Origin of the sequence: Roseibium sp. FZY0029 (genome assembly GCF_036350355.1) — a bacterium.
Taxonomy (GTDB): domain Bacteria; phylum Pseudomonadota; class Alphaproteobacteria; order Rhizobiales; family Stappiaceae; genus Roseibium.
Window position 1 is genome coordinate 227,174 of the sequence record NZ_JAZDVZ010000001.1, and the last position, 57,671, is coordinate 284,844.

A 57,671-nucleotide genomic window follows, 5' to 3' on the forward strand; every position below is an offset into this window, starting at 1 on the left:
AGGGTACCCCCGACGCGCCGATGAGCGAGGTCGGCGTCACCGCTTTCGCTTCCAGATGCCTTTTCACCAGATAGGTCGACATTTTGACATAGGGGTTCGGAGCAGATATCTCCAACAGACCGTCCATCTCTTCTTCAAAGTTCTCCAGAAAGCTGAGAACCTGCAGAATTTCCGTCTTGGCCTGTTGAGTCAGATAAGTCTTTTCGCGAACCAACTCTCCCTCTTGCTGGTTCATCGCTCGGCTCCAGTTTTCCGGACGGGACGAACCACTGCCGCGTTTCCTCGTTTTGGATATTTTTTGGATCGACATTGAATGTCCTCCTAAGCGTGAGCGAGATGACCGGTTAGAAAAACGGCCAAAAAATCCATTTTGGATATAAGACCATCCATTTTGGATATTTTCGAGGGGGCATCACCCGGGAGAGGCGTGCAGGATTTTTGGTGACGCTCACGGTGAGCGCTTACCCGTGTCAGGAGGAGGCACGGTTCAGAATTCAGACCATTCGATTGGTCTTTCAGGGAGGAAACGAAATGACGAACACTTTCCGTTCGCTGCTTGTCGCCACGACGGCCATTGCAGGCATGACGCTGACCGGTGCTGCCAGTGCAGAAACCATGAAGATCGGCATCACGCAGAACAACGTCGGCGTAGACAGCTACCAGACCACCTATGAAAAAGCCTTCATCGCGGCAGCCGATGCAAATGCGGATGTTGAAACCGTCGTGCTGGACGCTGGCGGCGATGTCGCGCGTCAGATCGCGCAGATGGAAGATCTGATCCAGCAGGAAGTCGATGCCATCATCATCTGGCCGACAAACGGCGAAGCGGTCATCCCCGCTGTCCGCAAGGCTTTCAAGGCCGGCATTCCGGTCATCGTGACCAACTCGAACATTGCCGAACAGGGTTTCGAGTTCGTGAAATCCTTCTCCGGTCCGGATAACATCACCCAGGGGTCTCGCTCCGCCGAGATCATGTGTGACAAGTTCAAGGACATGGGCATCGAGGACGAAGCCAAGATCGTGCAGATCTCCGGTCAGCCGGGCTACACGACGGCGATCGAACGCGCCAAGGGCTTTGAAGACCGCCTGCCGGAAGTCTGCCCGAACGTGACCCTTATGGAGACCCAGCCGGGCGACTGGAACCGCGAAAAGTCCCAGAAGGTCATGGAGGCCTTTCTGGTGAAATATGATGACATCGACGGCGTTTACGCCGGAGACGACAACATGGGTGTCGGCGCGCTGAATGCCGCCAAGGCCGCCGGACGTGAGGGCATCATCTTCGTCGGCGCGACCAACTTCTCCGTCGGTTACGAGGCCATGGAACGCGGCGAATACTGGGGTTCGATCTACCAGTCGCCTGTCGACGATGCCGAAGCTGCCCTGCAGACGGCCATCGACATTCTGTCCGGCAAGGATGTTCCGTTCCTGAACTACTTCGACACACCGAAGATCACCCAGGACAACATGGCCGAATTCGAGAAGCCTGTCTTCTAAGACTGAAGAACAAGCCCGACTGGGGCGCAAGCCGAGCTTTGCGCCCCTTTTTTCCGAATGACATCGACCGGGAGGAAACCATGGGCCGAGTGTCCGGGCGTTCCTGTATCGTCACTGGCGCTGCTCGAGGGATCGGCCGCGCCATCGGCGAAGCGCTTATCAACGAGGGAGCCGATGTCTGCTTTGCCGACATCAACGGCGATCAGGCACAGGCTGTCTGCGAAGCGAACCGCGAGCGGGCCACTGAGGCCGGCGCGGGCGTCACATGGGCCAAGGTAGACGTGACCGATCGCGACCAGGTGCGCGCCATGATCGACAAAACCGTCGAGACCTTCGGCAAGCTGGACGTGAAGTTCAACAATGCCGGCGTCAACAAACCCATGAACTTTCTCGATGTCACCGAAGACAACTGGAACTTCATCATGGGGGTGAACGGCCTCGGGTGTCTTATCGGCATGCAGGAGGCAGCCCGCCAGATGATCGCCCAGGGCACCGGCGGCAAGATCATCAACACCGCTTCCATCGCCAGCCGCCAGGGGTTCGACAATGTCGCACCTTACTGCGCCTCGAAATGGGCCGTGGTCTCGCTGACCCAATCCGGCGCCAGAGACCTCGCCAGGCACAACATCACTGTCACAGGCTTCGCGCCGGGAGTTGTCGCTACGGAAATGTGGGAACAGGTGGACCGCGATCTTCTGGACATCGGCGCCGCCGAACGCCCCGGTCAGGCGATGGAGGAATTCTCTTCCGAAATCCTGAGAGGCCGGGTGGCAACACCATCCGATATCACGGGAACGACCACGTTCCTGGCGTCACCGGAAAGCGATTACATGACCGGCCAGGTGGTGATGATCGATGGCGGCATGACGCTCGTTTGAGGTTTTACAACAGAATGAGGGAGGGTCTGTTGTCCGATATATCAAGCAAGGCTGCCAGCCATCCCGGCAGTTCGAAGGATAAATCCATGAAGCCCTTCAGTCTGACAGGCGTTGGGGGATTTCTGGCGAAACAGGGCATTCTGGTCGCCTTCGCCGTATTCATCATTGGCTTCACGATCGCCAATCAGCGCTTTCTCGACCCTGACAATATCATGGGCGTCGTCCGCTCTTCCGCCATACTCGGCGTGATGGCTCTGGGTGTCACCTTCGTGGTCATCAGCGGCAATCTCGATCTTTCCGTCGGCTCCATGATGTCCTTTGCGACCATCGTCGTCCTCGATCTGCACGACAAACTCGGCCCGGCGCTCGCGATCCCCTCAATGTATGCGATGGTGCTGTGCCTCGGTGCCTTCATCGGGTTTCTGGTCGGATATCTGAAGCTCAACTCCCTGATCGTCACCCTCGGCATGCTGTCGGCGATCCACGGTCTCACCCTCACCTATTCCGGCGGCAAGAACATGGATATTGCCGACAAGGAAGGCACCTGGTTCAGCGTATTCGGTCAGTCGACCCTGCTCGGCATACCCGTACCGATCCTTCTGTTTGCCCTCGTCGCCTCGGTTCTGGGGATCGTGCTGGCAAAGACCCCCTTCGGCCGCAAGGTCTACGCGGTGGGGGGCAACGGCACGGCAGCAACCTTCTCCGGCATCCGCCGGGCGCGCGTCGTCTTCACCTGCTACCTCCTGTCCGCCTTTTGCGTCGGCACCGCCGGTCTCATCCAGGCCAGCCGCTCCCTTGGAAGCCAGAACACCGTGGGCCAGGGGCTGGAACTTGAAGTGCTGGCAGCCGTCATCCTTGGCGGGGCGTCCCTGCTGGGCGGTTCCGGCACGATCTTCAAGACCGTCATCGGTGTCCTGATCCTCGGCTTCATCCAGAACGGCCTCCTGCTCGTCGGGCTGCAGTTCTATGTCCAGTATGTTGTCACCTGGATCATCATCATTCTTGCCGTCTGGCTGGATATTGCCGCCAAACGCGGCAAGCTCTGGTCGCCGTTCGCGTGAGGGAGGGAAAGATGGAACCGGGAACCTTAAGCACCTTTTTGAAGCGCGGCGCGATCTGGGGCTTCATTGTCGTCGAGCTGGTCTTCTTCTCGATCGCGGGTGAATTCCTGTCGCTGAGCGACAAGGCCTTCATGGACATGGACAACATGCTGCTTTTGTTCAAGCAGTCCGCCCCCATCGGCATCATCGCCATCGGCATGACGATCATCATGATCAACGGCAACATCGACCTGAGTGTCGGCGCCACCTTTGCCTTGAGCGCGGTCGTGCTGCTCGACAGCATGACGTGGCCGGTCTTTGCCGGTCTCGGTGATGGCGTCATTCCGATTGCCTGGGGTCTCGCGTTGCTGACGGGGATTGTGCTCGGCGCCCTCAACGGACTGATCGTGTGGAAGACCGGGGTCGATGCCTTCATCGTCACGCTCGGATCCATGCTCGGCTACCGCGGTCTGGTGTTCATGTACAATGGCGAACAGCCGACCTCCCACCTCAACTGGACCCTGGTCGATTTTGCCGAAGCCCATTTCCTGGGTCTGCACACCGCCACCTGGTTCCTGATTGCAGTTACCGCCGTGGTCTGGTTCGTGATGAACCGCACGATCCACGGACGCAACGCTTATGCCATCGGCGACAACCGGACTGCTGCCATCAATGCCGGTATCCGGGTCGGGCCGCACATGATGATCAACTTCATGATCATCGGTTTTCTCGCCTCCCTGTCTGCCGTGGTGTTCTATTCCGAGTCCGGCTCGGTCAATCCCAACGACGGCGAACTCTATGAACTGTGGGTCATTACGGCCGTCGTGCTGGGCGGCACCAAGCTTACCGGTGGTGCCGGATCCGTGCTCTCGACCCTTGGCGGTGTTCTCGCCATCCAGCTTCTGCGCAAGGGGCTGGGGCACATCGGCGCCGACACGGAAACGGTCAATCTGGTTATCGGCCTGATCCTGATCGCCGTTCTCTTCCTCGACCGTCAATTGAATCTCAAAGGCAAACAGGAGCTGAGGATATGACCAGCGCCACCCCCGCCTTGCGCCTGGAAGGCATCGTCAAGACCTTCCCCGGTGTGCGCGCTCTGGACGGTGTTTCCTTTTCCGTCCTGCCCGGTGAAGTCCATGCCCTGATGGGTGAGAACGGTGCTGGGAAATCGACGCTGATGAAGGTGCTCGGCGGCATCTACCAGCCGGACGAAGGCAAGATTATCGTCAGCGAGCAACCGGTCGTCATGACATCGCCGCTACAGGCGAAAAGCAAGGGCATCGTCTTCATTCACCAGGAGCTGAGCCTTGCCGAAGAACTGACGGTTGCCGAAAACATCTATCTCGGCGAATTACCGCGCAAGAGCTTCGGCCGCGTCGACTGGCCGAAGCTGCATGAGCAGACCAACCGCATTCTGGAAACGCTCAAAGTCGGTTTCGACGCCCGCACGCGTGTTGGCGACCTTTCCATCGCCAACCAGCAGATGGTGGAAATTGCCCGCGCCCTGACCGTTGAAGCCAAGGCGGTCATCTTCGATGAACCGACTGCCTCGCTGACCGATGCGGAAAAGGTGGTTCTGTTCGATGTCATCGACAACCTGAAGGCCGAGGGCGTCGGCATCATCTACATCTCGCACCGCATGGAGGAGATCTTCCGGATCACCGACCGTATCAGCGTGCTGCGGGACGGACAGTATCGAGGTACCCTGAACACGGCGGAAACCAGCGAGGACGAAATCACGCAGCTGATGATCGGTCGAAAGCTCGATCTGACGCGCAACGCAGTCCATCACGAACTGGGCGATGTCGCACTGGAAGTGCGCGGTCTCTCCTGCGGGAAGCTGTTCCGGGACATCAGCTTTGAGGTGCGCAAGGGCGAGGTTGTAGGTTTCTATGGCCTCGTGGGCGCTGGCCGCACGGAAATTGCCGAAACCCTGTTCGGCCTGCGCGAACCCAGCAGCGGCACCATTTTGCTGAATGGCGAGGAAACCGTCTTTCACTCACCGGCCGATGCCATCGCCAAAGGCATCTCTCTGGTGCCGGAAGACCGCAAGGCACAGGGCCTCGTTCTGGGCATGAACTGCCGGGACAACATGACCCTGCCTCAGGTGGACGACCTCAAGGCTGGCCCCTTCGTTGCCGAGGGCGCGGAAATCGCGATCTTCGACCAGTACCGGGATCGGCTCGACATTCGCACGCCCGGCTGGAAACAACTTGCAGGCAACCTCTCCGGCGGCAACCAGCAGAAGATCGTGATCGGCAAGTGGCTCTCCATGCATCCGAGCGTGCTGATCGTCGATGAACCGACGCGCGGCATTGATGTCGGCAGCAAGTCAGAGATCCACAACCTGATCCGCGACCTGGCCAGCCAGGGCTACGCGGTCATCGTGATCAGTTCGGAAATGCCGGAGGTTCTGCATGTCAGCGACAGGATCGTCGCCATGTACAGCGGCGAGATCATCCGGACGTTCACCTCCGAGGAGGTTACCGAAGACAATCTGATCCAGGCCATTTCCGGCATAAGGCCGGAAAAGGCCGCCTGATGCGGGTCGGATTTGCAGGGCTCGGCCGGATGGGCGTGCGCATGGCTGCCAATCTGGCCGCCGCCGGTCTGGAGGTGAGCGTCTGGAACCGGACAGCTGAAACTGCCCAGACCTTCGCCGCCGCGCACAACGCCTTTCCGGCAGCCACCCCGAAAGACCTGGCGGAGCGGTCGGATGTCGTGATCACAATGCTCGCCGACGATGCTGCTGCGGAGACGGTCTATTTCGGACCGGATGGTCTGTTTGAAGCTTCAGGCGGCGCGCAGGTTTTGGCCGAAATGGGCACCCTTTCCGTCCCCATGGCAGAACGTCTGGCGCAAGCTGCGCAGGAAAAAGGCCGGCGCTTCGTCGATGCGCCTGTTTCCGGCGCAACGCAGGCGGCCAAGGATGCAAAGCTGTTGATCATGGCAGGCGCCATGGCGAGCGATGCGCCCGAGCTTGCCGCCCTCTTCGATATTCTGGGCCGCAAAACAATCTGGTTGGGCAAAACCGGCGCAGGCGCTGCCATGAAGCTTGGCGTCAACATGCTTATTCACGGTCTCAACCAGACGCTGGCCGAAGCCCTTTCGCTGACGACGGCGGCCGGCATCCCGCAGGAACAAGCCTATGAGGTCGTGGAGAATTCCGCAGCCGCCGCCCCGGTTATCGCCTATCGCAAGGGGCTTTACCTGGACGAGGCAGCCCATGACGTGAGCTTCACGGTCGCGCTTGCCCGCAAGGATGTCGGGTTGGCGCTCGAACTTGCTTCCACCTGTGGTGTGGTCATGCCGCAGGCGGAACTCAATCATGCGGTTCTGAAGGCTGCCGGCCAGGCCGGATATGACGGCCGCGACATGGCCTCCATTCTTTCGTTCGTGAACAAGGGTCTGAAATGAAAGCGGTTCTGTTTGTCGGTGGCTGGGAAGGCCACACGCCCACCCACTTCAGCGACTGGTTCGAAGCGCTGCTTCGCGAAAATGGGTTCAGCGTCACCGTCTACGACTCGATGGAACCGCTGGAGCGGCCGGATGAGCTTGCCGATGTCGATCTGATCACGCCGATCTGGTCGTCCGCCCGCTCGGGTCATCAGCAGGAATTTGGCAACATGACCAAACCGCAGGAGGACGGATTATTAAAGCTTGTCGCCAACGGCTGCGGCATCGCCGGATGGCACGGACACATGGGCGATGCCTTCCGCGACCGGCCGACCTACCATTTCCTGATTGGCGGGCAGTTTGTCGCTCATCCTCCCGGATGGCCGGACAACCTTCAGCCGCGAGAAGACTACATCGACTACGACGTGACCATCTGCAAGCCAGACGACCCAATCGTGAAGGGCATCAGGAGCTTCCGCCTGACGTCCGAGCAGTATTACATGCTGGTCGACCCCTCCAACGAGGTATTGGCCACCACCACCTTCTCCGGCGATCATCTGTGGTGGATCGAGGGAACAGTCATTCCCGTCGTCTGGAAACGGCGCTGGGACAAGGGCCGGGTGTTCTACTGCTCCATCGGCCACGAACTGGACGATCTCAAGGTGCCCCAGGTGACGGAAATCATCCGTCGGGGCGCACTCTGGGCTGCGGAAGGCAAATCCCTTTAGCGCCCCTCCAGATTTTCCAACAAGAGCGTCACGCTTCAATAAACGCTGGCTTTCCGCCAGGGTAGTCAGGTCTTCATGATCGGATGGTGCACCTGTGACTGCACCGATGTGAGGGAGTGCAAATCTCCCGCCGCAGGAAAAGGGAGGTGTTTTGAAGTTTGATAAAAAGATCTTCTTTTGCCACATCCCGAAGACAGCCGGCACCTCATTGCGCCTTTCGCTGGAACAGGCGGTTGGAGAGGCAGCAGTCGTCCCCTCTCAAGCGTTGATTTCACACAATTGTGGCCGCTACCCGCCGCTTCACGTTGCCTTGCAGGAGCTTCAGGATAAGCCGGACTTTCGCCTGTTTCGGGGCCACTACGGCTTCTGGGTACGAACATATCTGCCGAAGAAGACGCTGACGATCGTGGTGCTGCGTGATCCGGTAGAGCGAACCATTTCCAATATTCGGCATTTTCTCGCAGATGGAAAAATGACAGAGAAAGATGCGCTCGAAAGCCTGGATCAGGGACGATTGCCAGGTGCTGACAATCTTATGTGCCGATATCTGGGTGGAACCTCCATAGCGGCAGAAGGACAAGAGTTGTCCGACCGTTTTGTTGCTTCCAAAACCAACCCCATCGATGATTACAAAGCTCTTCTCAAACGGGCCGTTTCAACCTGTCGCTCGGTGAACATAGTGGGGTTTACCGACGACATGCCGGCTCTCTTCGAGAGAATCTCGCAGGAAACCGGCCTGCCCCTGACACTGCGGCAGGACAATCGGAGCCGTTATCCTGCGCTTTCGCTCTCGGATCGTCAGCTCGACGTCATCAGGAACCACAATACAATCGATCTGCGCCTTTATGAGACGATGCGAGCCGAGCGAAACAGCAACAAGTTAATATGTCTTCTGCGAAAAACAGGCATGCTCGGGTCCTGAGCTGACGTCACGGTTCTGCCGTCCAGAGACAGCCCACAAAAGACCGACAACTTTCAGGTGGGAAAATCAACCGATTGGATAACCCGCTTGCGGTCAAGACGGCTCCCAGAGGCGACGAGGCTAAACCTTGGTGCCCAGCTTGACCTCGACATTGAGGCGGGACGCGGCGCCTTGAACATGTGTTGCCATGGCGTCGCGCGCGGCGGTCCTGTCGCCGGCCTCGATTGCCGCAAGCACGTTGCGGTGCTCGTCCAGCGTGATCTCCACCAGATCGTCCTTGGTGTAGATATCCGACGTCACCCGCGTGGTTTCCTTCAGGCGCGAGGAAATGTAGCAGATGATGGCAAAGAGATAGGAATTGCCGGCTGCCTTGCCGATGGCGCGGTGAAACACGGCATCGGCTTCCAGCCGCTGTTCGTCAAACTGCCTGTGTCCCTCAAGAACGGCGACCGCCGCCCGCATTTCCGAGAGATCCTCCGCGCTGCGGCGCAAGGCGGCAAGGCCCGCGGCCTCGATTTCCAGAAGGCCGCGCAACTCGAAGAGATCTGCCAGATTGCCGGATTTTTCGAGTGACCGGATGTCGACCCGGAACGTTTCGCGCTCCGAAACGGGTTTGACGACGGCTCCGCGACCCTGGCGCGATTCAATGACACCATCCGAGCGCAGCCGGGCAATGGCTTCGCGCACCACGTTCCGGCTGACGCCGAAGGTTCCGGCAAGGGCGTGTTCCGTCGGCAAGGGATCGCCTGGCATCAGCTCGCCATCTTGTATCTTTGCCATGATGTCCGCAGCAATGCGGTCCGGCAACAGCGACAACCGACGCACTTCCCGAGACTCCACCATGCCCGGTACCTCCTTGCATTGCCGCAGGGTTCTTCGTGTTCTTCAACGGCTTAATGCATCCATAGGACAAGCTCGAGCGCTTGTCGAGCCAATCGGCCATATGGTGTCAAATCGCAGAAACCTGCCCTTCTCATTCACTGGACAAGGCTTGGGCGTCCGATAACAATCGAGCCCGTCAACTGTTGTCCCTTTTGAGGGCCTAAAGTGCGTAGATCACCTCGGCGGCGCGCACCGCGGCGGAGGCCCGGTTTTCGACGCCAAGTTTGACGAAGATCTGCTCCAGATGCTTGTTCACGGTGCGCGGTGACAGGCCCAGGATTTCGCCGATGTCCTTGTTGGACTTGCCCTTGGCGATCCAGATCAGGACTTCCGCCTCGCGCTGTGTCAGTTCAAAGCTGCCCTGAAGCGCCTGAACCTGACCGGCTTCATCTTCGGCAGTGACGCGGAACAGGTTCTCATCCGGTCCGACGCGGCCAAGCGGGTGAAGCTGCACTGCAAGGTTTTCCGAAAGTCCCAGCATGAAACTCTTGCGCCGCTCGCCCGAGGAATTAGGTCCGTCCAGCCACTCGCCCAGCGCCCGCCCCAAACGGAAAAGGCTGGTTTCGGCAGCACCTGTCTTTGCCAGCAGATTGTGGATCTGCGGTGTCGACCACAGGACCGCCCCTTCCTGCGATACCGCCACCAGATGGCGGCCGGCTGCATCCAGCGCCACATGGGCGCTTTGAACCGAACGGGCATTTTTGAGATGTACCTTGATCCGCGCCTTGAGTTCATCGACGTCGATCGGTTTGGTGAGGAAATCGACACCGCCCGATTCCAGCGCCTTTACCACATGCTCCGTCTCGGAGAGCCCGGTCATGAAAATAACCGGCACATGCTGAAGCGCGGGGTTTTCCTTGATCTGACGGCAGGTTTCAAAACCGTCGAGACCCGGCATGACCGCGTCCATCAGGATCGTGTCCGGTGTCACCTTGCTGCAGATGTTGAGCGCGGTCTCGCCGCTGGTCGCCACCAGAACGGCGACCCCGGTCTTTTTCAGAGCTTCGGTGACGAAGCCGAGCGTTTCCGGGCTGTCGTCGACCACTAGAACCGTATCGCGACGATCATCCGTCATGTGTTTCCAATTCACTCAAGACGTTTTTGTAAGCATCGAAATCGAACCGGGCGAGATGGACATTCAATGCATCGATCAAGGGCAGATTTTCCGGCGTTTGCGCCAACTCGGTCAGCTTGGCTTCAATGCCTTCCACATAACCGATTTCGGCAAGCGAGATCAGATCGGCGACGTGATCGGCACCTGGCGATTTCAGGGCTTCCTTTCGGGCGGGTTCCCGGCTCCGCTCCACAGGCAGTTCGGTCCACACGACCCCCATGTGCTTCTGCAGAAGGTCATAGAGCTGGCCTATGCCGAACGGCTTGGCAAGGGTCGCCGAATGGTGCGCCGGTCCGTCCGGACGCAATGCCTTGTCGCCGATGTTGGCCGACAGCATGATGATCGGCGCAGTGACGCCTCTATCGCGCAGTTCCGCAGCCAGCTCCCATCCGTTCATTTCCGGCATCAGGATATCGATCAGGTAGAGGTCCGGCCGGAGCGGCTCCACCGTCTCGAGGCAGGCCCTGCCCGTTTCCGCTTCGACAACGACAAATCCGATGGGCTTCAGGATATCGCAGACAAGCGCCCTGTGATCGGGGTTGTCGTCAATCACGGCAACCGTCTTGCGCTCGCCTTCATAGCCTCGCACCTGTCTTTCCAGGCGGATGGTGTCGACGGGCCTGTCGACAGCCGCCAGCATCAGACGCACTTCGAAGGAAGCGCCCTCGCCCGGTTCGCTGGACAGCGCGATGGCGCCGCCCATGGTTTCCGTCAGAAGCTTGGTGATGGTCAGCCCGAGCCCCAGTCCCGGCGTCTTGGCACCGTCCGCGGCCTTGCTGCGGCCGAAAGGTTCGAAAATCTTGACCTGTTCGTCGAGCGCGATACCCGGTCCGCTGTCCGACACCACGAAGCCGGCCACTTGCGAGCGGTAGCTGACGGCAAGCGAAACGGTTCCCTTGGTGGTGAACTTGATCGCGTTGGACAGGAGATTGACCAGGATCTGCCGCAGACGTTTTTCATCTGTGCGCACGAAGACCGGCAGGTTAGGGGCACGGTCATAACTGAAGCCAAGCCCCTTGGCTGCCGCCTGCATGCGGAACATGTCGACGATCTGATCCAGAAACTCGTGGATGTTGATCTCGTTGGAATAGATCTGCAGCCTGCCCGCCTCGATACGGGAAATATCCAGAAGACCATCGATCAGACCCGACAGGTGCTCGGCGCTGCGCCGGATGGTGCTGATGGCAGGCTTGCGGGCTGCCGGCACGCTGTCATCACGCTCCAGCACCTGGGCATAGCCCATGACCGCGTTCAGCGGCGTTCTGAGTTCATGGCTGAGGCCGACCACATAACGGCTCTTGGCAAGGTTGGCCGCCTCGGCATCTTCCTTGGCCTTCTGCAGGGCCGCATCGGTCACACTGTGGGCATCGATTTCCTTCTGGAGCAGCGCATTCTGGCGCATGGATTCCTCTTCGGCGACCCGGCGAGTGTCATGTGCCAGAACCAGGAACCAGCAGGCGATGCCGACAACGATGGCGAAGACGAAGAAGATCAACAGAACCGTCTGGCCGATGATGCCCGTCGGGTCTCCCAGACGGTTCTCCGCCTGGGCATAGATGATCCAGAGCACCAGACCGATTGCCGCATTCGACAGGACCGAGATGAAGGCGTAGCGCCCCAACCGGGATTGCAGGAAATCCATCGCCCTTTCCGGCAGAACCCGGCCCGCGACGGTACCGACCTGATAGGAAAGCCGCGCCTTCGGTTTGCAACTGTCGTGACAGCGAGCATCGAGCGAACAGCACAGTGAACAGATCGGCGACTGATAGGCCGGGCAATAGGCCATGTCCTCCGGCTCGAACGGGTTTTCGCAGATCGAGCAAGCGATGTGCTCCTTCGACTGCCAGCTCTGGCGCGGTTTGCGGGCCAGATAGAACCGTCCCCTGGTCGCATAGGCGATCAGGGGAGCCGCGACGAAGGCGATGGCCATGGCGAGGAAGGTGGCCAGAGCCTCGGCAGTCTCGCCGAACTCGCCGAAATGGGCTGCAAGAGCAAGGCCCGCAGCCAGAAGCATTGCACCGGTGCCGACCGGGTTGACGTCATAAAGATGCGCGCGCTTGAATTCGATGCCCGGTGGCGACAGACCAAGCGGCTTGTTGATGAAAAGATCCGCCGAAATGGCGGAGAGCCAGGCCATCGCAATAATGGAAAATACGCCGAGGGTTTCTTCCAGCAGCCGGTAAATGCCGAGTTCCATCAACAACAGGGCAATGCCGACATTGAAGACCAGCCAGACCACACGCCCCGGATGGGAATGGGTGAGGCGCGAGAAGAAGTTCGACCAGGCGAGCGACCCCGCATAAGCGTTCATCACGTTAATCTTGAGCTGCGCCACCACCACGAAGGCCGCCATCAGCAGAAGGACCACCGTTTCGTTCGGGATCATGTACCCAAACGCGATTGCATACATGCGCGAGGGTTCGTCGGCATGCTGAACCGGAACACCGTGCGACAGCACAAGCACTGCCAGAAAGGAGCCGGCTATCATCTTCGGAGCACCGAGAACGACCCAGCCAGGCCCGGCCAGAAATAGGGCAAGCCTGTGCCTGCGGCGGGCAAAATCCTGCGCAGGCAGAAACCTGAGAAAATCCACCTGTTCGCCGATCTGGGCCATCAAGGCCAGGATGACCGCAGACGCCGCACCGAAGCTGACCAGGTTGATGCTGTCCCAGCCCCCCACTGTCGTGCGCGGGGCCTGTGTGACCGGGTCGATGCCGGAAAAGGTCAGCCATTCGCCGACGGCCCGCCAGTCCGTAAAGGCAATGAAGATGAACGGCAGGATGTTCAGAATGATCCAGAAGGGCTGGGTCGCGAGCTGAAAACGGCTGATCCAGGTAATGCCGTGGGTGACCAGCGGAATGACCGCGACCGCGCTGATGACATACCCAAGCCACAGCGGCACACCGAAGGCGAATTCCAGCGCGCTCGACATAATGGAGGCTTCAATCGCAAAGAGAATGAAGGTGAAGCTGGCGTAGATCAGCGAGGTGACCGTCGATCCGATGTAGCCGAACCCGGCGCCGCGCGTCAGCAGATCGATATCGACGCCGTAACGCATGGCGTAGCGGCTGATCGGCAGACCGACAATCAACAGCACCAGGCTGCCAACCAGAATGGCCAGAAACGCATTGGCCGTGCCGTGGGACAGGGTGATCGCCCCGCCGATGGCTTCCAGCGCCAGAAAGGAGATTGCGCCAATGGCCGTCTGCGAAATGGCCCGGGAGGAAAAACGGCGTGCGCTCTTGGCCGTGAACCTGAGCGCATAGTCTTCCAGGGTCTGGTTATTGACCCATTTGTTGTACTGACGCCGGACCGGCAGGATGCGTTGGCGTGCCCTCACGCGCCCGCCTCCAAACCCGCATCATCCGCCCAATCTTTAGGCATATGACTTATTATTCGGCAAACGCCGTTCTTCATTGCCCGCTTTCCACCCCGTTTTTTATTCAGCCCCTCTCTTCAGCACATTTCATGCCGTCTTCGCTGAAGGAGCGCTCGGGCGCGCTTTCAAGCCGCTTACGTCAATTGACGTATGTTGCGGTGCAGTGATGCCAGTGCACGATCCTTTCCTGACAGCGGCACTCCTTCCAGCCGCTTATCACCGGCCTGGGAACCGGTGACGTCAAGCAAAGGGGAACAACCATGAAAAGCGCATTCACCAAACTTGCACTGGCAGGCCTGATGGCCTCCACGATCATCGGCGGCGCATCCGCCCAGGAAGACACGATCAAGGTCGGCATCCTGCACTCGCTTTCCGGCACCATGGCCATTTCGGAAACCACGCTGAAAGACGCCATGCTGATGCTCATCGAAGAGCAGAACAAGAAGGGTGGCCTGCTTGGCAAGAAACTGGAAGCAGTCGTCGTCGACCCGGCTTCCGACTGGCCGCTGTTTGCAGAAAAGGCCCGTGAGCTGATCGAAGTCAACGGCGTCGACGCCGTCTTCGGCTGCTGGACCTCCGTTTCGCGCAAGTCCGTTCTGCCGGTCTTCGAAGAACTCAACTCGCTGCTGTTCTATCCGGTTCAGTACGAAGGCGAGGAATCCCAGCGCAACGTCTTCTACACGGGCGCGGCACCGAACCAGCAGGCCATCCCGGCCGTCGATTACCTGATGAACGAAGAAGGCGTCGAGCGCTGGGTTCTGGCCGGTACCGACTATGTCTATCCGCGCACGACCAACAAGATCCTTGAAGCCTACCTGAAGTCCAAGGGCGTGGCTGAAGAAGACATCATGATCAACTACACGCCGTTCGGTCATTCCGACTGGCAGACGATCGTGTCCGACATCAAGACCTTTGGCTCCGCTGGCAAGAAGACCGCTGTGGTCTCCACCATCAACGGCGATGCCAACGTGCCGTTCTACAAGGAACTCGGCAACGCCGGCATCAAGGCTGAAGACATTCCTGTCGTTGCCTTCTCCGTGGGTGAAGAAGAGCTCGCCGGTCTCGACACCGCTCCTCTCGTCGGCCACCTGGCTGCCTGGAACTACTTCCAGTCCGCAGACACCGACGCCAACGCCGAGTTCATCGAGGCCTGGCACGCCTACATCGGTGACGACAAGCGCGTGACCAACGACCCGATGGAAGCCCACTTCATCGGCTTCAACATGTGGGTCGAAGCCGTCAAGAAAGCCGGCAGCACCGATCCGGACGCCGTGATCGACGCCATCGTCGGTGTCAGTGTTCCGAACCTGACCGGTGGCTACTCCGCCATGATGCCGAACCACCACATCACCAAGCCGGTGCTGATCGGTGAAATCCAGGAAGACGGCCAGTTCGAAACCGTTTGGGAAACCTCCGGCCTCGTCGTTGGCGATGCTTGGTCCGACTATCTGGACGGCTCCAAGGACCTGATCTCCGATTGGCGCGCGCCGCTTTCCTGCGGCAACTTCAACACCGCCACCGGCAAGTGCGGCGGCTCCGGGTCTTAAGGGGGGAACGGAGCTCGGACGGGTCTTACGAGACCCGTCCTTTTCCCCGGTTTTCCAACCGGAAGGGTTTGCCTGGAGAGCCAGTCTTAGCTCTCCCCTCATCCTCAGGAGGGCCACAAGGTCCGTCTCGAAGGATGGTGGCACCCCTGGAAGCAAGTGGCCCATCCTTCGAGACGCCGCAACGCGGCTCCTCAGGATGAGGTCGTCAGGTGAAAGTTCAAAACACCGGTGGACACGATGTCCTTGATGAGATCCTTCCTACTGCTCCTCAGCCTCGCTGCCAGCCTCCTTGCCGCACCGGCACTGGCCCAAAGCGATCCGGAGACGCTCCGTCCGCTGATCAACGACCTGGCCAAGGGCAAATATTCCGAGACGGAAAAGCAGATCGGGGCGCTGGTCGCGACCGGTGATCCGCAGGTGGCTCCCGCTCTTGAAGCCCTGAGCGACGGCGACCTTTACGTGCGCAAGGCCGATGGCGAGGTCTTTATCATCAAGAAGGCCGGCAAGGCCTACGCCTTGATCGATCCGCTAACCTTGGAAACGTCCGGCGAAGCGGCCAAGCGCGAGATGGAAAAGATCAAGGTCAACAACAAGCTACGCCGAGTGATCCGATCCGCGCTTGGGTCCCTGACCCTGATGGCGCCCGATCCGGCGGTACGGATGGCAGCAGCGGAAGCCGTTTTCAAGGCGAAGGATCCAGACAGCATCGAGGCGCTGGATGCCGCCATTGCAGCAGAAGCAGACGACGGTGTACGCAAGAAAATGGAAGAAGCACGGGCAGCGGCGGTTCTGAACTCCGATTTGGACGAAGCGGCCAAACTTCAGGCGGTCTCGACCCTCGGCACCATGGGCAATCGCGATGCGCTGTCGCTTCTGATTGCCGTGCAATCGTCTTCCGAAGGTGCCTTGCGCGACGCAGCGACAACGGAAATCACCAAGATCGAGAAATCCATCGCGGCCTGGGATGCCGCGCAGAATATCTGGTACGGCCTCTCGCTCGGCTCGGTTCTGCTGCTCGCAGCCATCGGTCTCGCCATTACCTTCGGGGTCATGGGCGTCATCAACATGGCGCACGGCGAGATGGTGATGATCGGGGCTTACGTCACCTTCGTGGTTCAGGAGTTCATTCGCTCCTCCGCGCCAGGGCTCTTTGAATATTCCCTGTTCATCGCCCTGCCGCTTGCCTTCCTCACCTCAGGACTGGTGGGCGTTGCCATCGAGCGCGGCGTGATCCGCTGGCTGTATGGACGCCCCCTGGAAACACTGCTTGCGACCTGGGGCATCTCGCTGGTGCTGCAGCAGGCGGTGCGCTCCATCTTCGGCCCGACCAACCGGGAAGTCGGCAACCCGGACTGGATGTCCGGCGCCTTCGAGATCGGCCAGATGACGATCACCTATAACCGCATGTGGATCATCGTTTTCGCGATGCTGGTCTTCGCCGGACTGATGCTGGTTCTGAAGAAGACACCCTTCGGGCTCTACACGCGTGCCGTGACGCAGAACCGGCGCATGGCCGCCTCAATGGGCATCCGGACACCCTGGATCGACGCCCTCACCTTCGGCCTCGGCTCCGGCATCGCCGGGATCGCGGGTGTGGCGCTGTCGCAGATCGACAACGTGTCGCCAAACCTTGGTCAGGGCTACATCATCGACAGTTTCATGGTCGTGGTCTTCGGCGGTGTCGGCAACCTGTGGGGCACGCTCGTGGGAGCGATGACGCTTGGTGTCGTGAACAAGTTCCTCGAACCATACGCAGGAGCCGTGCTCGGCAAGATCTTCGTGCTCGTCTTCATCATTCTCTTTATCCAGAAGCGTCCAAGGGGGCTGTTCGCCCTCAAGGGCCGGGCAGTTGAAGCATGATGTCCTCTTTTCTCTTCCGCGCCATGGATGCCAAAGCGGGGTTATTCCTGGCCATCATGGCGGCCGTGATCGTTCTCGTGCCTGCCGGCAACCTGCTCATGCCCGAGGGATCCACCTTCCACGTGCCCAACTATGCGGTCACGCTAATGGGCAAATATCTGACCTACGCCCTGCTCGCGCTGGCAGTGGATCTGGTCTGGGGTTATTGCGGCATTCTCTCGCTCGGGCATGCGGCCTTCTTCGCGCTCGGCGGCTATGCCATGGGCATGTATCTGATGCGCCAGATCGGCACCCGCGGTGTTTATGGCGACCCGATCCTGCCGGATTTCATGGTCTTCCTGAACTGGGGGGAGTTGCCCTGGTACTGGTACGGCTTCGACATGTTCTGGTTTGCCGCGCTAATGGTGCTGCTGGTGCCGGGTGTGCTGGCCTTCGTCTTCGGCTGGTTCGCCTTCCGCTCCCGCGTCACCGGCGTCTACCTGTCGATCATCACCCAGGCCCTCACCTACGCGCTGCTGCTTGCCTTCTTCCGCAACGACATGGGCTTCGGCGGCAACAACGGCCTGACCGACTTCAAGGACATTCTCGGCTTCGATATTCAAGCCGACACGACCCGCGCCGGCCTGTTTGCAGCCTCAGGCCTGGCGCTGGTCCTGTGCTTCCTCATCTGCAGGGCGATCACCCGCTCGAAACTCGGCAAGGTGCTGGTGGCCGTGCGCGATGCGGAAAGCCGCACCCGCTTCCTCGGCTATCGTGTGGAGCACTACAAGCTGTTCGTCTGGACCCTGTCGGCCATGATGGCCGGGATCGCCGGCGCGCTTTATGTGCCGCAGGTCGGCATCATCAACCCGGGTGAATTTGCGCCTGCCAACTCCATCGAGGTGGTGATCTGGGTTGCCGTCGGCGGGCGTGGAACCTTGGTCGGGGCAGTGCTCGGCGCCGTACTGGTCAACTTCGCCAAGACCTGGTTCACCGCCGCCCTGCCCGACATCTGGCTATTTGCACTCGGAGGCCTGTTCGTGGTCGTGACGCTGTTCCTGCCGAAAGGGATCGTCGGCACCCTTTCTCAGGGCTGGACGGCCTTGCGGCAGCGGAAAGTTTCCGAAGACTTCGAGGCTGGGTCGGACCAACCGCCAAGCCAGGCGCCGCAGTCGCCCGCTTCGCCAGCCAACGTCAGCCCGAAAAAATCTGCCTCGACCGTTCCGGCGGATGCCGAACCCCAGCCCGCGGAGTAAAGCCATGGCACGATCTTCCAGTCTTCTTTATCTCGACGGCGTGTCGGTTTCTTTCGACGGTTTCAAGGCGCTGAACGAATTGTCGCTGACGATTGCCCCGGGCGAAATGCGGGCCATCATCGGACCCAACGGCGCGGGCAAGACCACGATGATGGACGTCATCACCGGCAAGACCCGGCCGGACAGCGGCGAGGTCTTTTTCAACGGAACCGTGGACCTGACCGGCGAAGATGAGGCTTCGATTGCCGAACTCGGCATCGGCCGCAAGTTTCAAAAGCCGACCGTCTTCGAAAGCCACACCGTGTGGGACAACCTGGAACTGGCGCTGAAGGCGCCGCGCGGGCCTTTCGCGACGCTTTTTCACGTCATTTCCGGAGCTGAAAAGAAACGGGTCGAGTATCTGCTCGATCTGATCCGGCTCGGGTCCAAGAGGCACGAACTTGCAGCCAACCTCAGCCACGGCCAGAAGCAGTGGCTGGAGATCGGCATGCTGCTGGCCCAGGACCCGAAGCTGCTTCTGGTGGATGAACCTGCCGCCGGAATGACGGATGCCGAAACCGCCGAAACCGCTGAACTTCTGAAGGATATCGCCAATGATCACTCGGTCGTCGTGGTCGAGCACGACATGGTGTTTGTGCGCTCCCTGGGTGTCAAAGTCACTGTTCTCCACGAAGGCTCAGTCCTGGCTGAAGGATCACTCGACCATGTCTCAGCCGACGAACGTGTCGTGGAAGTTTATCTCGGACGATGAAGGCTAGGCTTTTGCTCCATCCGTTGTCGTTTCGCTTTTCATCTCGGAGATGACGCTAGCAAACGGAGCAAAGACCACCCACCGCATCGCGATCAGCCAAGGGAAGTCAGCCCATGCTGCAAGTTGAAAACATCGATCTTCACTATGGCGCCGCGCAGGCGCTGAAGAAGGTCTCGCTGAAGGCCGAGACCGGCAAGGTGACCTGCCTGATGGGGCGCAATGGTGTCGGCAAGACCTCCACCTTGCGCGCGGTTGCCGGTCAGCACGGCATCAGCGCCGGCAAGATCCTGTGGGACGGCGAGGATATTTCCTCGTTGCCTGCCCATGCCCGCGCCAAGAAAGGCATTGCCATCGTACCGCAGGGACGCGAGATCTTTCCCCTGCTGTCGGTGAAGGAAAACCTCGAGACAGGTTACGCTCCGATCCCGCGCAAGGAACGCTTCATTCCCGACACGATCTTCGAGCTGTTCCCGGTGCTGAAGGACATGCTGTCCCGCCGCGGCGGTGACCTGTCCGGCGGACAGCAGCAGCAGCTTGCCATTGCCCGGGCGCTGGTGACCCGCCCGAAGCTTCTGGTGCTTGATGAACCGACGGAAGGCATCCAGCCTTCGATCATCAAGGATATCGGCCGGGCAATCTCCTGGCTGCGCGATCAGGGCACCATGGCCATCGTGCTGGTGGAACAGTATTTCGAATTCGCCCGGGATCTGGCGGATGACTATGCCGTCATGGATCGCGGGGAAGTGGTGCTTTCCGGCACCGGGGAGGATTTGTCGGAGACCGAAGTCAGGCGGTATCTGACGGTGTAAGGCGACGGGCGCACTCGCTCGCTCCAACCCCTCTCCCCTCAAGTATCGGCACATCCGGCGTATCCCTATAAGAGGGACTGGCCAGCTTCAGTCACTGCCGATTTGACGCACGGCGCGCAGTTGATAGGGTGCAGGCAAATTGCCTGCCTCTTCACTCACTCAGCCGGACCGTCATGTCACAACCACTTTCAAAAGAAGCCGTTTCCGCAATCACTGCCGCTGTCGACACGGCCTTCGAGAACGAGATTGCCTTCCTGCAAGAGATCGTCCGGGCCAAGTCCCTGCGCGGCGAAGAAGCTGGTGTTCAGCGCATCGTCGCCGACGCGCTTCGCAGCCGTGACTATGACGTCGAAACCTATCCCGTCGACGTGGCAGCGCTGCGCTCCCATCCCGCCTATTCCCCCGCGACCATCGATTACAAGGACACGTTCAATGTCAGCGGCCGCAAGACGCCCGCAGCGAATGGACGATCGTTGATCCTGAATGCCCACGTCGATGTCGTTCCCTCGGCCAACCCGGCGAGTTGGACCCATCCTCCCTTTGCAGCCGTGCGCGATGGCGACTGGCTTTTCGGGCGGGGCGCCGGTGACATGAAAGCCGGACTTGCGGCCAATCTCTTTGCGGTCGATGCCATCGAGGCGGCCGGGTTCAGCTTGCAAGGTCCTCTCGAATTCCAGTCTGTCATCGATGAAGAGGTCACCGGCAACGGCACGGCCGCAGCGATCCTGCGCGGCGCGACAGCCGACGCCGTACTCATTCCCGAGCCGACGGATGAAGACGTCATCTATGCAAATTCCGGTGTGATCAAGTTCCAGATTGCGGTTCAGGGCGTCCCGGCCCACCCCCGCGAGCCGGAGTCCGGCCTCAGTGCCATTGAAGCGGCTTTCCTCGTCATCAACGAACTGAAGGCGCTGGAAGCCCGCTGGAACGAGGAAAAGACCGGGCATCCCGGCTTCGACGGTCTGCGTAATCCGGCGAGCCTCAACATCGGCACCATCAACGGTGGCGAATGGCAGTCGTCAATCCCGTTCGAATGCACCTTTGAAGGCCGGATCGGATTTTATCCTGGCGATGCCCCACAAGACCGGATGGCCAGCCTGGAGGACATGCTGAAGACGCTAGGTGCAAGGGACCCCCGGCTTGAAAAAGCCAACCCGAAGCTGGAATGGACCGGAACCTGCCAGGCAGGATACCTGCTCCCCGAAGGCAGCGACGCCGAAAACACGCTCGCAGACGCTCACAGGATCACATCCGGCACTGCTCTCAACCGGTCGATCATGGCCTGTTATCTGGATGCCGCGCTCTACATGAACCATTGCGGCATTCCCGCCCTCACCTATGGCCCGCTGACGAAAAACATTCACGGCATAGACGAATGCGTCAATCTGCCGTCGCTGAAAAGAGTCACCAAGACGATTGCCCTGTTCACCGCCGCGTGGTGCGGCATCACACCAAAGTAGACTGGCGAAGGGGTACCTATTTTTGCCCCCTCATCGCGCAGGGAGATCTTGTGTTGAGCGCCTCGTGACCCCTGGGGCCCAGAAAATGCTCCCGTTTTTTGCTTCGTTCCACTAAGCTGCGCGCTTGAGACGCGATCGGGCAATTGCAGACGCCTTCTCGAGTCTTGTTTAAAAGTGTTTACGGAGCTGATTTTCAAAATTTCAAACCACACGATTTCAACGATCTGGTCTTTTGCTGCCCATCCATGTAATTCGAGCAGCACATAGCGGGCTTACGGTGATTGACTAACGCCTGAAGACCACCCAGAAGCAGGATATTTTAATATGCGTGTTGCAATGATTGGGACCGGCTATGTCGGTCTGGTGTCCGGAACCTGTTTTGCTGATTTCGGCCATGTCGTGACCTGCATCGACAAGGATGCGAGCAAGATCGATGCTCTGAACAACGGACAGATCCCGATCTACGAACCCGGCCTTCAGGAACTGGTTTCCAAGAACGTTGCCGAGGAACGTCTTTTCTTCACCACGGCTCCGGAAGAAGCGATCCGCGACGCGGATGCGGTTTTCATTGCCGTTGGAACGCCCACCCGCCGCGGTGACGGCCATGCCGACCTGTCCTATGTTTATGCAGCGGCAGAGGAAATCGCGCGTCTGATTAAAGGCTTCACAGTCATCGTCACCAAATCGACCGTACCGGTCGGCACGGGCGACGAAGTGGAAGCAATTATCCGCAAGACAAACCCGGATGCGGATTTCGCCGTCGTCTCCAACCCGGAATTCCTGCGCGAAGGCGCCGCAATCAACGACTTCAAGCGTCCGGACCGCGTCGTTGTCGGAACCGAGGACGAGCGCGCGGTTGAAGTGATGCGAGAGCTCTATCGCCCGCTCTATCTCAACGAAACGCCGATCATCGTGACCCGCCGCCGCACGTCGGAGCTCACCAAATACGCGGCCAACGCCTTTCTGGCGGTCAAGATCACCTTCATCAACGAAATTGCAGATCTGTGCGAGAAGGTCGGCGCCAACGTTCAGGAAGTGTCGCGCGGCATCGGCCTCGACAATCGTATCGGCGGCAAGTTCCTGCATGCCGGCCCTGGCTACGGCGGATCCTGCTTTCCCAAGGACACGCTCGCGCTGTCCCGGATCGCGGCAGACGCCCACTCCGATCTGAAGATCGTCGATTCCGTCATTGAGGTGAATGCGGCCCGCAAGAAGAAGATGGCCGACAAGGTCATTGAATTCATGGGGGGTGACGTCAACGGCAAGACCATTGCGCTGCTCGGCCTCGCCTTCAAGCCCAACACGGACGACATGCGCGAAGCCCCGAGCATCGACATCGTTGCAAAACTACAGGCCGCCGGTGCCAAGATACGTGCCTACGATCCGGCCAGCATGGAAGAAGCCGAGAAGGTGATGTCGGACGTCATGTTCTGCGATGGGCCCTATCATGCCATCGAAAATGCAGATGTGGTTGTAATCGTTACGGAGTGGGATCAGTTCCGGGCGCTTGACCTTGATCGCGTGAAAAATCTGGTTTCTGCACCCAAGGTTGTCGACCTCAGAAACATCTACAAACCCGACTACATGGAATCCCGCGGCTTCGATTACACCAGCGTCGGACGCAGCTATTAATCGGGCACTTTTCGCACCCCGATATTTTAGTCAATGCGAGCGCCGGGCTGACAGTAGCCCGGCGTTTGCTTTTTTAAAAATTAATTTAATTTCACATCACTTTTGACGTTTCCAGATTGCTCACGTCGCGTCACTATGGTAACCAAACCCTTAATGGACAACAATTTTCCTGATCTTGTTAACCACATATTAACGATACAATAGCGATTGCGAACGCCTCCAGACAGGATGCAAAAGCACTTCAAGTGGTCTCGTAAATCAGGTTGAGGCTGGCATATCTTGGCAGACGAAACAGTATCTTACGACGTAGATGATCACGGCCGCGATGCCCTTAATATCGCTGGTTTCGTGACCTGGGGCTACAAGCATACCGACCGGTTCGCGGGGGCGACTCGGGCGCGGCAAGCGGCTCGTCCGGCACGTGGCGCACTGCACGCCGGATTGAAGAAATGCATCGATCTGACAGGGGCCGGCACAGGCCTTCTGCTCCTTTTTCCCCTATTTGTTGTGATGGCGGTTGCAATAAAACTGACGAGCCGGGGACCCGTGTTTTTCCGTCAGTGGCGCTATGGTTTGAACGGCAAGAGATTTGCCGTGCTCAAGTTCCGGACGATGTATGAAGACCAGTGCGACAGCACCGGCATTACCCAAACCGTTGCCAATGACCCTCGCGTGACGCTGGTCGGCGCCTTCCTGCGGAAGAGCAATTTCGACGAACTGCCGCAGTTGATCAACGTGCTGCGCGGGGAAATGTCTCTTGTCGGACCGCGGCCGCATGTGCCTGGCATGCTGGCTGCCGGAAGGCCCTATGAAGAGTTCCATCCCAGATACATGGAACGGCACAATGTTCTGCCTGGCATCACCGGCCTGGCCCAGGTCAACGGCTTTCGCGGAGAAACCAAGGATCCGTACGCAGCCCGTATGCGGCTGGCCTATGATCTTGCCTATGTGGAGCGCCAGTCGGTCGCTCTGGACGTCAAGATCCTCGCCACGACCATCGTGAAGGAATTCTTCAACGCCAGTGGTTCCTGAAGCAGGTCGCAACCGATAGCTTTCGTGCGACACGCTTCATAATTTCATGGACGCAAATCTATTTCCAAAGCCGGCACCCCTTTTTTCCAGGTGCGATCCATACTTCAGCAAAGCTTCCAGTCTGCCTCAACCGTCATCGGCACAGGATCAGCCGTCGGCGCACAGCGTCGCCATCCTTTGCAGGGCCAGGAGATAGCCTTCGACGCCACAGCCGGCAATTACCGCATCTGCCCGGGTGGAAACATATGAAAGATGCCGGAAGCTTTCCCGCTTGTGGATGTTCGAGATATGCACCTCGATCACCGGACATTCACAGGTGTTCAGCGCGTCCAGAATTGCAATCGACGTGTGGGTATAGGCCGCAGGGTTGATAATGATGCCAACCGCAGCTTCCCGCGCTTCGTGAATCCAGTCGATCAACTCATGTTCCGCATTGCTCTGGTGGAACGCGATCTGCAGGCCTGCCGGCTCCGCCGCCGCTTCGCACATCTTCCGAACATCGTCCAGCGTCTGAGCTCCGTAGATTTCGGGTTGCCGCTTGCCGAGAAGATTGAGATTCGGGCCGTTCAGAACATAGATGATTTTTGCCATTGAGTTTTCCCTGGATCTTCACAGACAACTTGCCGCGCTCTGGTGAATTTTACCAAGAAATTCGGTGATTTCCGGCAAAAGATTGTGGACGATTACTATGGGAGGTGATAGCGCGAGCCCGCGTTCTTGCCACGCTCCGCTTCACGCATTATTAACCATAAAACTCCAGTGTGAGAAAAAATCGGCGCATCGGGTAATCATGATCAAACTCCGCGAACGGCTGGACACACTAGAAGCTTTGATGGCAGCCATCGAAGGCTACCATCACCTGCCCATCGATGTTCTTTCCCAGTTCCTTCTTGACCACTACACGGTTGATCTGGATGTGCTGGCGCAGTTTGCTGAAACTGCGGAAAGCGCCAATTCCCAAGGTGCTGCATCTTATCCGGCAAATAACAGGCGCGCTGCGGCACAATCAGCCGCCTGACGCCTTCAAATAGTCTTCCTCTGAAACTATCGCTTAACCGATCGCGGTGAGACCACCGTCGCCTTCGCCACCCTGTTGCGCCGGCTGCTGCGGCTGGCCGGGGCCACCTTGCCAGATTTTCTGGCGATTGCGGATTTCACGCGGGGCCGGACCGAAATAGGTGGCCGTCTTGATGAAATCGCGCGGATGCAGAATCACGCTGGAAACACGCTGATAAAGCGCCTTTGCCGAGATCGGTTTTGACAGCAGCTCATGCACGCCGAGCCGCCGAGCCTCGACAATCCGGCTACGCTCGGTATGTGCCGTTACCATGATGATCGGAATATAGGCGAAGGGATTGTTCGGGCTGCGGATCATGCGCACCATATCCGCCCCGTCCAGGATCGGCATGACCCAATCCAGAATGAGGATATCCGGGTTCGCCCGGTCCATGGCCTCCAGGCCAGACGCGCCGTCTTCTGCCTCGACAATGCGCCGCGCACCGAACCCCTGCAGCATGGTGCGCAGGATGGTCCGCATGTAAGCACTGTCTTCGACCAGCAAGAATGTCAGAGAGGCAAGATCAAGGCTCACCAAGTCCTCCTTGTTTGACTTAACCATTGCCATGAAAGTCTGAACAATGAGTTAGTCCTGCCGTTTTGCGCGGCTCGATCGTCTGCTTATGCGGGATCGACTTTGAATAGTTTCACAAAGGCTTAGAAATTGATTGCAATACAAGAACAGTTTTCACGCATTGGTAAGATTGCGATGAATTAATCTTTTGTACGATTTGAAATTAACGGGACTTTCAATTGTACGCCGCCATCCTTCAGGCACCAAATCGAACCGAATGAGTGGCCTGTTGCAAACGATTGTAAGAACCATGTCCCGTGATACTGACCCGTTCGGGGAAGACGACCCGCTCCCCATGGAGAACGAGCAGTCCGACCTCGCATCACACGCAAAACTGCGAGACAATCTTCTGCTGCTTGCCGGCATAGGCCTCGTCCTGCTGGCCACCGGAATGGCTCTGTCCAACGTCCTTTCCTGACCTGCTCGTTGCTGCCTGTGATCATGCGTTTCAGGCAGAACGTGGTTCCCTGGCACTGAACAGTGCCACACATCCGATCGTTTCCACCGTCACATCGTCAAAGCGCTTGTCGAGTTCTGACCGCAGGACCTCCTTCGTGTCGGCTTCGTTCGAAAAGACGCCTTTTCGGTTATAGACCTGCATCAGTTTGCGGGCGGCACCGGACCTCGGGGCGTCGCCTTGCAGGATGGTGGAACCGAAGACGGTTGCCCCGTCTTCAAGATGCGGGATCGCATGATCGAAAATCACAGCCTTTTCAGCCATTGTGCCCGGCAGGCAATGAAGCACGTAGTTCAGACCTATCGTCTTGAACGTGCCGATATCCTGTGGCCATGGCACCAGTGCGTCTGCCTGAATGGTTAAGGGGTTCAGGCGGGCAATTCTTGCAGCGGCCTTGCCGAGGCAATCGCTGTTGGGATCAAGCAGTGCCACCTTGGGATCTGAAACGGGAAACCGCGCCTTGTCCAGGAAGTAGCCTGTGCCCACGCCGATATCCAGGTGATTGGCGGAAAGATGACGATTGTAAAGCGCGACCAGATGGGAACTCGGGCAACGCCAGATCCAGCGGTTGGACAGCCCCAGGACAAGCGCATCGTAGATGGCAAGCGACGTTCTGGAATAAACGGCATAGCCCGGTTTGTGCGCTTCGGGAAACGATTCCATGCATTGCTCCAATGACCTAAAGGAATGCATGGGGCTAGGCCCACAGAGGGCCAAAGTCAAGATTGCCGGCAATCACTTGCCGGGCAGATCGTCATCGTCAAGGATGCGCCATTTGGCGCCTTCCAGATCGTCATACTGGCCGCTCTTCAGGGACCAGAGGAAAGCGCCAAGCCCCAGCGCTCCCAGAAGCAGCGCGATCGGTATCAGATAGATCAGTACGTCCATGTTGATCTCATTCCGCAGGCTGTTGTTGCGGGGCCCCAGGTACCTCGGTTCCCACATTCCTGTCACCGGCGCCCCAGCGCAACTTGAGCGCGTTTGCGGTAACGGCAAGCGAGGATGCTGACATGGCCGCAGCTGCCATCAACGGCGTGACGAAACCGGCCACGGCAATGGGCACGGCAACGATGTTGTAGACGACCGAGATCCAGAGGTTCTGTTCGATTGCCGCCCGCGCCCGTTTCGACAGCCTGAGCGCGTCGGCCACCGGCTGCAATTTGTCGCCCAGAAAGACAGCGTCTGCCGCCGCCTGACTGAGATGAACGGCCGATACCGGGGACAGAGAGACATGCGCACCAGCGAGCGCTGGAGCATCGTTGAGGCCATCGCCGACCATCAGAACCTTTCGGCCACTGGCCTGAAGTTCTTCCAGGCGCGCAATCTTCTGTGCAGGCTTCATCTCGGACTGCCACTCAGCAACACCAAGCGCAGCCGCACAATCGGCAACCGCAGGCCTGGTGTCGCCGGAGAGGATTTCGAGCGCGTAGCCGCGCGCTTTCAACTCATCAATCACTGCCCTGGCATCCGGCCGCAGTCGTTGCCGGAACGCCAGCAGGCGCGCAGGCTCCGCGCCGAAGCGGATGGCAAGCAGCGACGCTCCCGGGTTCGCTTCCAGGGTGGCCTCGATCTCATCCACCGATGCTTCGCAAAAGAGCGGACTGCCCAGGCGCAGACGCTGTCCGGCGACCATCGTCTCAAGACCGGCCCCGGACGTTTCACTGACGTTTGGCAGGGGCTGCAGCGCGCCTGTTGCCTTGACCAGGGCCGCCGACAATGGATGCCGGCTGGCAAGGGCAAGACGTCCCGCCAGTACAAGCGTTTCGTCGTCTGGATCGATAGAGCTGCACAGGTCAGGCTCGGTAAGGGTCAAGGTTCCAGTCTTGTCGAACAGGATGGTGTCGATGTCCGACAGCCGTTCGATGGCATCGCCGGAATTCAACAGGACACCGCAGCGGAACAACTGACCTGAGGCGACCACCTGCACGGCGGGAACCGCCAGCCCGAGTGCGCAGGGACATGTGATGATCAGAACCGAGATCGAGATGATCAGGGCAGGCTGCCAGTCGAGCCCGGCAAGCAGCCACCCGAGGAACGTCAGTGCGGCTGCTCCATGCACCAGCGGTGCATAGAGACGCGCAGCGCGGTCGGCGATGCGCACATATTTCGATTTTGCCTGGGAGGCAGCTTCCAGCAGGCGATTGACTTCATCCAGCAGCGTTGCGCCGGAGGCCGCCTGCACCCGGACCTGCAACGCCCCTGCCCCGTTCAGCGTACCGGCGTAAACGCGTTGTCCGGGGGCGACAGGCGCCAGCACGCTTTCACCGGTTACAAGGCTCTGGTCGATCTCCGAGACACCGGTTTCGACTATACCATCCACCGGCACCCGCTCGCCGCCGGACACCAGAACCAGGTCGCCCGCGGCAATTTTCGAGAGCGGCACCTCGCGCACGGCTCCGTCGGGATGGATCCGCGCGGCGACTTCCGCCTTGAGCGCGGCGATGTTCTCGGCAAAGGAACGCGTCCGCCCGCGCATGTTGTGATCGAGGTACCGCCCGACCAGCAGGAAGAACAGCAGCATGACGGCGGACTCGAAATAGGCGTGATGCTGGTGCTGAATGGTCTGGACGACTGACAGGGCGACGGCGAGTGTCACGCCGATCACGATCGGCACGTCCATGTTCAACCGGCCGGCGGCCAGGGCATTGAAGGCACTGCGAAAGAACGGGCGCCCGGCATAGGCGACCGTCGGCATGGCGATCAGCGCGGACAGCCAATGGAAGAAATCCCGGGTTTCCGGGGTGATGTCCGTTGCATTGCCCGACCAGACGGAGACAGACAGGAGCATGATGTTCATGCCGGCAAAACCGGCGACCGCCAGACAGCGCAGCAATTGTTTGCCGGTCTTGTCCTGACGTTCCTTCTGGCTGGCAGGATCGAACGGGTGGGCCTTGTAACCGAGCCGCTCCAGCTCGGCGACAATCTCGTCGGCCCCGGTCTGATCCTGTGACCAGTCGACAGCAAGCCGCTGGCTGGTCAGGTTGACACGGGCTGTCCGAATGCCCGGAAGCCGCTTCAGGCCCCGTTCGATTTCTCCCATGCAGGCTGCGCAGGTGATACCGTCGACGGCGAGATCCATATGGACCGCGCCATCTTCGCCCGGTGTCACGAACGCCTGCCAATCACGCTGATGGACCGTCACGGCATTTGCCTCAGTTCTTGACGAAGATCCGGTTTTCGGACCGGAATTTCCGTTCTCCATCCTGTTCGATTTCCAGGATGAGTGTCCAGTTGCCATCGGCAAGGTTTTCGACCGAACCAACATACCGCCCACCGCCATCGGCCGTGAAATCGACCTTAACGTCGGTGTCGTCATGAACCGGATTGCGCATCAGGGCATGGAGCGCCACCCCATAGAGCGGCGTGCCTTGCGCATCCTTGGCCGTGACGACCAGCTTGCCGTCCTGATCGCTGGTGCGGGTAAATTCGCTCGACACCTGCCAGTTCAGTTCCGCCTGGGCTTTCGCCGCCGCGATTTCCTCGTTGTAGGCCTGGCCAGCCTCATAGGAACTTTCCACCACCACGCCCGGGAATGACCCGAGCGCGAGATAGATGAAGATCGCATTGGCGGTAAAGACCACCCCGAAGAAACCCAGAAGCCAGGCAAGGACCGTCTTTCCGGAAATCGCCTTGGGATCCTTCATGTTCGATTGAACCATCGTCATTCCTTGCTCCTCAAGGTTTTTGCGGTGCCTTGAACGTATCCTTGGCCGTCACGACCTCGCCCATCACGCTTTCGGTGATGCGGAAGGTGACCGGCGTCGAATGCGGCATCTTCGCCCAGGGCGGAGAGGTCACGAGAATACGAACTTCACGCGTGGTGTCCGGGCCGACAGAGATGATCGGACGGCCGGCGAAAGTGTCTTCGGTGCCAACGGCTTCGACCATCGTGTTTGCAGGCATACCCTCCACATGCAGCATGAAGTGGCGCTCGTGGCGGCGCTTGTTGGACAGGCGCACGGTATAGCCGTTGCGCACTGAACCGTCGGACTGTTCGACGAACACCGGGTTCCTGTCGTGCAGAACGCTGATGTCGGCGAAATCGCGGTTGAGCAGCGCAAACAGCATGATGCCGCAGACCACGGCAATGATGCCGACATAGAGAACCGTCCGCGGGCGAACGATCTCGTAGACCGATTCCTTGCCCTCCAGCCGGCGCTGGATGTTTTCGTCCGTGTCGTAGCCGATCAGACCTCTCGGCTTGCCGACCTTGTCCATGACGTTGTCACAGGCGTCGATACACAGGCCACACTGGATGCAATCGAGCTGCATGCCCTTGCGGATATCGACACCGGTGGGGCAGACCTGGAAACACTGGTAGCAGTCGACACAGTCACCAGCCGGCAGGCCCTGCTCGGCGAGTTTCTTGTTCTGCTTCAGGGATCCGCGAGGCTCTCCGCGATCCCAGCGATAGGTCACGTTGAGGGCCTTTTCATCGGTCATGGCTGCCTGGATGCGCGGCCACGGGCACATGTAGATGCAGACCTGTTCCCGCATGAAGCCTGCCAGGAGATAGGTCGTCGTGGTCAGGATGGCGATCCAGATGTAGGCAATCATCGGTGCCTGGAAGGTCAGCAGTTCCCAGACCAGGGTCGGCGCATCGTTGAAATAGAGCACCCATGCGCCGCCGGTCCACCAGGCGATCATCAACCATAGGAAGTGCTTGGTGACGCGCTTGCGGACCTTGTCGAAGGTCCATGGGTCCTTGTCGAGGGCGATACGTTCACGACGATCACCTTCCACCTTGCGCTCGACCCACAGGAACAGGTCCGTCCAGACCGTCTGCGGGCACAGATAGCCGCACCAGACACGTCCTGCGACGGCGTTCATGAGAAACAGCGTCAAGGCGGCCAGGATCAGCAGGCCGGTGAGATAATAGACTTCCTGTGGCCAGATCTCGATAAAGAAGAAATAGGCCCGCCGGGCTTCCATATCGACCAGGACCGCCTGGCTCGGTGCGTCCGGCCCACGGTCATAGCGGATGAAAGGCAGGAAATAATAGATGCCCAGCGTGATGAACAGCAGCGTCCACTTGATCCTGCGGAACAGGCCATGCGTCGCCATTGGATAGATCTTTTTGGCTGATGCAAACCACTCTTCGGATTGCGCGCCCTCATGCGTCTCGGTGTCCGTAGACATACCGCCCGTCCTCTTCAACGCGATCCTGCCCCAATAGGATCTTTTGTAAAATCACTCGCCACTCACAATTAGCAGCGAGTGCTCAAAATAAACCGGCGCAAAGCGTCACACTTTGCGCCGGATCAAATCGTTCAGGCTATCTGGCGCATTTGTCGCACCAGATCCGCAGGAATTACTGCCCGCCCCCGAAGGAGTGGACGTAGACCGTCAGAGACTTGATGGTTGCCGGGTCGAGACGGTCGACCCAGGCAGGCATCACGCCGTTGCGCGGATTGTTGATCTGCGCCTTGATGTCGTCCAGAGACTTGCCATAGAGGTAGTTGGCGGACAGCAGGCTCGGTGCACCGACCTCCTGAATGCCTTTCAGGTCTTCGCCGTGGCAGGCCGCGCAGTTGTCTTCAAAGACAGTCTGCCCTGCTGCCAGATCGACGCCTTCTTCGGTCTCAAGCCCTGCGCGGGATGCGACGAAGTTGGCAACCTGGTTGATCTCGTCGCGGCTCAGCAGTTCGTCGCGGCCGAAGGCAGGCATTTCGCCGATGCGGGCTTCGTCATGGCCGGACCGGATACCGAATTCCAGAGTGGTGTGGATGTCATCCAGCGTTCCACCCCAGATCCAGGTATCGTCCTGCAGGTTTGGAAAACCTTCCGCACCCGTACCGCCGGAACCGTGGCACGGTGCACAGTTGTCGCCGAAAGCTGCCTGGCCGTTGGCCCGGGCAAATTGCAGCAGCTCCTGGTCCGTGGAGATATCCTCGAGCGAGGCTGCCACGATCTTGTCGGCGAAGACCGACCGGTCGGAGATGCCCTTGTCATAGGCTGCGATCGCCTCGGTCCGCTGGTTGGCGCCCAGCACACCGGTGGTGTAGCTGGAAATCAGCGGCCAGGATGGGTAGAGCACCCAGTAGATCACGGCCCAGACAATGCAGGCATAGAACAGATACAGCCACCATTTCGGCAGTGGGTTGTTCAGTTCTTTCAGACCGTCCCATTCGTGGCCGGTGGTTTCGACCCCGGAAATATGGTCGACTTCCTTGTGATGTGTGTCTGCCATGGATCAGTCCTCCCGGAACGGGATTTGAGCAGCGTCGTCGAACTTTTTCCGGTTCTTCGGCCACAGTGCGTAGGCCAGAACGACGCCAAACAGGATCATGAAGTAGAGTAGGCCCCAGGTTTGAGCGAAGCCTGCGAATGCGGAGTATGTCTCGTTCATCGCCCTTACCTCGCGTTTGCCTTGTCGTCATAGATCGAGAAATCGACCATGGTCCCGAGAACCTGCAGATAGGCGATAAGCGCGTCCATCTCGGTGACTTCTCTCGGGTTGCCGTCGAAATCGCGGATCGTGGCGCTCGGCCAGCGTTCCTCGAAGCCATCGGCAGCTTCGGTGTCCGGTTTCGCCTGACCGAGGATGTCAGATGCGGCATTTGCGATCTGTTCTTCGGTGTAAGGCACGCCGACCACGGTGTTGACCGACAGGTGAGCCTCAATGTCCCGGGTGTTCAGGCGGTTTTCAGCCAGGAACGGATAGCCCGGCATGATGGAGGCGGGAACCAGCGCGCGCGGGTCCTTCAGGTGCTCCACATGCCAGTCGTCGGAGTATTTGCCACCGACGCGAGCCAGATCCGGGCCGGTCCGCTTGGACCCCCACTGGAACGGATGGTCGTACATCGACTCCGCTGCCAGCGAGAAATGGCCATAGCGTTCCATTTCGTCGCGCATCGGACGCACCATCTGCGAATGGCACAGATAGCACCCCTCGCGGATGTAGATGTTGCGTCCGGCCAGTTCGAGCGGCGTGTAGGGCCGCATGCCTTCGGTCTTTTCAATCGTGCTTTTCAGATAGAAGAGCGGAGCGATTTCGACCAGGCCGCCGATGGCGACCATGACCAGAATGCCGATCAAGAGAACGAAGGAGTTCTTTTCAAAGACTTCGTGTTTTTTCCATGCAGACATTGTCTGTCCCTCCCTTATTCGGCCGGAGCCAGGGAGCCAGCCGGCGTGGCATCGGCTTCTTCAGCCTCGCCGTGACGGACGGTCATCCAGAGATTGTAGGCCATGATCACAGCGCCGAGCAGGAAGAGCCCACCGCCAAGAGCACGGATGATGTAGAAGGGATGCATCGCCTCGACGGTTTCCACGAAGGAGTATTCCAGGAAGCCGAGCTGATCGTAGGCACGCCACATCAGGCCCTGCATGATACCGGACACCCACATCGCGGTGATGTAGAGAACGATACCGATCGTGGACAGCCAGAAGTGCAGGTTCACCAGCTTCAAAGAGTAAAGCTGACGCTTGTTCCACAACCACGGGATCAGGCAGTAGATCGCGCCGAAGGAGATGTAGCCAACCCAGCCCAGAGCGCCGGAGTGCACGTGGCCAATGGTCCAGTCGGTGTAGTGCGACAGGGAGTTGACCGAGCGCAGGCTCATCAGCGGACCTTCGAAGGTGGACATGCCGTAGAAGGCGACCGAAACCACCATCATACGCAGGACCGGATCGGTCCGCAGCTTGTCCCAGGCGCCCGAAAGCGTCATCAGACCGTTGATCATGCCACCCCAGGACGGCATCCACAGGATGATGGAGAAGGTCGCACCCAGCGTTGACGCCCACTGCGGCAGAGCCGTGTAGTGGAGGTGGTGCGGACCTGCCCAGATGTAGATAAAGATCAGCGCCCAGAAGTGCACGATGGACAGACGGTAGGAATAGACCGGCCGCTCTGCGCGCTTCGGGATGAAGTAATACATGATGGCCAGGAAGCCGGCGGTCAGGAAGAAGCCCACCGCATTATGGCCGTACCACCACTGCACCATGGCGTCCTGAACACCCGACCAGACGATGTAGGACTTGGTCGAGTAGATCGAGACCGGAATGGTCAGGTTGTTGGTGATGTGCAGCATGGCAATCGTGACGATGAACGCCAGATAGAACCAGTTGGCCACATAGATATGCGGTTCCTTGCGCTTCCACAGCGTGCCCAGGAACAGCAGCAGGTAGAAGACCCAGACGATGGTCAGCCAAAGGTCGGCATACCATTCCGGTTCCGCATATTCCTTGCTCTGCGTCGCACCGAGCAGATAGCCCGTTCCCGCGATCACGATGAAGGCGTTATAGCCCAGGATCACGAACCAGGGCAGGATCTTGCCCGGCATGCGGACACGGCTGGTGCGCTGGACCACATACATGGACGTTGCCAGAAGCACGTTGCCGCCAAAGGCGAAGATCACCGCGGAGGTGTGCAGCGGGCGAAGCCGTCCGAAGTTGGTCCAGGGCAGATCGAAGTTCAGCGCCGGCCAGGCCAGCTGAAGAGCGATGATCAAACCGACCGTGAAACCGGCGATGCCCCAGAACATTGCCGCGACCGCACCGAACTTGATCGGCCCGATGTTGTAGTTGGGTTTGCCGTCAATTTCGGCCGGAATCGGTTCCCCGCCGTCATCGAAGTAGTTCTTGAAAATCAGAAACACACTGACGGCGGCGAACAACGCGCCTATGCCAGCGTGGAATGCCATGACCTGATCGAATGTCTTGCCTGCCACGATGATGCAGGCAAACGCAAGCAGCACAAGGAAGACGGCGAAGCCGCCTTCCTCGAGCGAGATCATTTTGGCCTTGTTTTGTGCCATTTTAGCGCCCCAGTCTTGAAATCGTTACAAGGTGCCAACGATGGCACGACCATGCACACGACTCTGAAAATGCCGCGTTGATTCATATCAACATGCCCGCAAATGACGATGCCGAAACAGCCCGCAAAGGTCAGATTGCATTGGGTTTATTGTCGCGGGCACGTTGCCGGGCGACTGTAAAGGGGGTGTCACGTCCGTCCGTTTTCAACATCCAGGCCGATGCTGTTCTCCTGCCATGAAAGCCCTGCTCCCATTGCCGATGCCCGGTTCGCCGGTTTTCAAAAGCCAAGGCGCGGGAAACGTGTTAGCCCTTCGTCCTGCGCTGAAGGAGGACGCCCCCGGGCCCGCCGAAAGCCTTCTGCAGCCACTGTTGGCTATCCTCTTCGATACCGGACCTTTCCCTTGACCGAAGCGTTCCAAAAAGGCGCACGCCTTCATCCCAACATCATCGGCAGTCTTTGGATGGTGGCTGCCATGGCCGCCTTTGCGTTGGAAGATGCCTTTGTGAAACAGGCCGCCACGCAGTTGCCCGTTTCGGAAATCCTCGTGCTGTTCGGCATCGGCGGCACCCTTGCCTTTTTCGGTCTTGCCACAGCCACACGGGAAAAGGTCCTGAACCGGGACGTTTTCTCGAAGGTCATGCAGGTGCGTTTCGCTTTTGAGCTGGTGGGCAGGCTCTTCTATGTTCTGGCGCTTGCGCTCACACCACTCTCCTCGACCACGGCCATCCTTCAGGCCACGCCGATCTTCGTCGTCCTCGGTGCTTCGCTGTTCTTTGGAGAGACGGTCGGGTGGCGCAGGTGGACGGCGATCTTCATCGGCCTTGTGGATGTGCTGATCGTTCTGCGCCCGACCAGTGACAGCTTCTCCCTACTCTCGATCCTGGCCGTCATCGGCATGCTCGGCTTTTCCGGACGAGACCTCGCCAGCCGGGCCGCGCCTGCAACCCTCAGCACCAATATTCTGGGCTTTTACGGGTTTCTGACAATCATCATCGCAGGGCTCGTCTATGGTCTGTGGGACCGGTCAGCCTTCGTGGCTCCGGGGACCAGCGCCCTTGTTGTCCTAGGATCCGCCGTCTTTTGCGGTGTCTTTGCCTATAGCGCACTGATGAAAGCCATGCGCACCGGCGAGATTGCCACCGTCACCCCGTTCCGCTATTCGCGGCTTCTGTTTGGTGTCCTGCTTGGTACCGTCTGGTTCAACGAAAAGATAGATACGCAGATGCTGGTTGGATGTGCTGTGATTGTGGGATCCGGACTGTTCATCCTGTGGCGCGGCAACAAGGCAAAGACCCGGCGCACATGAATGCAAAGCCGGCCTTCAGGAACTTATCCGATGTCCCGCAACGCCTGCAGCACTTGCCCCGCGGCACCTTTGCCGCGGCTTGCCGGGAGGCTCCACAGGCAGATCTGTTGGTTTAGAGAAACGGCCGTTGCAAAGGGTGCCACCAGTGTCCCTGCCGCAAGCTGTTCGGCAACAAGCGCGCGATGCGCCATCAGAACCCCTGCCCCGTTGAGCGCTTCTTCCACCGCCAGGGCATAAAGCGAAAAGACCGGGCCGCGCGGTGCGAAACCCGCACGTGGCATCGCGCTCTCTGCCCAAAGGCGCCAATCGTCTGCCCAGGCTGTATCCGTCAGGCAAACCGCTTCTTTCAAGTCATTTGGCTTTCTGAGCTGTTTGGCAAGCGCCGGGGTGCAGACCGGCAGCAACTCATCGCCCGAAAACGCGATCCCGTTGTCCGGAACACTGTCGCAATAAAACAGGCAGAGATCGAAGGGCACTCGCTTCAGGTTCGGCGGTGTTTCCAGAGCCGTCACCGAGATATCGATCCCAGGCAGTTTCATGCGCAGTTGCGGCAACCTGGGGCCCAGCCAGAGCTGAGCAAGCGCCGGCAGGGCAGCGATGTGAATCTTGCCGGGAGAAGCGTCGCGCCTCAGATCCCGCACGGCTGTTCCCATTAGGTCGAAAGCGGCGACGAACCCCGGCAATGCCCGCTCGCCTGTGGCTGTCAGACGGACACCCTTCGCGTGACGTACAAAAAGGGCTGCACCGATTTCCTGCTCCAGCGACTTGATCTGCGCGGCCACCGCTCCCGGCGTGACGTGCAGTTCAGCAGCGGCCTGCGCGAACCCGCCAAGGCGCGCTGATGCTTCGAACGCCCTGAGTGCGTTCAGTGAAGGAAGTCTGGGAACGGGTGGAGCTACGGACATTCTCAAGACCTAATTTTTCTAGCCCTTGAATTCCTAAAATCTGATTTGCGCGAAAACAAGCGGAGATGGACACTTTGTCCAAATAGACCCGGAGTTCCGACATGAGCGCACAAGACAATTGCCCCTGGCTTCCCCCTGTAGCTGCCACCCGTATCGACGAGATCACACAGGCAACCGCGTCTCTCGGATCCGAAGCGCTTGCTGCACGCATCGAAGCGCTTGCCGAGACCAACAGGACCATTCACGAGAAGGACTGTTTCAACCTCAATCCGGCGACCAATGTCATGAACCCGCGTGCCGAAGCCTTGCTGTCGAGTGGCATGGGGTCCCGGCCCTCACTCGGCTATCCGGGTGACAAATATGAAATGGGCCTCGAAGCCATCGAAGAGATTGAAGTGATTGCAGCGAACCTTGCCTGCGAGATCTTCCAGTCGGCCCATGCGGAGATCCGGGTTGCCTCAGGCGCGCTGGCAAATCTTTATGCCTTCATGGCAACGACCAAACCGGGCGATGCCATCATCGCGCCGCCGGCCTCTGTTGGCGGCCATGTCACCCATCACGCGCCGGGGTGCGCCGGTCTCTATGGACTGGACATCCACGAGGCGCCGGTAGATGCCGATGGCTACACGATCGATCTGGAGGGCTTGCGCGCCCTGGCGCTGAAAGTTCGGCCCAAGCTGATCACCATCGGAATGAGCCTCAACCTGTTCCCCCACCCGGTGAGAGACATTCGCGCCATTGCCGATGAGGTCGGGTCGTTCGTCCTGTTCGATGCCGCGCACCAGTGCGGCATGATTGCCGGCGGAGTGTTTTCAGACCCGCTGTCGGAAGGCGCGCACCTGATGACCATGAGCACCTACAAAAGCCTGGGCGGTCCGGCCGGTGGACTGATCGTCAGCAATGACCAGGATCTTGCCCGCAAGCTCGACAAGATTGCCTTTCCGGGGCTGACAGCCAATTTCGATGTCGCAAAGTCGGCTGCACTCGCCATCACCCTGCTGGACTGGCGCGACTACGGTAAGGCCTATGCTGCCGAGATGGCAGCGACCGCACGCACCCTTGCCGATGCGCTTGCAGCGGAGGGTATGCCGGTCTTCTCGACGGCGAAGGGAATAACGGCGTCGCACCAGTTTGCGCTGGAAGCGGCTGCGTTCGGTGGCGGCCAGGCGGCGTCGAAAAAGCTTCGCCAGGCAGGCTTTCTTGCATGCGGCATCGGTCTGCCTATTGCCCCCGTTGATGGTGACATGAACGGCCTCAGATTCGGAACACCGGAACTGGTCCGTTGGGGCATGACGAGCACCGACATGCAGGACCTGGCAAAGCTGATAACAGAAGCCCTGCGTTCGAACGATCCGCAGGCAATGGCTGAACGCGTCGCCACATGGCGGCAGAGTTTCGATACACTCCACTTCATCCGCCCTTGAGAAGCGTCACTCAACGTGCTGAACGGCGGTTCAGGGTTCCGCACCCCGGATCGCCGATCAGCTTCATTTGCTTCGCCGCCCCAGCACCAGACCTGTAACGAACGGCAGCAGCAGCACCATTCCGGTGAAGCGTGCGATCTGGTGGGCGGCGACAAAGGCCGGGTCGAGATCCAGCATGAAGGCCAGCAGTGTCATCACTTCCAGGCCGCCGGGAGCATAGGCAAGCAGGGCCTGACCGAACGGGATATCGACCATTTCGGCAACCATCCAGGCCCCGGCAAGCGAGGTCAGGAACGCCGCTGCGAAGGCGGCAATGGAGGCGCCAAGGACACTGATAAACTGGCGGAGCGTCATGTTGCCAAAGCGGCAACCGATATGGGCGCCCATCATGACGAAACACGGCAGCACAATGTAATTCGGCAGGACGAGCACCAGCAGCCCGGACGCATTGAGACCTGCGCTCATGAAAAACGCGCCTGTCAGCCCGCCACCCGGTACCCTGGTCTTGATCGCAAGCCAGCTTGCGGCAAGGCAGAGGGGTATGCCGATAAGAAAATCCCAAAGACCAGAGACATAGACCGCGCTGCTACCGATGCCCGTCGGTTCCGCAGAGGAGACGACGGCGAACGGCAGAACCGCTACCAGAACGAACAGACGAAGCGACTGGCTGGAGGCAATGCGGGGAAGATCCGCCCCCCTTTCCGTCGCAAGGGCCATGACATACGAAAGAGCCCCCGGTATCGACCCGAAATAGGCGGTTTCCTTCGACCATTTCGCGCCGTAGTGCAGCACCGCATACCCGGCAAACGTCACGGCCACCATGACTGCGAGGAGCATGGCCATGGACACCGGCCATTCCGCCACCCGCTCGACGACATCCGGATGGACCCCTGCTCCCATTGAAATGCCAATCATGATGAACAGCGCGTCCCGCAGCAGGACCGGCATAAGCGTCGGCACCTGTGCCAGCGTCGCAATGGCAACGAACACCATCGCGCCGGACAACCATGCCGCAGGCAGCCCGAGCAGGTTGAACAATGCCCCTCCGGCAGTCGCAATGAGAAGCGTGACCGCCAGTCTTCCGGCGGCAGATTGAATCGATATGTCAGGCATCGGGACCCGTTGAGCTTGGAAAGGCTCCTTGAGCTATAAATGGATTGATCGGCCAGCGCATGGTTGATTGCATGGATCAACATGTACGAGGCGTCGTTTATCAGGCGGTTGTCCCCGGCAATTCCGCAGCGCGGGGCTCTGTGAAAGGTTTACCCTCAATTCCTTCCAGTTCACAGGCCTTGCAGACCGCCGCACGCATTTCCAGCGTTTCTAGAAGAGCACGCAGATGCGGCGATGCCTCAAGAGACCACTTGCCCTCGTTGCGATAGAGCTGCGCCCATCTGGCGCAAGCGGCAAGATAATGGTCCAGGACGGAAAGGTCGGTCCCCAGAAGAAAGGGGCCGCCCCGTGCGGAGAGTTCAGTCTCAAGGTGTTTGAAGCTACCTGTGATCCGGCGGATCAGACCGGCATGAAGGCTCAAGGCCACCTGCGCTTCGGGAACATATCTTTCCGGCTTGAAGGAAATGCGTAGGTCCGAGTGCAACGTGTTTGACAGGAAAAACAGCCACTTCAGGAAACGTCCGCGGTGTGGTGAGCCAGGAGCCGGCGCGAGATGTCCATGTGTATCCGCCAGATGCAGGACAATCGCCGCCGTTTCGAACATTGGGGCGTCCTGTCCCGGCACTTCCAGAACCGGGATGAGCCCCTGCGGATTGAGACGTCGATAAGCTTCGGAGTTCTGTTGCGAGATCAACCGGTCGACAGGCGAATAGTCATACCTGAGGCCAAGCTCTTCCAGGACCATCCTGACGATGAAATTGGCACTGTCCGGAGAGCCGTGCAGGCGGTACCGCTCGAGAAAATCGGCAAGCCGGGCTTCTTCGGCAACGGGCTGCAAGTCGGTCACGCAGAGCATTCCTTCGGTTTGAGTGTCATTCCCGCCGGAGACTTGAGCGATATCAAGGCGCGATCGCGCGCAGCAGGGATAGATCGGCACATGATGAAAGATCCGCTCTCATACGCCATGCGCAATGTACCGCGCTACACCAGTTATCCGACAGCACCGCATTTTCATGACGGCGTAACGGCCGGCGTCTATGCGGACTGGCTCAAGGCGCTTTCGCCGCAGGATTCGCTGTCGCTTTACCTGCATGTGCCCTATTGCCGTGAGCTCTGTCATTATTGCGGCTGTCACACCAAGGCGACGCGACAGGATGCGCCGCTCAAGGCCTATGCCGCAATGCTTGGGCAGGAAATCAACCTGGTTGCCGAGCACATGCCGCATGCAGGTCCTGTCCGCCATATCCATTGGGGTGGCGGCACGCCCAGCCTGTTGCCACGCGAGAGCCTGATCGATCTTACCGGGCTGATGCGTGTCAGTTTCGACCTCTCACCGGATCTGGAGCACGCCATCGAGCTCGACCCGCGGCTTGTCACGGAGCAGCTTGCCGAAACGCTTGCCATCATCGGTGTGAACCGGGCCAGCCTCGGCGTGCAGGATTTCGATCCAGGCGTTCAGAATGCCATCGGCCGGGTGCAGCCCTACAGGGTCGTGAAGCAGGCGGCGGAGTTTCTGGCCGAGGCCGGGGTGACCGCGCTCAATTTCGATCTGATGTACGGACTGCCCGGGCAGTCGCCGGAAACGATTCTCGACACGGTGGAAAAAACGCTTTCGTTGTCTCCCGGCCGCATTGCCCTGTTCGGCTACGCCCATGTGCCCTGGATGCGCAAACACCAGCGGCTGATCGACGAAAGCACCTTGCCGAACGCTGCCGAGAGGCTGGCCCTTGCAGACCTTGCCCGCGCCGAACTGCTGAAGGCAGGATATATCGCCATCGGGCTCGACCATTTCGCCCGTCCGGACGACAGCATGGCCATCGCCCTTTCCGACGGATCCCTGAAGCGCAATTTCCAGGGGTACACGACGGATCAGGGGGAACAGCTGATCGGCTTTGGCGTCTCGTCCATCGGACGGCTGTCTGCAGGCTACATTCAGAACATTTCCGACGTTGGCAACTGGCGCCGGGCAATCATGGTCGGCGAGTTGCCCGTTTCGAAAGGGCTGGCGCTATCCGCCGACGACCGCCTGCGGGGACGGATCATCGAAGAACTGATGACCAACTACACCTGCGACCTGACACCCGCCTGCCGGGCTTACGGCCTGCCGACAAGCCACCTGGCAGATGCTTTCGATGCACTGCAGGACCTGGCAGCCGATGGCCTCGTCCGACTGGATCTTCAAGGTGACACGGCAAAGGTTGAAGTGACAGAGGCCGGGCGGCCTTATGTCCGTCTTGCCGCAGCGGCATTCGACGCCTATCTGGCGGCAAGTCAGGCAAGCGGGAAAGCCCGCCATTCTGCCGCTGTTTGACGACCAAAGCCTCGAGGCTGCAGCTTGGGGCTTGCCGGTTCCGGTTGCCAGCCTCCCGGCAGCGAACCGGGCATCGATGATCGGCCACAAAAAAGGCTGCGAAAATCGCAGCCTTTGAATTGGAACATTAATCAGGGATCAGTGCATGCCGGTCATCTGGCAGAGGCTGCAGACCTTGTTGAGGTGGATCTGGTCCGCGCGGTCAACGCGGATAACGCCCCGGCGCTTCAGATCGGATACCACGCGGCTGACCGTTTCGATGGTCAGGCCCAGATAATCGGCAATTTCCTGCCGGGTCATGTGCAGCCGCAGATCGAAGCCGTCGTCACCATCATCGTCGGCCGGACCGACGCAACCGACGCCGCCCCGATCAGGAACGAGATGCATCAGGAAGCTCGCGACCCGCTCGACGGCAGACTTGCGGCCAAGCAGAACGGCATGCTCGTGAAGCACGTGCATCTGGTTGGTCAGGCATCTGGTGAGCGTGCGCTGAAGCGCGTCGGAGCGCTCGACCTGCTTCAGGTCGATTTCCTGAATTTCGGCATTCGTGAGCGTTTCGGCGGTGCAATCGTATTCGTCGCTACCGGCCAGACCAAAAATATCACCGGGACGAAGAACTTCGACAACCTGGCGGCGCCCGTCCGGCAGCAGCTTGTAGAGCATCACCGAGCCCTTCACCAGCTCGTACAGGCGCTTTGCGGAATCGCCTTCGTAGTAGATCACCGCATGGGTGTCATACTGCACGGCCTTGCCGCCAAACTCTGAAAATGACGTCTTGCTGGGTGTGCAGATCGGAGCGCCCGTCATTCTTGGTGCCGCTCCCTGGCCGGGGGTACCCGCGTCGAAATAAGCCATATGTCCCTCCTTCGTGCTTCAAGCACGGCCTTCAATTGCTACGACAGCGGATGGTCTTTTTCCTCGGCACATTCCTGTCGGCGCCCTGGCAAGATCGACCGCTGATTGCAGGTGTCCCGTCCGACACCTCGCAGCTTGCAGGGTGCACTCTAAAACGCGAACTGCAAAGAATGGAATTCGGTCGACTGCGTAAGAGAAACTACATATGAGTTGTAACGCCGCAGCCGACGAAGGTCTAAGTTACTGGAGTTACAGCCTGAAAAATGCGCGTGTGCGGCGTTAAAGAGCGCCATGAGTCTTGGCGCTCCAGACCTGAAATCCTGGCAATTTCAAAAGTTGTTGCAGACAAAAAGCGTCTTCAGACCATCGCCTTCGGAGCCATGGCCGCAGTGATCATGTCTATCGAGAGCGGCTTTCTCAAAACCGTCAGGTCCGGCAGCTCCCGCAGTTGCCGCAGCAGATTCACTCTCGACTTGCCGGAGATGGCAACGATGCTCGGGGGCGTCGGCAAATCCATGAGTTCGCGAACAACCTCGGTACCGCATCTGTCCGGGAGGCCGATATCGACAATCACCCAGTCGTCCGCAGTGAGAGCCGCGCCGGCGAGAAAACTTTCAGCATCTTTGTAAGTGATCGGATGATGATCGAGATCTTCGAGCGCAATCGCCAGCGCATCGGCGACTGCTTCATCATCTTCAACGATGTGAACAACCACGAAAGTAGATCCTCAAAGCCTGCGAACGTGCAGTCAGTCTCCACTCATACGCCAAAATTTCGTTGCGGGCTGTACGCAAAAATACGTTCCAGCCAGCATATGATGCTGAAATGCCGCTCAGCACAGCGGGCTTTTCTTATCCGGCTGACGGATGCCCCAGAACGATTCGCACGAGATCCGCCGCGTTGCGCGCGCCAAGCTTTTCCATGATCCGGGCCCGGTGCACTTCCACTGTTCTCGGGCTAATGCCAAGTGTGCGCCCGGCTTCCTTGTTGGAAGCCCCGTCCGTAATTTCCTTGAGAACCTCAAGTTCTCGGCGGGTCAGCAAGTCCGCCCCCTGGAACGACGCCGGAACGACCTCGCCCTGCCGCTGCCTGGTGATGGCGATGCTTTCCCTCACCCGCTCCAGAACGGTCTCGGCGGAAAACGGCTTCTCGACAAAGTCGAAGGCACCATTGCGAATGGCTTCGACGGCCATGGGAATATCGCCCTGACCGGAGATGATGAAGATCGGGGCGGGATAGTTTTCCGCGTTCAGCGCCTTGAGGATCTCGATGCCCGACCGGCCCGGCATGTGAACATCCAGCATGACACAGGCCGGCACGGCTTTGCTCGCGGACTGAATGAAAGTGTCGCCGTCGGAGAAGGTTTCGACGACATAGCCTTCCATGTTGAAAAGCACCGACAGCGCGTCGCGCACCGCCGGATCATCATCAACGATGTATATGGCCTCCGCGTCAGCTTTCATGTCCATCACTTCCTCAGCTCATTTTCTGCCGGATCGAGAGATTCGGCTTTTTCTGCAAAATCATCTTCTGGCGGGTCTATTGGCAATGACAGAAGGAAGGAAGCCCCCCGTCCGTTTGCCGCCGGTTCCAGACGCAAATCCCCGCCATGATTTTGCGCTATCGAACGGGAGATTGCCAAACCCAGGCCCACGCCCTTGTGTTTGGCCCCGGTGAAAGCCCGGAACAGATTGTCGACCAGTTCCTCCGGAACGCCCGGGCCATTGTCCGTAACGCGGAATTCCAGACGATCGCCATTGCGGCAAACAGCCAGCACCACCTTGCGGTCGGCCTGATCGCAGACCGCTTCGCGCGCGTTGCGCAGGAGATTGATCAGGATCTGCCGGATCTGCACCGGATCGGCCATCAGCGGAGGCAATCCTTTTGCGATCTCCGCCTTCATGATCGACTTGCCCTGACCACTGCCGAGTTCAGCCATTTCCAGACAGCTTGCAACAAAGTCCCGGACTTCGATTGCCTCGCGGTTGGGCGTCTTCTTTTCCACCAGTTGACGCATGCGCTGGATGATTTCTCCAGCCCGCTCCGCTTCGCGTACCGCCTTGTCGATAACCTCGAGGATGAAGGGATCCAGGGATTTGTCGGCCCGGGTCTTGCGCGATACGGACTGCAGGTACAGGAGAACCGCCGTCAGAGGCTGGTTGAGCTCATGCGCGATTGCCGCTCCCATCTCGTCCAGAGCGCTGATCCGGGTCATGTGAAGAAGCTGCGCCTGGGTTTTGGCCAGCCGGTCTTCCATCTGCTTGCGAGAGCGCAGATCGCGCAGAATGCCGATGAACTGACGCCCGGCCGGCGTCCAAGCCTCGCCAACGGACAGCTCGATCGGAAACACCGTGCCATCCTTGTGGCGGGCCTGCACCTCGCGGCCGATGCCGATGATTTTCTTGTGACCGGTGGTGAGATAGTTGTTCACATAGTGGTCATGCGCGCGGGCGTATTCCTCCGGCATGATCCGATTGACGTTCCGTCCCAGAAGGTCCGCCGCTTCATAGCCGAACAGCCGTTCGCATGCCTTGTTGAAGGCAAGCACCTGCGCTCGATCGTTGATCACGACAATGCCGTCGGCCGCTGTATCGAAAACACTGGCAAGGCGCGCTTCCGTTACGGCTGCATTGTCATCATCGTGATCTGAAACCCCGTCGCGCACTAGCCCTGCACCCAGATGGAACCCATGTATTACGTAGGTTTAAGGGTTTTCCCGTAGGCCAGCAACCCGTTTGCCCCCTAAATCTCTGGTATCCAAGTGCTAATTCGACGCACCGCTTCCGTAAGGTGATCTTCACGCCGGGCATAGCATAAACGCAGGTAGCACTCGCCGCCCTTTCCGAAGGCGGTTCCAGGCGCCAGCCCCACGCCTGTCTGGCGGACGAGGTCGAGTGCGAACTGGCGCGTATCCGTGACGCCCTCAACCGAAAAGAACAGGTAGAACGCGCCGTCAGGCGGCAGAACCTTCACCCGGTTGAGCGCTTGCAGCCCGGTGAGAACACACGCGCGTCCCCTGCGGGCCCGCTCAACCTGCTGCTGAAGGAAGTCGCGGCCTTCTGTCAGCGCGGCCACGGCACCCCACTGCGAGAATGCCGGGACACCGGAGGTGGAATACTGAATCAGGTTTTCAAACACCTGACCCAGTTCCGGCGGAGCGGATATCCAGCCGACACGCCATCCGGTCATCGCCCAGTTCTTCGACATGGAGTTGACGAAGATGATTCGGTCGTCGTCTCCGGCAATATCGTAAAATGACGGCGCGCGAGGTCCCTCCCCGTAGTAGAACAGCGCATAGATCTCATCGGCAATGATCCAGAGGTCGCGCTTGCGCGCAAGTTCCAGAAAGTCCTTCAGCACGTCTTTACTGGCAACCCACCCTGTCGGGTTACAGGGGGAATTCAGAAAAAGAGCGGTCGTCTGCGGTGTAATGGCGGCTTCGACATCCTCTATCGCCAACCTCCAGCCATTTTCCTCTTCGCGCATCGGCACGCTGACCGAGCGCGCGCCATGAATATCGATGGCGGCCGAAATGTTCGGCCAGGCCGGCGTCGGCACGATCACCTCACGCCCGGGCCCGGCAACCCCCTGGACCGCGAGTTGAATGGACTGCATGCCCGATCCGGTGACATAGAATCGCTCTGGCGAGAACGGCTTGCCATAAAGGTCCTGGTGATAGGCGGCTAGCGCTTCGCGCAAGGGCGGGATGCCGCGCTGATAGGTGTAGAAGGTTTCGCCCCGGTCGAGAGAAGCCTTTGCCGCCTCGCAAATGAACGCGGGCGTCGGCAGATCACCTTCGCCTGCCCAGAGCGGAATCAGATCTTCCCGCCCCCGGCCGGCGTTGAACACTTCGACGATACCGCTCTCCGGGGCATTTCTGGCTTCCGGGCTCAATCGCTCGATCAGGCTGGTCACATTGCGGGTCCTTCTTTGACAGCTGGCGCAACCATATCGGGTTTGCGCTTTTCTGTTTCATGAAAGGATTTGAAGATGACTTCACTGATGATGATCAATTGAAACCCCCATGGCGGCCTCCTCGAGCGCCTTGGCGACGCTGCGAAGAGTGTCAGTCGCAAGGCGAATAGACAGATCGGCCCGGCTGTGGTCGGATCGCAAAAGGCAACCTGGCTTGTTGCCGTGAAACAGATCCGAGTCGACCCGGCAAGAGGCGTCCGGAACTATGCCGCTCGGGAGGACGGTAAGCAGATCATGCTGCATGGATGGCTCGTGATACTGGCCGCGACGGCCTACATCCTTTGCTTGTTCGCCATCGCAAGCTTCGGCGACCGTATGCCGCGCCGGTATACGTCCCGCACCGGCGGCCGCCCGTTCATCTACGCCCTGTCGCTGTCGGTCTATTGCACCTCCTGGACCTTCTACGGCTCTGTCGGCAATGCCAGCCGAACGGGCTTTGAATTCCTGACGATCTACATCGGCCCCTTGCTCGTCTTTGCGCTCGGTTATCCGCTGTTGCAACGGATCATCCAGATTTCCAAGACCGAAAGCATCACGTCGATTGCCGATTTTATCGGCGCGCGATACGGCAAGAGCCAGTCGGTGGCAGCGCTGGCCACGCTGATCGCGGTGATCGGCGTCATTCCCTACATCGCCTTGCAGCTCAAAGCCGTTTCGCTATCGATCACCACCATGATCGGGCCACTGATTTCACCAGGTGACATCTTCACACCCGTATTCGATGACGTCACCCTGCTGATTGCCCTCGGCATGGCCATTTTCAGCTGGGCGTTCGGAACCCGGCACATCGACGCGACGGAGCACCAGGAAGGGCTGATGCTTGCGATCGCTGCCGAAGCGGTGGTCAAGCTTGTCGCCTTTCTTGCGGTCGGTTTCTGGGTGACCTACTCGTTGTTCGATGGCCCGGTCGACCTGATACGCTCCATCACGGAAGCGCCTGAAGTCGCTCAGATTTTCGAAAAACCGCTCAATATGGGCAACTGGCTCGTGATGTCGTGCCTGTCGGCCTTCGCGGTTCTGATGCTGCCCCGCCAGTTCCACGTGACAGTCACGGAGAACAATTCCGACGCCGAGCTGCGCCGCGCCACCTGGATGTTTCCGCTTTATCTGGTGCTGATCAACCTGTTCGTGATGCCGATTGCTGCGGCCGGTCTGCTGCGCTTCGGACAGGACGTCAATCCGGACACTTTCGTGCTGGCGCTGCCCATTGATGCCGGACATCCCTGGCTCGCCCTCTTTGCCTTTATCGGCGGCCTGTCGGCAGCAACGGCCATGGTGATCGTTGCGACGGTTGCGCTGGCCATCATGATTTCCAACGACATTGTCGTGCCGCTGCTGCTGCGCCGGCACAGCGAGGACGACATCGTCAACATTGGCGGCCAGGACATGAGCGACAGGCTGCTCACGATCCGGCGCCTCGCCATCTTCGGCATCCTGCTACTGGCGTATGCCTATTACAAGGCGGCCGGCAATACGGCCGCGCTTGTGTCCATCGGCCTGCTGTCGTTTGCCGCAATTGCTCAGTTCGCACCTGCCTTCGTCGGCGCTCTCTTCTGGCGCCGGGCCACGTCTCTGGGGGCCATCGCCGGGCTCAGTGGCGGGTTCGTCTTCTGGGCCTATACGCTGTTGCTGCCCACCTTCGCCAAGTCCGGGCTGATTTCAGACGGATTCCTGGAAACCGGCCCCTTCGGCATTGCCGAACTGAACCCGCAGGCGCTGCTCGGGATCACGATAGATCCCTTTATCCACGGCACGCTTTGGAGCCTTTTCGTCAACATTGTCCTGTTTGTGGGCGGTTCCTTCCTGAGAAAACCGCTGCCTGCGGAAACCCTTCAGGCCAATGTCTTCGTGCCGGCGGAGTTCGCGCCCTCGCCCAGCCTGAGGTACTGGCGCACCTCCGTTACCGCCGGAGACCTGCAGGCGACCGTTGCCCGCTATCTCGGTGAAGAGCGCACCGCCCGTTCTTTCCGGCGTTTCGCCAGTGAGCGCGGCATCGAGCTTGATCCGAAAACACTTGCGGATGCCAACCTGCTGCGCTTTTCCGAGCAGCTCCTGGCAAGCGCCATCGGTGCGGCCTCTTCCCGTCTGGTGCTGACGTTGATGCTCAAGCGGCACGACCCTTCGACAAAGGGTGCGGTGAAGCTGCTGGACGATGCTTCGATTGCCATTCAGTACAACCGCGACCTTCTGCAGACTGCCCTGGATCAGGTGCGCCAGGGCATCGGCGTGTTCGACCGGGACCTGCGCCTGATCTGCTGGAACAGGCAATTCCGTGATCTGCTTGGACTGCCGGCCGAATATGGCCAGGTGGGCACGACACTGGATGCGATTCTGCGCTTCAACGCCGAGCGCGGCGAACATGGCCCGGGACCAGTGGAAGCGATCGTTGCAGACCGGATCGAGAAGCTGGTGCTGATCCAGGAAACCTTCCAGGAAAAACTGGAATCGAGCGGAGCCGTGTTCGAAGTCCGCATCAGCCCGATGCCCGACGGCGGCATTGTGACCACTTACACCGACATTACCGAGCGGGTGCTGGCGGAAGAAGCGCTCGCCCGTGCCAACGAAACCCTGGAACGCCGGGTCCGGGAACGCACGGAAGAACTGACCCACGTCAACGAGCGCCTGGTGGAAGCCACCCGCGCCGCCGAAGAAGCCAATATCGGCAAGACACGGTTCCTGGCCGCGGCCGGTCACGACATTCTGCAGCCGCTCAATGCCGCCCGTCTCTATGCCTCGGTGCTCGTGGACAAGCTGAAGGACGGCAACGACGGCTCGCTGGTCCGCAATGTGGAAATGGCGCTGGAGTCGGTTGAGGATATTCTCGGTGCCGTCCTCGATATCTCGCGGCTGGACACCGGTGCGCTCAAACCGGAACCGGCGGTGTTCCGGCTCGATGAGCTCCTGCGCGGGATCGATCTCGACTTCCAGCCTGTCGCGAAGGAAAAGGGACTGGAACTGCGGATCGTGCCGACGTCCCTTTCGGTTCGAACAGACCGGCGGCTGCTGCGGCGCCTTCTGCAAAACCTCGTATCGAACGCTCTGAAATACACGCAGCAGGGCCGCGTCCTGGTCGGCTGCCGCCGGCGTGGCAACCGGGTGATCGTGGAAATTCACGACACGGGCATGGGCATTCCGAAAAGCAAACAGAAGGCGATTTTCCAGGAATTCCACCGGCTGGACGACGGCATGCGCGTTGCCAAGGGTCTTGGGCTCGGATTGTCCATTGTCGAGCGGATCAGCCACGTCCTGAACCACCCCGTGATGTTGCGTTCGGAAGCCAACAGAGGTTCGTGTTTCTCGGTCGAACTGCCGCGTTCGGCGGACATGCCGGATCTTGTTCCCGTCCCGCAGGTGCCTGCCATCGCGGGGCAGCTCGACGGCCTGTGCGTGGTCGCCATCGACAACGAACCGGACATTCTGAGCGGGATGCGTCATCTTCTGACGAACTGGAACTGCAAGGTGGTGGCGGCCGCGGACGACGTTGAAGCGGCTAATGAGCTAAGCAAGGCCGGCCTGACACCGGACGTCATTCTGGCAGACTATCACCTGGACAACGGAACCGGTATCGAGGCGATCCTCAAGCTGCGATGGAAGTTCGGGCGCCAGATCCCTGCAATCCTGATCACCGCGGACCGGAGCCGCCCGGTGCGCACGGAAGCTGAGGAAAAAGACATCGCCTTCTTCAACAAACCCTTGAAGCCGGCGGCGCTGCGCGCCCATCTGGCACGCTGTCAGGCAGGCCAGGCCGCCGAATAAGCCGGCGGCATGGGTCGGTTCAGAAGACTGTCAGCCCCAATTCCTCAGGAAGCGGAGCGAAGCGCTGCGGGATTTTTCGGTGCGGTGCTCGGTGACCGGTCTTGCCAGTCTTCTCTGCGGATCTGGGCGACCCGCATCGGATTGGGATCCGGCTTGCCGAAGTAATAGCCCTGCATGGTATCGCAACCGAGCGTGCGCAGCGCGTCCACCTGGAACTGGCGCTCCACGCCTTCCGCTGTCACTTCAAGGCCGAGGTTGTGCGCAAGCGCAATCACTGCCGAGATTATGGCAAGGCCATCGCTGCGTTCGCCGATTTCGTCGACAAAGGACTTGTCGATCTTGATCTTGTCGAACTTGTAATGCCGCAGATAGGAAAGCGACGAATAACCGGTACCGAAGTCATCCAGCGCGATACGGATGCCGAGGTCACGCAGCTTCTGGAGCTTGATCGAGGCGGTACCAAAGTCGCGCAGGAATACGGATTCGGTGATTTCCAGAACAAGCCGCTCCGGAGGAAACCCCGTTTCCTGCAACACACCGAGGATCTGTTCCACCAGGTTTGGATCCATGAACTGAACCGGCGACAGGTTGACCGCAACACTTTCCAGCTCCGGGCATTGTGCCGCAGCCGCGCAGGCCTTCTTCAGCACCCAGCTTCCAAGCGGCAATATCAGGCCGGCATGTTCGGCAATCGGAATGAACACATCCGGACGCACCTCACCGCGTACCGGATGCAGCCAGCGAACAAGGACCTCGCTGGACACCACCTTGCCGCTCCTGGCGTCCACGATCGGCTGAAAATCGACGTTGAGCTTGCCATATTCGAAAGCCTCGCGCAGGTCGGATTCAAGTTCACGGCGCTCGCGGACCTCACGCTCCATGTCCTGCTCGAAGGCGAGCGACCGTCCCCGGCCACCTTCCTTCGCCTTGTAGAGCGCAATATCCGCCTTGCGCATCAGATCGTCGACCGTGTCGGTGCTGTCGTGCAGGCGCGTGAAGCCAACCGTGGCGCCAATGGCGAAGTCGCGGCGGCCGATACGGAAAGGCTTGCGGGTGACGGCAACCAGTTCTTCGGCGAATGCCAGGGCCGCCTGTTCGCTGACGAAGCGGCCGAGTGCTGCGAATTCGTCGCCACCGAAACGCGCCAGCATCGTACGACCTTCGCCAAGGGCGGTGAACCGGCTCGCGACCTGGCGCAGCAGTTCGTCACCTGCCGGGTGTCCACTGGTGTCATTCACCACCTTGAAATTGTCGAGATCGATGAGGAAGAGCGTCAGCGTGTTCTGACCATTCTGGTTCTGCTCTTCCAGTTGCGCCTCGGCCTGCTTCAGGAACCAGCTCCGGTTGCCGATCCCCGTGAGGGAATCGTGCTCGGCGAGATGCGAGACAAGGGCACTCGCCCTGTGGGCCTCGGTGATGTCGGACGCAACACCGTGGTAACCTGTGAAGGACCCGTGGTCGTCATAGACCGGCCGCGCCGCAAGCGACCACCACCGCTCTTCCCCTTTCACATCTACGCCGATGACGATTTCGCGGAAAGCCTGCTGACGCTTCATGGCGTTTTCCAGCTTCGTTACCGCGGACCGCGCATCGCTTTCGTTCAGGGAATAGGCCAGATCGACCATACGCATGGTTTCCAGTTCGGCTCTGTCCCGGCCGCTGGCATGCAGAAACCGGTCGGAGATCGAGTGCAGAATGCCGTGGCTATCCGATTTCCAGAGCCAGTCGCTGGACTTTTCCTCAAACTCGTTGAGCAGAAGGGCAATCAGTTCACCGCGATGCTCCAGCTCTGCCTCGGCAAGGAAATGGGAGGCGAACAGCCACGCCGCAGAGGCGATACTGCCGACCACCACCAGCGTGTAGCTGGTCAGCAGAAAGAACAACGGCCACAGCTCCGCACTGCGTCCGATTGCGAAGGACATGAGCGAGGCAACGAACAGGATACTAACCCAGCGGAAGGCTGCCTGCGGGACCGTTGCCAGGGCAAACGCGCCACCGCACAGCATGCCGGTCGTCAGGCAAGAGGCGATCCAGATGCCGTCCGCATCGCCATAGGCAAACGCGGCAACCGGAACGACCGCCCACAGGCTGCTGAAGATCGTTGCGTGCGTGACGGCCTTGTTCAACGATCGCCGTAACGCAAGTTGAACGGGCGATTTTCTTGCCTTCAGCCATTTGAACAGGGTGAGGGACAAGAATGTACCAAGTGCCGCGATCCAAAGCGCAAGAAGGCTCATGGGCATGAAGTTGCGGAACGTGAGTGTAATCACGAGCACGTTGACGATATTGGCCAGCACGATGAAAGGCGTCAGGCGCGCGATGCTTGCTATCTGCGCGGCGCGAACCTTGCGGGCCAGAAGCTCGTCGACCACCGGATGCCCGAACGCCAGCATGAAGGCCCGGATGGGGTTGGCCTCCTGCTTGCCGGTGGGAACGCCGGTATCGGAATGAAAGTCTACCTTGAGCTGACGGCCAGGCACCAGAAAGGCCATTCCGATCATTTGGAAGATCAGTCGCCAATTGAAGCTGAGCCGCATTTTGTCTCCGGGTCATTGCTCGCACTGTGCGCGGCATCGCCCCGCAGCAACGACGGTTACAGCCATTCCCTGAAATTCCGGTAAAAATGATGGTCAGGATTCAGGCATGTTTTTGCAATCATGACTGGAATAAGGCCGGTCTGCCGCGCAAATCCGCAACCATAAGCATTGCCTCGGGCAACAAAAAACGGCGACGGCTCTCCCCGCGGAAGAACCCTGTCGCCGTTCGAAAAGCCTTAAGTCACCGGATTTGATCTGCGCGTTACTGCGCCTGAGCGGCCTCGGCGGTTTCTCCGCCGACCTGCCATTGTCCGGCTTCTATTTTGGACGCCGCGATGACCGCCTGGGTCCGGCTTTCCACGCCGAGCTTTTGCAGGATGGCGGAGACATGCGCCTTGACGGTAGCCTCGGAGACCGACAATTCGTAGGCGATCTGCTTGTTCAGAAGACCTTCGGACAGCATCATCAGCACACGCACCTGCTGAGGCGTGAGAGTTGCAAGACGCTGCACCAGATCGCCGCTGCCATCGTCGGCGGCAAGATCAACGTCCGGCGGGGTCCACATGTTGCCCGACATGACTTCGGAAATCGCCTCCCGAATGACATCAATCCCGTGGGACTTGGGAATGAAGCCGGATGCGCCGAATTCAACGGCGCGCCGGATCGCCTGCGGATCTTCGTTGGCCGAGACCACCACCACGGGCACGCCGGAATATTGCGCTCTCAGATACATGAGCCCGGAAAAGCCGCGCATGCCCGGCATGGACAGATCGAGCAGAATGAGATCGACCTCACCATCCTGCTCCAACCGGGCCGTCACGTCCTCCAACGCACCGGCTTCCTCGATCACAGCTTCCGGATATTGTGTTTCGAGCGTTTGACGCAGAGCACCCCGGAACAGGGGATGATCATCCGCGATGATGAACCGATACGATGTCGCCGACACGTTGTTAATCCTCCCTCAACGGTCCGTTTGGCCCGCAGGATCCGCCTGAGCCATGCGGTGCTGCCATGCAGCGCCCGCTCGCTTCTTGATTGTGTGGCGAAGCCCCATTGTTGCGGCCATCTTAAAGTATGTTTGCAACATGGGTTACGCGCAAGTCAAACCATGCTTTTGACCAACCCCACCGAATCTCTCGCCAGACCGTCACAGCTAAAATTTCAAGCAGCCGCTCAGTTCTGAAATAAAACATCAAGGATACAACCGACCACAACCAACAACTTAAAGTTTAAAAAAATTCATCGTAGTTGAACTTGTTATTTTTCTTCCTTCCTCAACGTTGCTCAAGATAATTTTCCACAGTCTACATTTCCTGTTGATAATCAAAGCAAATACAGCAACAAATGACGGACTGAATACACATCACATAATCAAAATCACTGAGTACACGATCCCATTATGACAATTCAGGCGACGCTGTTTTCATTCGTGAACCGCTGGGAATGCGACGAAAATGATCATCTAAATGTCCAGTTCTACTTTAGCCGCTTCGAAGAAGCAGACCGCCAGTTCAGGCTGTTAACCGGATTAAGTGAAACCATTGTCGGCGCCCGCCGGGTGCGTCATGTGCGCTACCACAAGGAAATGCGCACGGGAGACCTGATCACCGTTCATTCCAGCGTCGCCTTCGACGGGCCGCATATGCTGACCGTCATTCACGAGATGCGCGACGGCGCCACGGGCACACTTACCGCGACCGCGCTTGACGGATATGAGCCCAGCGTTACAGCCGCCAAAACCCTGCGTCAGCGCTTTCGCGACTTCCAGACACCGATCATCGCGGAGGCCGGGCCCAGAGGAATTTCCGCAGCTCCGGCAAATGCGCGCGCGACGCTGGCCGGCCTTCAGGCAAAGGGAGCGCAAATCGTTTTCCGGGGAACCGTGCTGCCACGCGATATCGGCTCCGACGGCAAGGCCGACGACAGATTTGCCCTGTCCTGCTGCACTGATGGCGTTGCCCATGTCTGGCAACGCACGCCCATGACCCACGCCTATCTGACGGAAAACGGGTTCGGCCGGGTGGCCGTCGAAATGAAACTGACGTGGCTAACGCCCCTGAAGACCGGCGATGCAATGCTGGTCATTTCCGGCTTTACCGGCGTCAATCAAAAGACATTCTCGATGCGCCATCATCTGTTTGAATCGCGGACGAACCGTCTGGCCGCCATTCTGGATGTTGTCGCCCTGACGATGGACCTGACGAAGCGGGTTGCCGTCGAATTGCCGCAAGAGGCCTATCAGGGCATCAACAAGATGCTGATCGACTGATTGAGATGCCTACAGGAAGCTGAATTGAAAATGGCGTGTCCCGGGCAGAGGCACGCCATTTTTCATCCGCTGCGCTCAAGCGATTATTTGGTGTCGCCTTCGAAGTCCTTCTGAAGCTCACGCACCATGCCGAAAAAGCGGCGCATGGCGCTTTCGGTGAAGGTCAGAACCTTTTCCAGCTCCTCGTCGTCCTCGGTTGCCGAAGGGCTGCGACTGTTTTCACCTGACTTTGGTGCCGGGCGGTCGAGTGCGGATCCGGGCGGCAACTGGTTGCCGGGCTTTGCCCCGTTGCCTTCCAGCTCTTGCAGGCGGGCTGTCAGACGATCCACCTCACCGGCCAGTTCGTTGATCTCCGCCAGATAGGCTTCTTCGGCCAGCGGGACCGGATTGCAGCGCCATGCTTCGCTCTGCTCCTTGCAGATGGAAACCGTTCCGTTCTGCCGGTCCACTCTCAGAATGTCATCATCAACCATGACCAGCGAAAAGCGGTCCGTCTGTCCCTTCGTGACCGCGTCTGCGGTTTCAGGGGTGACTGTCTCCTGAGCAATGGCTGCCGGGACCAGAAGAACGGCCATGGCCACCCCGCGGAACAGGGGAGCCAGAAATGTGTTGCGGATCGTCATATTGCCTCTCCGGTTGGCGGCCGTGCGTTTCCAGCATGTGGGAACAGCCCTTTCGAAAGCAGGGCAACCATCGGCCAATCGTTTTTCCATGGGTGCCATATTTCCGTGGCCAAAGCACGACCTTAGAAAGTGTTTTCAAGAACCTGGCGTTTGAAGCCAGGATTACGCTTTGTCATCCGGCAACATCGCCTGTAGCGTTTCCAGACGGTCAGCTTCTGCGGCCGGCTTGTCCCAGCGCAATCTGGAAATGCGGGGAAAGCGCATGGCGACACCTGACTTGTGCCGCGTGGACCGATTGAGGCCCTCGAAGGCGACTTCCAGAACAAGACCCTTTTCGGCACCGTGAACAACCTCCCGAACCGGTCCGAACCGGTTGATGGTGTTGTTGCGCACATAGCGGTCGATTTCACGCAGCTCCTCATCGGTAAAGCCGAAATAGGCCTTGCCGACCGGCACCAGCTCGGCCCCCGCCTCTGCCTCACGCCAGACACCGAATGTATAGTCGGAATAAAACGAGGACCGCTTGCCATGACCGCGCTGTGCATACATCAGCACCGCATCGATCAGGAAAGGCTCCCGTTTCCACTTGAACCACAGTCCCTTCGGACGTCCGGTAACATAGGGCGCATCCCACCGTTTCAACATCAGGCCTTCAACGGCCTCGGCATCGGCAGCCGGCAGATGGGCGTGAGGGTCGGCGCGCGCTGCGGTGATTTCCTGCCATCCGCTCGCTTGCACCATTGGGGACAGATCGATGCTTCCTTCCGGCAGACCGGCGACAAACGTTTCAAGCGCCTTGCGCCGTTCGGCAAACGGCAACTCCCTCAAGTCGGTTCCGCCGACACTCAGCAGATCGTAGGCGCGGATCGCTGCGGGATACTCACGGATCAGCTTTGGACCGGCTGTCTTGCGGTTGAGGCGTTTCTGGAGATCTGCAAAGGGACGGACCTTGCCTTCCGAAACCACCAGCAGTTCGCCATCAATACAGGCATCGAATGTCAAGAGCTCCAGAATATCGGGAAAGGCCTTCGATATGTCTTCGCCGGTCCGGCTGAACAGCCGGCGCACGCGCTCTCCCTTGTCGCTCTCACCGGCAGCCGCCTGCACCCGGATTCCGTCCCACTTCCATTCGACCGCAAAGTCCTGCGCATCCAGAAGTTCCGTATCCCTGGCCTCGTCCAGAGGGTGCGCCAGCATCACTGGGCGAAATGGAGCCGGATCGGATGTATCCGGTGGCCCTTCCCGGCCTTCCGCCCATGCGAACAATGCTTCGTAAGGAGGCTCCAGCCCGTGCCAGACTTCCTCCACCAAAGCGACATCCAGACCGCCGAGCTTTGCGACTGCCGTTTTTGCAAGCCGCGCAGACACACCGACACGCAAACCGCCCGTCACCAGTTTCAACAAAGCCCACCTGCCGGTTTCGTCCAGCGTGTCCAGCCAGTCCGACAGCAAGCCGGGCACTTCGCTCTTGCCGGCAGCTTCCAGCCGTTTGACCACTTCAGACAGAGTTGGAGCTGCGTCGCGCACGGCGGCATTCCCAGGGGATGCCTGCGGCCACATCAGGGCAATGGTTTCGGACAGATCACCGAC

General features: G+C 59.4%; 50 protein-coding genes (2 of these 50 running past the window's edge). 23 read left to right on the forward strand and 27 right to left on the reverse strand.

Annotation, left to right across the window (positions count from 1 at the left end; all coding sequences use genetic code 11):
- Positions 1-235, reverse strand: the 5' portion of a protein-coding gene (locus V1T76_RS01080) for an ABC transporter substrate-binding protein (protein ID WP_330558771.1). Its footprint begins 1,520 nt before the window's first position; 235 of the gene's 1,755 nt are visible here — the first part of the coding sequence; the start codon lies at positions 233-235; its stop codon lies off the left edge, out of view.
- A 296-nt stretch (positions 236-531) separates the two neighbouring features.
- Here V1T76_RS01080 and V1T76_RS01085 point away from each other — a divergent pair, with 296 nt between their 5' ends.
- The 8 genes from V1T76_RS01085 to V1T76_RS01120 all read left to right on the forward strand — a co-directional run bounded on the left by V1T76_RS01085 (position 532) and on the right by V1T76_RS01120 (position 8,458).
- Positions 532-1,494 carry a sugar ABC transporter substrate-binding protein gene (locus tag V1T76_RS01085; RefSeq protein WP_330558772.1) on the forward strand — a complete coding sequence of 321 codons (963 nt, stop codon included), beginning with the start codon at positions 532-534 and terminating at the stop codon, positions 1,492-1,494.
- Positions 1,495-1,574: 80 nt separating this feature from the next.
- On the forward strand, positions 1,575-2,372 hold the full coding sequence (locus V1T76_RS01090) for an SDR family oxidoreductase (RefSeq protein ID WP_330558773.1): 798 nt from the start codon (positions 1,575-1,577) through the stop codon (positions 2,370-2,372).
- 86 nt (positions 2,373-2,458) lie between these two features.
- Positions 2,459-3,433, forward strand: coding sequence for an ABC transporter permease (locus V1T76_RS01095; protein WP_040439707.1), 975 nt, complete (start codon positions 2,459-2,461; stop codon positions 3,431-3,433).
- A gap of 11 nt (positions 3,434-3,444) precedes the next feature.
- Positions 3,445-4,446, forward strand: coding sequence for an ABC transporter permease (locus V1T76_RS01100; RefSeq protein WP_330558774.1), 1,002 nt, complete (start codon positions 3,445-3,447; stop codon positions 4,444-4,446).
- Positions 4,443-5,954, forward strand: coding sequence for a sugar ABC transporter ATP-binding protein (locus V1T76_RS01105; RefSeq protein ID WP_330558775.1), 1,512 nt, complete (start codon positions 4,443-4,445; stop codon positions 5,952-5,954). The genes V1T76_RS01100 and V1T76_RS01105 overlap by 4 nt, the downstream gene beginning before the upstream one ends.
- Positions 5,954-6,829: an NAD(P)-dependent oxidoreductase gene (locus V1T76_RS01110; RefSeq protein WP_330558776.1), complete on the forward strand. Its 876-nt coding sequence runs from the start codon at positions 5,954-5,956 to the stop codon at positions 6,827-6,829. The genes V1T76_RS01105 and V1T76_RS01110 overlap by 1 nt, the downstream gene beginning before the upstream one ends.
- On the forward strand, positions 6,826-7,536 hold the full coding sequence (locus tag V1T76_RS01115; protein ID WP_330558777.1) for a ThuA domain-containing protein: 711 nt from the start codon (positions 6,826-6,828) through the stop codon (positions 7,534-7,536). Before V1T76_RS01110 ends, V1T76_RS01115 begins: the two co-directional genes overlap by 4 nt.
- Positions 7,537-7,687: 151 nt before the next feature.
- Complete coding sequence (locus V1T76_RS01120; RefSeq protein ID WP_330558778.1) at positions 7,688-8,458, forward strand: sulfotransferase family 2 domain-containing protein; 771 nt, start codon at positions 7,688-7,690, stop codon at positions 8,456-8,458.
- A gap of 120 nt (positions 8,459-8,578) precedes the next feature.
- Here the strand turns inward: V1T76_RS01120 and V1T76_RS01125 are convergent, their stop codons facing one another.
- From V1T76_RS01125 to V1T76_RS01135, 3 genes are all read right to left on the reverse strand, one after another.
- Entirely contained in the window at positions 8,579-9,301 is a 723-nt protein-coding gene (locus V1T76_RS01125) for a FadR/GntR family transcriptional regulator (RefSeq protein WP_330558779.1), read from the reverse strand.
- Positions 9,302-9,500: 199 nt separating this feature from the next.
- Positions 9,501-10,415 (reverse strand): response regulator transcription factor, encoded by a 915-nt coding sequence (locus V1T76_RS01130; protein ID WP_330558781.1) that lies wholly within the window; start codon positions 10,413-10,415, stop codon positions 9,501-9,503.
- Positions 10,405-13,794 (reverse strand): hybrid sensor histidine kinase/response regulator, encoded by a 3,390-nt coding sequence (locus V1T76_RS01135; RefSeq protein ID WP_330558782.1) that lies wholly within the window; start codon positions 13,792-13,794, stop codon positions 10,405-10,407. Before V1T76_RS01135 ends, V1T76_RS01130 begins: the two co-directional genes overlap by 11 nt.
- Positions 13,795-14,093: 299 nt before the next feature.
- Here V1T76_RS01135 and urtA point away from each other — a divergent pair, with 299 nt between their 5' ends.
- The 8 genes from urtA to V1T76_RS01175 all read left to right on the forward strand — a co-directional run bounded on the left by urtA (position 14,094) and on the right by V1T76_RS01175 (position 24,159).
- A complete protein-coding gene (urtA, locus tag V1T76_RS01140; protein WP_330558783.1) occupies positions 14,094-15,380 on the forward strand; it encodes an urea ABC transporter substrate-binding protein in 1,287 nt (428 codons plus the stop codon).
- A 237-nt stretch (positions 15,381-15,617) separates the two neighbouring features.
- Positions 15,618-17,240 carry an urea ABC transporter permease subunit UrtB gene (urtB, locus tag V1T76_RS01145; protein ID WP_330558784.1) on the forward strand — a complete coding sequence of 541 codons (1,623 nt, stop codon included), beginning with the start codon at positions 15,618-15,620 and terminating at the stop codon, positions 17,238-17,240.
- Entirely contained in the window at positions 17,237-18,475 is a 1,239-nt protein-coding gene (gene urtC / locus V1T76_RS01150) for an urea ABC transporter permease subunit UrtC (RefSeq protein WP_330558785.1), read from the forward strand. The genes urtB and urtC overlap by 4 nt, the downstream gene beginning before the upstream one ends.
- Before the next feature lie 4 nt (positions 18,476-18,479).
- Positions 18,480-19,226, forward strand: coding sequence for an urea ABC transporter ATP-binding protein UrtD (gene urtD, locus V1T76_RS01155; protein WP_330558786.1), 747 nt, complete (start codon positions 18,480-18,482; stop codon positions 19,224-19,226).
- 113 nt (positions 19,227-19,339) lie between these two features.
- Complete coding sequence (gene urtE, locus V1T76_RS01160; protein ID WP_330558787.1) at positions 19,340-20,035, forward strand: urea ABC transporter ATP-binding subunit UrtE; 696 nt, start codon at positions 19,340-19,342, stop codon at positions 20,033-20,035.
- Positions 20,036-20,208: 173 nt separating this feature from the next.
- Positions 20,209-21,495 carry an ArgE/DapE family deacylase gene (locus tag V1T76_RS01165; RefSeq protein WP_330558788.1) on the forward strand — a complete coding sequence of 429 codons (1,287 nt, stop codon included), beginning with the start codon at positions 20,209-20,211 and terminating at the stop codon, positions 21,493-21,495.
- Positions 21,496-21,819: 324 nt separating this feature from the next.
- Complete coding sequence (locus V1T76_RS01170; protein ID WP_330558789.1) at positions 21,820-23,127, forward strand: UDP-glucose dehydrogenase family protein; 1,308 nt, start codon at positions 21,820-21,822, stop codon at positions 23,125-23,127.
- Positions 23,128-23,406: 279 nt separating this feature from the next.
- Complete coding sequence (locus V1T76_RS01175) at positions 23,407-24,159, forward strand: sugar transferase (RefSeq protein ID WP_330558790.1); 753 nt, start codon at positions 23,407-23,409, stop codon at positions 24,157-24,159.
- A gap of 147 nt (positions 24,160-24,306) precedes the next feature.
- On the opposite strand, the gene aroQ is transcribed toward V1T76_RS01175, so the two are convergent.
- A complete protein-coding gene (gene aroQ, locus V1T76_RS01180) occupies positions 24,307-24,750 on the reverse strand; it encodes a type II 3-dehydroquinate dehydratase (RefSeq protein WP_330558791.1) in 444 nt (147 codons plus the stop codon).
- A gap of 64 nt (positions 24,751-24,814) precedes the next feature.
- On the opposite strand from aroQ, the gene V1T76_RS01185 reads away from it, so the two are divergent.
- Complete coding sequence (locus V1T76_RS01185; RefSeq protein ID WP_330558792.1) at positions 24,815-25,177, forward strand: hypothetical protein; 363 nt, start codon at positions 24,815-24,817, stop codon at positions 25,175-25,177.
- 33 nt (positions 25,178-25,210) lie between these two features.
- On the opposite strand, the gene V1T76_RS01190 is transcribed toward V1T76_RS01185, so the two are convergent.
- Positions 25,211-25,777, reverse strand: a complete 567-nt coding sequence (locus tag V1T76_RS01190) for a response regulator (protein ID WP_442970080.1) — start codon at positions 25,775-25,777, stop codon at positions 25,211-25,213.
- A 262-nt stretch (positions 25,778-26,039) separates the two neighbouring features.
- On the opposite strand from V1T76_RS01190, the gene V1T76_RS01195 reads away from it, so the two are divergent.
- Positions 26,040-26,207, forward strand: a complete 168-nt coding sequence (locus V1T76_RS01195) for a hypothetical protein (RefSeq protein ID WP_330558794.1) — start codon at positions 26,040-26,042, stop codon at positions 26,205-26,207.
- Positions 26,208-26,237: 30 nt separating this feature from the next.
- Here V1T76_RS01195 and V1T76_RS01200 read toward each other — a convergent pair whose 3' ends face one another.
- The 9 genes from V1T76_RS01200 to ccoN all read right to left on the reverse strand — a co-directional run bounded on the left by V1T76_RS01200 (position 26,238) and on the right by ccoN (position 35,005).
- Positions 26,238-26,909: a methyltransferase domain-containing protein gene (locus V1T76_RS01200; protein ID WP_330558795.1), complete on the reverse strand. Its 672-nt coding sequence runs from the start codon at positions 26,907-26,909 to the stop codon at positions 26,238-26,240.
- A 72-nt stretch (positions 26,910-26,981) separates the two neighbouring features.
- The gene (ccoS, locus tag V1T76_RS01205; RefSeq protein ID WP_006933680.1) at positions 26,982-27,134 is read right to left on the reverse strand and encodes a cbb3-type cytochrome oxidase assembly protein CcoS; all 153 of its coding nucleotides are present in this window, start codon (positions 27,132-27,134) and stop codon (positions 26,982-26,984) included.
- A gap of 7 nt (positions 27,135-27,141) precedes the next feature.
- Entirely contained in the window at positions 27,142-29,388 is a 2,247-nt protein-coding gene (locus V1T76_RS01210; protein WP_330558796.1) for a heavy metal translocating P-type ATPase, read from the reverse strand.
- A 10-nt stretch (positions 29,389-29,398) separates the two neighbouring features.
- Positions 29,399-29,911: a FixH family protein gene (locus V1T76_RS01215; RefSeq protein WP_330558797.1), complete on the reverse strand. Its 513-nt coding sequence runs from the start codon at positions 29,909-29,911 to the stop codon at positions 29,399-29,401.
- 10 nt (positions 29,912-29,921) lie between these two features.
- Positions 29,922-31,385 (reverse strand): cytochrome c oxidase accessory protein CcoG, encoded by a 1,464-nt coding sequence (gene ccoG, locus V1T76_RS01220; RefSeq protein WP_330558798.1) that lies wholly within the window; start codon positions 31,383-31,385, stop codon positions 29,922-29,924.
- Between the two features lie 172 nt (positions 31,386-31,557).
- The gene (gene ccoP, locus V1T76_RS01225) at positions 31,558-32,436 is read right to left on the reverse strand and encodes a cytochrome-c oxidase, cbb3-type subunit III (protein WP_330558799.1); all 879 of its coding nucleotides are present in this window, start codon (positions 32,434-32,436) and stop codon (positions 31,558-31,560) included.
- Between the two features lie 3 nt (positions 32,437-32,439).
- Positions 32,440-32,595: a cbb3-type cytochrome c oxidase subunit 3 gene (locus tag V1T76_RS01230; protein WP_006933670.1), complete on the reverse strand. Its 156-nt coding sequence runs from the start codon at positions 32,593-32,595 to the stop codon at positions 32,440-32,442.
- Between the two features lie 5 nt (positions 32,596-32,600).
- Positions 32,601-33,335, reverse strand: a complete 735-nt coding sequence (ccoO, locus tag V1T76_RS01235; protein WP_330558801.1) for a cytochrome-c oxidase, cbb3-type subunit II — start codon at positions 33,333-33,335, stop codon at positions 32,601-32,603.
- Positions 33,336-33,349: 14 nt separating this feature from the next.
- Positions 33,350-35,005 (reverse strand): cytochrome-c oxidase, cbb3-type subunit I, encoded by a 1,656-nt coding sequence (gene ccoN / locus V1T76_RS01240; RefSeq protein WP_330558802.1) that lies wholly within the window; start codon positions 35,003-35,005, stop codon positions 33,350-33,352.
- A 402-nt stretch (positions 35,006-35,407) separates the two neighbouring features.
- Here ccoN and V1T76_RS01245 point away from each other — a divergent pair, with 402 nt between their 5' ends.
- Entirely contained in the window at positions 35,408-36,313 is a 906-nt protein-coding gene (locus V1T76_RS01245) for a DMT family transporter (RefSeq protein ID WP_330558804.1), read from the forward strand.
- Between the two features lie 23 nt (positions 36,314-36,336).
- Here the strand turns inward: V1T76_RS01245 and V1T76_RS01250 are convergent, their stop codons facing one another.
- Positions 36,337-37,218, reverse strand: a complete 882-nt coding sequence (locus tag V1T76_RS01250; RefSeq protein WP_330558805.1) for a LysR family transcriptional regulator — start codon at positions 37,216-37,218, stop codon at positions 36,337-36,339.
- 101 nt (positions 37,219-37,319) lie between these two features.
- Here V1T76_RS01250 and glyA point away from each other — a divergent pair, with 101 nt between their 5' ends.
- Complete coding sequence (gene glyA / locus V1T76_RS01255) at positions 37,320-38,642, forward strand: serine hydroxymethyltransferase (protein ID WP_330558806.1); 1,323 nt, start codon at positions 37,320-37,322, stop codon at positions 38,640-38,642.
- Positions 38,643-38,705: 63 nt separating this feature from the next.
- Here glyA and V1T76_RS01260 read toward each other — a convergent pair whose 3' ends face one another.
- Positions 38,706-39,755, reverse strand: coding sequence for an AbrB family transcriptional regulator (locus tag V1T76_RS01260; protein WP_330558807.1), 1,050 nt, complete (start codon positions 39,753-39,755; stop codon positions 38,706-38,708).
- Between the two features lie 100 nt (positions 39,756-39,855).
- The gene (locus tag V1T76_RS01265) at positions 39,856-40,602 is read right to left on the reverse strand and encodes a glutathione S-transferase family protein (RefSeq protein ID WP_330558808.1); all 747 of its coding nucleotides are present in this window, start codon (positions 40,600-40,602) and stop codon (positions 39,856-39,858) included.
- Between the two features lie 90 nt (positions 40,603-40,692).
- On the opposite strand from V1T76_RS01265, the gene hemN reads away from it, so the two are divergent.
- On the forward strand, positions 40,693-42,066 hold the full coding sequence (gene hemN / locus V1T76_RS01270) for an oxygen-independent coproporphyrinogen III oxidase (protein WP_330558809.1): 1,374 nt from the start codon (positions 40,693-40,695) through the stop codon (positions 42,064-42,066).
- A 138-nt stretch (positions 42,067-42,204) separates the two neighbouring features.
- On the opposite strand, the gene V1T76_RS01275 is transcribed toward hemN, so the two are convergent.
- From V1T76_RS01275 to V1T76_RS01295, 5 genes are all read right to left on the reverse strand, one after another.
- On the reverse strand, positions 42,205-42,921 hold the full coding sequence (locus V1T76_RS01275) for a Crp/Fnr family transcriptional regulator (RefSeq protein ID WP_208983922.1): 717 nt from the start codon (positions 42,919-42,921) through the stop codon (positions 42,205-42,207).
- 358 nt (positions 42,922-43,279) lie between these two features.
- Positions 43,280-43,636, reverse strand: a complete 357-nt coding sequence (locus V1T76_RS01280; protein WP_330558810.1) for a response regulator — start codon at positions 43,634-43,636, stop codon at positions 43,280-43,282.
- Between the two features lie 136 nt (positions 43,637-43,772).
- A complete protein-coding gene (locus V1T76_RS01285; RefSeq protein ID WP_330558811.1) occupies positions 43,773-44,390 on the reverse strand; it encodes a response regulator transcription factor in 618 nt (205 codons plus the stop codon).
- A complete protein-coding gene (locus V1T76_RS01290; protein ID WP_330558812.1) occupies positions 44,390-45,586 on the reverse strand; it encodes a two-component system sensor histidine kinase NtrB in 1,197 nt (398 codons plus the stop codon). Before V1T76_RS01290 ends, V1T76_RS01285 begins: the two co-directional genes overlap by 1 nt.
- A gap of 77 nt (positions 45,587-45,663) precedes the next feature.
- A complete protein-coding gene (locus tag V1T76_RS01295) occupies positions 45,664-46,836 on the reverse strand; it encodes a pyridoxal phosphate-dependent aminotransferase (RefSeq protein WP_330558813.1) in 1,173 nt (390 codons plus the stop codon).
- Between the two features lie 294 nt (positions 46,837-47,130).
- Between V1T76_RS01295 and V1T76_RS01300 the strand changes: the two genes are divergently transcribed.
- The gene (locus V1T76_RS01300) at positions 47,131-50,652 is read left to right on the forward strand and encodes a PAS domain-containing hybrid sensor histidine kinase/response regulator (protein ID WP_330559400.1); all 3,522 of its coding nucleotides are present in this window, start codon (positions 47,131-47,133) and stop codon (positions 50,650-50,652) included.
- Positions 50,653-50,696: 44 nt separating this feature from the next.
- Here the strand turns inward: V1T76_RS01300 and V1T76_RS01305 are convergent, their stop codons facing one another.
- Positions 50,697-53,189: a putative bifunctional diguanylate cyclase/phosphodiesterase gene (locus tag V1T76_RS01305; RefSeq protein WP_330558814.1), complete on the reverse strand. Its 2,493-nt coding sequence runs from the start codon at positions 53,187-53,189 to the stop codon at positions 50,697-50,699.
- A gap of 262 nt (positions 53,190-53,451) precedes the next feature.
- Entirely contained in the window at positions 53,452-54,135 is a 684-nt protein-coding gene (locus V1T76_RS01310; RefSeq protein WP_330558815.1) for a response regulator transcription factor, read from the reverse strand.
- A gap of 453 nt (positions 54,136-54,588) precedes the next feature.
- Here V1T76_RS01310 and V1T76_RS01315 point away from each other — a divergent pair, with 453 nt between their 5' ends.
- Entirely contained in the window at positions 54,589-55,458 is an 870-nt protein-coding gene (locus tag V1T76_RS01315; RefSeq protein ID WP_330558816.1) for a thioesterase family protein, read from the forward strand.
- Between the two features lie 83 nt (positions 55,459-55,541).
- On the opposite strand, the gene V1T76_RS01320 is transcribed toward V1T76_RS01315, so the two are convergent.
- Both V1T76_RS01320 and V1T76_RS01325 read right to left on the reverse strand, forming a co-directional pair.
- Complete coding sequence (locus tag V1T76_RS01320) at positions 55,542-56,081, reverse strand: hypothetical protein (protein WP_330558817.1); 540 nt, start codon at positions 56,079-56,081, stop codon at positions 55,542-55,544.
- A gap of 162 nt (positions 56,082-56,243) precedes the next feature.
- Positions 56,244-57,671: the 3' portion of a cisplatin damage response ATP-dependent DNA ligase gene (locus tag V1T76_RS01325; protein WP_330558819.1), read on the reverse strand. 228 nt of this gene lie beyond the right edge of the window; 1,428 of the gene's 1,656 nt are visible here — the last part of the coding sequence; the start codon falls outside the window, past its right edge; it ends in the stop codon at positions 56,244-56,246.

Coding starts and splice junctions, on each gene's coding strand:
- V1T76_RS01085 (WP_330558772.1), top strand. CDS start 532: ATGACGAACACTTTCCGTTCGCTGCTTGTCGCCACGACGGCCATTGCA.
- V1T76_RS01090 (WP_330558773.1), top strand. CDS start 1,575: ATGGGCCGAGTGTCCGGGCGTTCCTGTATCGTCACTGGCGCTGCTCGA.
- V1T76_RS01095 (WP_040439707.1), top strand. CDS start 2,459: ATGAAGCCCTTCAGTCTGACAGGCGTTGGGGGATTTCTGGCGAAACAG.
- V1T76_RS01100 (WP_330558774.1), top strand. CDS start 3,445: ATGGAACCGGGAACCTTAAGCACCTTTTTGAAGCGCGGCGCGATCTGG.
- V1T76_RS01105 (WP_330558775.1), top strand. CDS start 4,443: ATGACCAGCGCCACCCCCGCCTTGCGCCTGGAAGGCATCGTCAAGACC.
- V1T76_RS01110 (WP_330558776.1), top strand. CDS start 5,954: ATGCGGGTCGGATTTGCAGGGCTCGGCCGGATGGGCGTGCGCATGGCT.
- V1T76_RS01115 (WP_330558777.1), top strand. CDS start 6,826: ATGAAAGCGGTTCTGTTTGTCGGTGGCTGGGAAGGCCACACGCCCACC.
- V1T76_RS01125 (WP_330558779.1), bottom strand. CDS start 9,301: ATGGTGGAGTCTCGGGAAGTGCGTCGGTTGTCGCTGTTGCCGGACCGC.
- V1T76_RS01130 (WP_330558781.1), bottom strand. CDS start 10,415: ATGACGGATGATCGTCGCGATACGGTTCTAGTGGTCGACGACAGCCCG.
- urtA (WP_330558783.1), top strand. CDS start 14,094: ATGAAAAGCGCATTCACCAAACTTGCACTGGCAGGCCTGATGGCCTCC.
- urtB (WP_330558784.1), top strand. CDS start 15,618: ATGTCCTTGATGAGATCCTTCCTACTGCTCCTCAGCCTCGCTGCCAGC.
- urtC (WP_330558785.1), top strand. CDS start 17,237: ATGATGTCCTCTTTTCTCTTCCGCGCCATGGATGCCAAAGCGGGGTTA.
- urtD (WP_330558786.1), top strand. CDS start 18,480: ATGGCACGATCTTCCAGTCTTCTTTATCTCGACGGCGTGTCGGTTTCT.
- urtE (WP_330558787.1), top strand. CDS start 19,340: ATGCTGCAAGTTGAAAACATCGATCTTCACTATGGCGCCGCGCAGGCG.
- V1T76_RS01165 (WP_330558788.1), top strand. CDS start 20,209: ATGTCACAACCACTTTCAAAAGAAGCCGTTTCCGCAATCACTGCCGCT.
- V1T76_RS01170 (WP_330558789.1), top strand. CDS start 21,820: ATGCGTGTTGCAATGATTGGGACCGGCTATGTCGGTCTGGTGTCCGGA.
- aroQ (WP_330558791.1), bottom strand. CDS start 24,750: ATGGCAAAAATCATCTATGTTCTGAACGGCCCGAATCTCAATCTTCTC.
- V1T76_RS01190 (WP_442970080.1), bottom strand. CDS start 25,777: ATGGTTAAGTCAAACAAGGAGGACTTGGTGAGCCTTGATCTTGCCTCT.
- V1T76_RS01195 (WP_330558794.1), top strand. CDS start 26,040: ATGTCCCGTGATACTGACCCGTTCGGGGAAGACGACCCGCTCCCCATG.
- V1T76_RS01200 (WP_330558795.1), bottom strand. CDS start 26,909: ATGGAATCGTTTCCCGAAGCGCACAAACCGGGCTATGCCGTTTATTCC.
- ccoS (WP_006933680.1), bottom strand. CDS start 27,134: ATGGACGTACTGATCTATCTGATACCGATCGCGCTGCTTCTGGGAGCG.
- V1T76_RS01215 (WP_330558797.1), bottom strand. CDS start 29,911: ATGACGATGGTTCAATCGAACATGAAGGATCCCAAGGCGATTTCCGGA.
- ccoG (WP_330558798.1), bottom strand. CDS start 31,385: ATGTCTACGGACACCGAGACGCATGAGGGCGCGCAATCCGAAGAGTGG.
- ccoP (WP_330558799.1), bottom strand. CDS start 32,436: ATGGCAGACACACATCACAAGGAAGTCGACCATATTTCCGGGGTCGAA.
- V1T76_RS01230 (WP_006933670.1), bottom strand. CDS start 32,595: ATGAACGAGACATACTCCGCATTCGCAGGCTTCGCTCAAACCTGGGGC.
- ccoO (WP_330558801.1), bottom strand. CDS start 33,335: ATGTCTGCATGGAAAAAACACGAAGTCTTTGAAAAGAACTCCTTCGTT.
- ccoN (WP_330558802.1), bottom strand. CDS start 35,005: ATGGCACAAAACAAGGCCAAAATGATCTCGCTCGAGGAAGGCGGCTTC.
- V1T76_RS01250 (WP_330558805.1), bottom strand. CDS start 37,218: ATGTCCGTAGCTCCACCCGTTCCCAGACTTCCTTCACTGAACGCACTC.
- glyA (WP_330558806.1), top strand. CDS start 37,320: ATGAGCGCACAAGACAATTGCCCCTGGCTTCCCCCTGTAGCTGCCACC.
- V1T76_RS01260 (WP_330558807.1), bottom strand. CDS start 39,755: ATGCCTGACATATCGATTCAATCTGCCGCCGGAAGACTGGCGGTCACG.
- hemN (WP_330558809.1), top strand. CDS start 40,693: ATGATGAAAGATCCGCTCTCATACGCCATGCGCAATGTACCGCGCTAC.
- V1T76_RS01275 (WP_208983922.1), bottom strand. CDS start 42,921: ATGGCTTATTTCGACGCGGGTACCCCCGGCCAGGGAGCGGCACCAAGA.
- V1T76_RS01285 (WP_330558811.1), bottom strand. CDS start 44,390: ATGGACATGAAAGCTGACGCGGAGGCCATATACATCGTTGATGATGAT.
- V1T76_RS01300 (WP_330559400.1), top strand. CDS start 47,131: ATGCTGCATGGATGGCTCGTGATACTGGCCGCGACGGCCTACATCCTT.
- V1T76_RS01305 (WP_330558814.1), bottom strand. CDS start 53,189: ATGCGGCTCAGCTTCAATTGGCGACTGATCTTCCAAATGATCGGAATG.
- V1T76_RS01315 (WP_330558816.1), top strand. CDS start 54,589: ATGACAATTCAGGCGACGCTGTTTTCATTCGTGAACCGCTGGGAATGC.
- V1T76_RS01320 (WP_330558817.1), bottom strand. CDS start 56,081: ATGACGATCCGCAACACATTTCTGGCTCCCCTGTTCCGCGGGGTGGCC.